The organism is Sphingobium estronivorans, assembly GCF_008692605.1.
Lineage (GTDB): Bacteria > Pseudomonadota > Alphaproteobacteria > Sphingomonadales > Sphingomonadaceae > Sphingobium > Sphingobium estronivorans.
Map to the genome: position 1 here is coordinate 1 of NZ_LFCT01000015.1, position 56,142 is coordinate 56,142.

Here is a 56,142-nt window from a genome sequence, read left to right on the forward strand (position 1 = left end):
GTGCCGGATGATCTGGATGTCCGCAGATGGTCGAAACCAGCCAGCCATCGCTCTTATAAGGAAAAGCCAGTTCCCCAGAACCGGCAGCATCACTCATCAAAGGAGTGGCGCGAGTGACGGGGCTCGAACCCGCGACCTCCGGCGTGACAGGCCGGCGCTCTAACCAACTGAGCTACACCCGCGCAGGGCGGCATCTTGGCGCGGTCCTGTGCGACCGCCAGACGATGCTATCTGAAAAACCATCCACCTCCTTTTAAGGGAAAGTGGCGCGAGTGACGGGGCTCGAACCCGCGACCTCCGGCGTGACAGGCCGGCGCTCTAACCAACTGAGCTACACCCGCGTTCGGTGTGGGCGGGCATCTATGCGGGCCTGCCGCCCCTGTCAACCGCCTGTAACATCAGTTTCGCGGCTTTCGTCATTTTCTTTGCGCGGGGACACGGTCAGCGTCCCCTGTTCGAACAGGAATCCGGCAATATCCGGGGTTCCCGCCGCCGACACGACGGTCTGGATGATGATCAGCAACGGCACGCCCAGCAACGCTCCCGGCGTTCCCCACACCCAGCCCCAGAAGGTCAGCGACACCAGAATCAGCAGCGGATTCATGGTCAGCCGCCGCCCCAGAATCGTCGGCGTGGCGAAATTGGCCTCGACCAGATGAAAACCGATCTGGAGCGCCGCGGGCAGCAGCGCCTTCCACACATCGTCGAACACCATCAGGCCGCCCAGCGCCAGCAGCACCGCCGCCAGCATCGGCCCGAAATAGGGCACGAAGTTGAGCAGCGCGACGATGCCGCCCCACATCAGGGGCGAAGGCATGCCGATCAGCCAAAGCGCAAACGCCACGGCCAGACCCAGGCACAGATTGATGGTGGCGATGGTCAGCACATAGGCGGAAGTCGCGTCCACGACATTCTGGATGACCCGCGCCACCGCCATCGCGCCGTCGAAGCTGCCCCGGCTGTTGATCGTCCGCCGCCGCAGCCGCGTCCAACCGGAGAGGAAGAAATAGATGATGAGCAGCGCGAACACCATCTGGATGATGGCCGAAGGCGCGGAGGTGGCGGCGAATTGCAGCAGCGACCGGGGCGCATCCACCGCCGCCGTCTGCGCCGCCGCCACCGGCCCGGTCGCCAGCATCTGCACCGTTTCATCCACAAACCGTTGAAGCTGCGAATAAAAATCGATCAGCGGCGCCAGGTTATTCTGAATCTTGGGCATCCGCTCAGGCAGCAGGCGGAACCAGTCGGCAGCGGGAACGATGATCAGCACCAGCGCCGTATTCGCGACCAGCAGGAAAGCGATCACCGCCGTCAGCGCCGCCAGCGGCGAGGGCATCCCCCGCCTTTCCATCCATTCCAGAAAAGGCACCAGCGCAATCGCGATCACCAGCGCGGCGGTCAGCGGCAGGAAGAACTCCGCCCCTTCCTGCAAGGCAAAGGGCAAGGCCAGGATCAGCCCGATTCCGGTCGTCAGCGCAATCGACGCCAGCAGGCGGTCCCGGCGCCTGTTAATCTCCTGCTGCTCCTGCACTGTCACGCTTGAAATATCCCCGCCTGCCGCCCTTTTGTGCATCGGCGCCTCCGATCCGTCAATTTACATCAGCGACACCGGCGGATAGCAAGGGAAACAGCATCTTATATCATCGCGCTCGGTCTTCGACCGATCACAAGTGGGTTTCGCTCAGGCGCCGCGCGGGCTTTACCAAGGTCCGATGAGTCAAACTCATCGGACCTTGGTATTAACCAAATTTTCGGCACCTGTTGCCACAATCGGCCGGAAAGGAAGTCGGGGGGACTGACATGAAATCGGGGGTTTGGCTCATCGCTCTGGCCTGTCTGGGGGCGCCGCAGATCGTGCAGGCGCGGCAGGACATCCGGCTGGAAACACAGATGTTCGTCGAGCGGACAAGCACCGACATCAACGGCCGGGAACGCCGCATCCTGCAAAGCGCGGACCGCGCCGGATCGGGCGACCAGCTGATCCTGGTGGTCAACTGGCGCAATCAAGGCGACCGTCCGATCCGCAACCTTGCCGTCACCAACGCCGTACCGCGCGGCGCACAACTCGACCTCACCGATCCCGCGATGCAGGTGTCGGTGGATGGCGGCGCCCATTGGGGCCGCCTCACCGATCTATGGCTGCCGACGCCGCTGGGCGGCACCCGCCGGGCGGTCCCCGCGGATATCACCCATATCCGCTGGACCGTTCCGCAAGAGATTTCTCCTGGCGAAAGCGGCCGCCTCAGCTACCGCGCGACCGTCCGTTAGAGCGGCCCGCACGTAATTAAAGCGCATCGGAAGCGCAGAAAGCCGCAATTTGCAGCCCGCCATGGCTGAAGCCCCCCACGCGCTAGAGCAGCGATCCGATCCCATCAGATCGCCGCGCTAATCCGCGAACAGCAGGACCGGCGTTTCCAGCAGCTTGCGCACCGCCTGCACGAAGCTCGCCGCATCCCAGCCATCGACCACGCGATGGTCGCAGCTGATGGACAGGTTCATGAGCTTGGCGGGCACCACTTCCTTGCCGCGGAACACCGGCCGCTCGATAATGCGATTCGGGCCGATGATCGCGACTTCGGGCCGGTTGATGACCGGCGTCGTCGCCACTCCGCCCAACGGCCCCAGCGAGGTCAGCGTCAGCGTCGAGCCGGACAATTCCTCCGACTTCGCCTTGCCGGTCCGCGCCGCATCGGCCAGCCGCCTGATCTCCGCCGCCAACTGCCAGACATTCCGGTCGTGCGCGTCGCGGATCACCGGCACCATCAGCCCGGCATCGGTCTGCGTCGCAATGCCCATATGCACCGCGCCATAGCGCGTCACCACGCCCGCCTCATCGTCATAGCGCGCATTCAACATCGGAAAGTCCGGCAACGCCCGACAGATCGCCACGATCAGCAGCGGCAGCATGGTGAGCTTGGGCCGCTCGCCCCGGTTTGCATTCAACTGCTCGCGGGTTTCCTCCAGCGCGGTGACGTCGATTTCCTCGACATAGGAGAAATGCGGAATGGCCCGCTTGGAGGCGGCCATATTCTCGGCAATGCGGCGGCGCAGGCCGATGACCTTGACCTCCTCATCCGCGCGTCTGGAAGACCGCCCGGCGGGCCGATAGCCCTGCCCTGCCCCATAAAGGAGGAAGGCATCGAGATCGGAGTGGCGGATATGATCGCCGCTCGGCTTCACCTGGGCAAGATCGACCCCCAATTCCTTCGCACGGGCACGAACGGCCGGGGACGCCAGGACCTCTGCCTTGACGGTTCCCTTCGCTACCGGCTCAACCGGCTTGTCCTCGACGACCGCGACAGGCTTGCTCGGTTCAGACCTCGCCTCGACGGCGACAGGAGCGACCGGGACGGGCGCTTCGGCCTTTTCCACCGCCCCCTCTGCACCGACAGCCTCTCCCTCCGTCTCAATCTCCACGAGCATCGATCCGATGGCGATCTGCTGCCCCGGCTCGCCCGCCAGGCGGATCACCGTGCCCGCGACCGGACTTTCCATCTCCACCGTCGCCTTGTCGGTCATCATGTCGGCGATCGGCTGATCCTCCTCGATCCGATCCCCGACCTTCACATGCCAGCCGACGATCTCCGCTTCCGCAATGCCTTCGCCGATGTCCGGCAGCCTGAAACTAAAAAGCGCCATGACCTGTCAGTCCTTCACAATCTTGTTGATGGCTTCGCGAATGCGCACTGGCCCCGGGAAATAGGCCCATTCCAGACTATGCGGATACGGCGTGTCGAAACCGGTCACGCGTCCGATGGGCGCTTCGAGATGGTAGAAGCAGCGTTCCTGCACCAGCGCCGACAATTCCGCCCCGAAACCGCTGGTCCGCGTCGCTTCATGCACGATCAGGCAACGCCCGGTCTTCTTCACCGACCGCTCGATGGCGTCGATATCGAGCGGCACCAATGTCCGGAGGTCAAGGATCTCCGCATCCACGCCCATCTCGGCTACCGTATTCTCGACGACGTGGACCATCGTGCCATAGCAAAGCACCGTCATCGCCTCCCCCGGCCGCGCCACCCGCGCCTCGCCCAGCGCAACCCGGTAATAGCCGGTTGGAACCTGCGCCTGCTCATGCCCGGCCCAGCTTTTGGCAGGCGTGTCATAATGCCCGTCAAACGGTCCGTTATAGATGCGCTTGGGTTCGAAGAAGATCACCGGATCATTATCCTCGATCGCCGCGATCAGCAGCCCCTTGGCGTCATAAGGCGTCGAGGGAATCACCGTCTTCACGCCGGAGACATGGGTAAAGATGCCCTCGGGCGACTGGCTGTGCGTCTGCCCGCCGAAAATCCCGCCGCCAAAGGGGGAACGCACCGTCATGGGCGCGACGAACTCCCCCGCCGAACGATAGCGCAGCCGCGCAGCCTCCGACACCAACTGGTCCAGCGCCGGATAGATATAGTCGGCAAACTGGATCTCGGGCACCGGCCGCAAGCCATAGGCGCCCATCCCCACGGCCACGCCGATGATGCCGCATTCGGTGATCGGCGTGTCGAATACCCGGTTCTTGCCATATTTCTGCTGCAAGCCCGCCGTCGCGCGAAAGACGCCGCCGAAATAGCCGACATCCTCCCCCATCACGACCACATCGGGATCGCGCTCCATCATCACGTCCAGCGCGCTGTTGATCGCCTGGATCATGTTCATCTGCTGAATATCGCTCACAGCTTCCGATCCGATCGCTTCGCTCACAGGCCTGCCGCCTTCCATTCGTCGAGCATGGCCTGCTGCTGTTCGCGCAAATGCCAGGGCATCTCCTCGAACACATCCTCGAACATGGACTCCATCGGATGATGCAGGCCATGACCCAGAATGCCGTTCTTCTCCGCCTCACGCGCCGCGTCACGGACCATCTCGGCCAGTTCCTTGTCCATCGCGGCGTGCCGTTCCTCGTCCCATATGCCAAGGGCGATGCAATGCTTCTTCAGCCGTGCGATCGGATCGCCCAACGGCCAATGGCTCGCCTCATCGGCCGAGCGATAGGCGCTCGGATCGTCGGAGGTACTGTGCCCCTCGACGCGATAGGTGAAATGCTCGATCAGCGTGGGTCCGGCATTGGCCCGTGCCCGGTCGGCGGCCCAGCGCGTCGCCGCATAGACCGCCAGCGCGTCATTCCCGTCCACGCGCAGCCCGGCGATGCCATAGCCAATGGCCCGTGCCGCGAAGGTCGTTGCCTCGGCTCCCGCAAAGCCCGAAAAGCTGCTGATCGCCCATTGGTTGTTCACGACATTCATGATGACCGGCGCCCGATAGACGCTGGCAAAGGTGCAGGCGGAGTGAAAGTCGCCCTCGGCCGTCGACCCTTCCCCGCACCAGGTTGCCGCGATCCGCGTATCCCCGCGCGCCGCGCTCGCCATCGCCCAGCCGACGGCCTGCGGATATTGCGTGGTCAGATTGCCGGAGATCGAGAAGAACCCCGCCGCCCGCGCCGAATACATGATGGGAAGCTGACGCCCCTTCAGCCGGTCGCCCTTGTTCGAGTAAATCTGGTTCATCATGTCGATGATCGGCCAGCCCCGCGCGATCAATATGCCCTGCTGACGATAGCTGGGGAAGCACATATCATCGCTCGCCAGCGCCGCCGCCGCGCCGATGGACACCGCTTCCTCGCCGGTCGATTTCATGTAGAAGCTGGTCTTGCCCTGTCGCTGCGCACGGAACATGCGCCCATCAAAGGCGCGGGTCAGCGCCATGGCGCGCAGCATCTTCAGCAGCGTTTCGGCCGGCAACTTGGGATCCCAGGGCCCGACCGCGGCGCCATTTTCGTCCAGCACGCGGACCAGCCCATAGGCCAGATCGCGCATCTGGGCAGGCTGCGCGACTTCATCCGGTCGGGCCTGCGCGCCAGCGGGCGGAATTGCGAAATCGCTGAAATCGGCGGTATCGCCCGGCCGGAATTTCGGTTCCGGCACATGCAGTCGAAGCGGGGGCAGATTGCGCCCCAACTGGCCCGTTCCAGCGTCCGAATCGATCCGGTCGCTCATCCTGCCTCCTTTTGTGCATTGCAATAATATTGCTCTTCGCAGTTATTATATTACAACGTCCTCAAAGGCAAGTCTTGCTGTCCCAATTCGCCGCAGTCCGATCCCTGGGCGCTAGACCGCTACGGGAGCCGCAATGTGCCTTTGTGGTGTATAGTCAGTCACTTCAAAGTCTTCGATTGCATATTCGAAAATGGATGAAGGCCGCCGATTGATCCGCAATTTCGGGTGGCCGGACGGAGTTCGGCCGATCTGCTCCTCCACCAGATCGGCATGGTTGAGGTAAAGATGGACGTCGCCACCCTGCCAGACCGCCTCGCCCGGCTCCAGATCGCATTGCTGCGCCAGCATCCGGGTGATCATCGACAGGCCGAAGATATTGAAGGCAAACCCCAATCCCAGATCGCAGCTCCTCTGGAACAGCAGCCCGTTGAGCCGCCCGTCCGCCACCTGAAACTGATAGGTCATGTGGCAGGGGGGCAAGGCCATGCGCGACACCTCCGCGACGTTCCACCCGGTGAACAGCAAACGCCGGGACCCTGGATTGGTCCGAATCGCCTCCACCAGATCGGCAATCTGGTTATGCCCCTGCGCCGCCTTCCGGTAGAGACCGTCCCCCACCGCCTCATAACGGGGCCAGTTCACCCATTGCGCGCCATAAACCGGACCCAGATCGCCCCAGCGCGCGGCGAAGGCGTCCTCTTCGACAATCCGCGCCTCGAAGGCATCGCGATCGATCTGCTCGCCGGTCGCGCGGCGATAGGCGTCCAGCGGCCAGTCGGTCCAGATATGCACGCCCTGCCGCACCAGGTCGCGGATATTGGTGTCGCCGGTCAGGAACCACAGCATCTCCCGCGCCGCCACCTTCCAATAAACCCGCTTGGTGGTGAGCAGCGGCACCGCGTCATCGGCCAGCGAAAAACGCATCGTCGCCCCCAATATCGACCGCGTGCCGACGCCTGTCCGGTCGATCCGTTCGTCGCCATGCAGCCAGATCTGCCGCATCAGGTCCAGATATTGCTGCTCATAATGCGGTTCGGACGAAGGAGGCAGGCTGGTCAAGGCAAAGACTCTCATGATTCTGGCGATAGCATTGTCATGTAACGAAGCGGCCCGCCCACGCCAAATGCTGCGAAACGGATCAAGTTGCGAGCCGGTCGCTCGGAAAGGGACCATGATCCCCCTATCGCGAACGCGCCGCAAGACCATCCTGCCAGCCCATGCGCGACCCCACGTCCCTGCACCTGCTCGTTCTTGACGATGAATGGCGCCCGCTCCACCGGCTGCGGGCCGATCATGACTGGCGTCGCACCGTGGATGCGCTGCTGCGATGGAACAGCCGCTGGCTCGCCATCGAACAGTCGCGGCCGCACAGCCCCCTGCCCCGCTGGACGGACATCCACCTGACCCGCACCCTGTCGAAACGGCTTCGCCCGATCGAGATTGCGCTCGCAGACCATGTCATCCGCGCCGGAAACAGCCATTTCAGCTTCCGCGAAGCCGGGCTGCTATGAGTTTCAAAAATTTCTTCATCCCCCGCTTGCCAGCCGGAAAAGCCGTCTCTATAGGCTGCGGCCTGCCCAGCGGGACCGCGTCGAAACGGACCCGCTATCGGTCGGGGAGTAGCTCAGCCTGGTAGAGCACTGTCTTCGGGAGGCAGGGGCCGGAGGTTCGAATCCTCTCTCCCCGACCACATTTTTCTGCGCAGCATTTCCAAAAATGCCCCGACCGCCTGCGAAGGAAGGCGAGGCAGGTTTTGGGTCGCACACAGGCAGTTACCTGCGAAGGACTAGAACGCTGAGCGCGCAAATAGTTCCTCGGCCCGAAGGATTTCCCAAGGCTGCTGTGCCATTATGACACAAATTTCCATGGTCGAGACAGAGAGCAACAGCAACCCGTTCCAGGCGAGGCGATATTGTGCCTGGTCATGAGGCGATGGCCCACGGCCATCGCGCTCCGAAAACAATATCGGTTCCCTTGACGGAAACCAGAGGCGTTCGCACCGGCTGCCCAATGGTCGCCATCACCGACATCGGCGAATAGGGCCGGCCACATCGACCGAACAGCCCTCACCCGCTGCCCGATCTGGCATTGAATCGGCGGCTCCACGACGCCGTGCCGCACGGACGGATTTTTCAGCGGCCTTGATCCTATCCACAAAAAAGGGCGCGTTTCCGCGCCCTTCCTATGCTTTACGATAGCCGGATCTTATTCGCCGAACACCCGGCGGAAGATCGTATCGACCTGACGGAAGTGATAATCGAGGTTGAACTTCTCCTCGATCTGCTCAGCGCTGAGCGCCGCCGCCACATCAGGGTCCGCCTTCAGCAATTCCATCAGCGAAAGCTGGCCGTCCGATTCCCAGACCTTCATCGCATTGCGCTGGACATAGCGGTAGCTGTCCTCACGGCTCACGCCCGCCTGGGTCAGCGCCAGCAGCACGCGCTGCGAGTGGACAAGGCCGCCCATCTTGTCCAGATTCTTCATCATCCGCTCAGGATAGACGAGCAGCTTGTCGATCACCCCGGTCAGGCGGCCCAGCGCGAAGTCGAGCGTGATGGTGGCGTCCGGCCCGATATAACGCTCGACCGAAGAGTGGCTGATGTCGCGCTCGTGCCAGAGCGCAACATTCTCCATCGCCGGCAGGGCATAGCTGCGCACCATGCGGGCGAGGCCGGTGAGATTCTCGGTCAGCACCGGATTGCGCTTGTGCGGCATGGCGGAGCTGCCTTTCTGGCCGGGCGAGAAATATTCCTCGGCCTCCAGCACTTCGGTGCGCTGCAAATGACGCACCTCGACGGCCAGGCGCTCGATCGACGATGCGATCACGCCCAAGGTTGCGAAGAACATGGCGTGACGGTCGCGCGGAATGACCTGCGTGGACACCGGTTCGATGGCAAGGCCCAGCTTTTCCGCGACATGTTCCTCGACGCGCGGGTCGATATTGGCGAAGGTGCCGACCGCACCGGAAATGGCGCAGGTCGCGACTTCCTCCCGGGCCGCCACCAGACGCGCGCGGCAACGCGAAAATTCGGCATAGGCCTCCGCCATCTTCAGCCCGAAAGTGACGGGTTCGGCATGGATGCCGTGGCTGCGGCCGATGGTCGGGGTCAGCTTATGCTCATAGGCACGGCGCTTGATGACCTCGAGCAGCTTGTCGAGATCCTCGATCAATATGTCGGCGGCGCGGCTGAGCTGGACGGCAAGGCAGGTGTCGAGCACATCGCTCGACGTCATGCCCTGATGCATGAAGCGCGCTTCATCGCCGACCTGCTCGGCAACCCAGGTCAGGAACGCGATCACGTCATGCTTGGTGACCGCCTCGATCGCGTCGATGGCCGGCACGTCGATGGCCGGATTGGTCGCCCACCAGTCCCACAGCGCCTTGGCGGCGGATTCGGGCACGACGCCCAGTTCGCCCAGCTTCTCGGTCGCATGCGCCTCGATCTCGAACCAGATCTTGAACCGGGCTTCCGATTCCCAAAGGGCGGTCATTTGCGGGCGGGCGTAACGGGGGACCATGGAGCGAATCCTGCGTGAATGAGTGAGAACCGCCGTGCCGCCTAGCAGCACCGCCTTTCCGGGGCAAATCCGGTCCACGACCGACTCTCAAAACGCCCCCATTTCCACCTTTTCGTCGCATTAATCACAGCAGCACAGGGCGAAGCGAGCCGATTTCAGGGATGAGCGACGGATGATGAATAAAAGTTCAGGAACTGCCTATAATGCTTGGCTATTGTTACGAATGAAAGCCGCTGGACGGCCTGTCGGCAATTCAAACGGCCTGTTTTGGAGAATGGAATGATCCGTGCCTTGTTTGTGATGGCGGCCTGTGCCGTTGCGACGCCCGCCCTGGCGCAGGACGCCCCCGCCCCGCAGGCCAATGCGGCGCAACCCGCGCCTTCGGGAGATGGAGTCGCGGCCATCGTCGACACGGAATTTCCGGCCTATGACCAGAATAATGACAGCCAGCTCGACCGCGCCGAATTTTCGCGGTGGATGGTGGCGCTCAAGGATCAGGAGATGAAGGCGACGGGCAAGTCCCTGCCGCCGGGTGAAATCACGGCCTGGGCCGACGGAGCGTTTGCAACCGCCGACACCGACAAGAGCGGAACCGTCAGCAAGCCGGAACTGATCGCCTATCTGAGCGGTAGCGCGGGATAGGCGCAATTCCCGTCGCCAAGGCGGGGAATAGAGCCCATAGAGGGTCGCAATATGGGGCGGCATGGAGCGAAGGCCATGCCGCCTCTTTTTTTTGCGGAATTGGATGTGTTTCTCAGCCGCGCTTCTTGTTGGCGTAGAGCAGGGCCGCGACGATGGCGGCGGAACCGATGCCGACGGCAGTACCCATCCAGACCGACTTGCCCGCGGACTTGCGGGCGGCGGTGGCCATGTCGGACGTGTCGGTGGAGACAGGGGTGGCGGCGCCGCTTTCCGGCGCGTCTTCGGTCGGCTTCGTCATGGTGAGTCAGGCTATGCAACAAAGCAAAGGCGCAGGAAAGGCGGATGCGGTGAAAATCTGCGCACGCGCTTCCGTTAATGCGGCGGCAAAGGCTGATGCGCCACGCCCCAGCCGCGCAGGGCGCGGGAACCGGACCGCTGGAGCAATTCTGCCACATCCTTCACTGTGAAATGCCCGGCACTCTCGATGTCCGCCAGTTCGTCCCAACCGACCGGCGCGGCGACCGGCGCCTGCTCGCGCGCCCGCGCGACATAGGGCAGCACCGCCGTCGCCCCCCGCTGGTTGCGCAGCCAGTCGATGAAGATGCGCCCCTTGCGCTTGGCCTTGCTCATCGTCGCGGTGAAGCGATCCGGCTCCGACGCCGCCAGCGCGCGGGCGAAGCGGTCCGCGAAATCCTTGACCTGCGGCCACTCCGCGTCCGGGGTCAGCGGCACGATGACATGCACGCCCTTCCCGCCCGACAACATGGGGAAGCTGACCAGCCCCAGATCCTCGAGCGCGCGGCGAATATCCCGGGCGGCCTTCTTCACATCCTCGAAATCCAGCCCTTCGTCGGGATCGAGATCGAACACCATGCGGTCGGGCCGCTCGACATCCTCGACCAGCGAACCCCAGCCGTGAAATTCGATGGCCCCCATCTGGACGCAGGCGATCAGGCCGTCCGTTTCATCGATATAGAGATAATCTTCCCGGGTTCCGTCCTTTTCGCGGATCGGCACATGTTTCACATGCTCCCCGAAGCTGCCGCTGTCATGCTTCTGGAAAAAGCATTTCTTCGCCCGCCCCTGCGGACAGCGGACCAGGCTGATCGGGCGGCCGGCAATCCAGGGCAGCATCGCTCCGCCCATCGCCGCATAATAGTCGGCAAGCTGCCCCTTGCTGATCTTCGCCTCGGGAAAGATCAGGCGATCGGGGTGGCTGATCGTGACAGCGCTTTGGGGTTGCGGTGCAGGCATGGCTTTCTCGCGTGTGACGTCCCGGGCCTTCTTGTCCTCGCGCAGGCCCAGGAAGCTGGCATGGCGGACCACATTGTCGGCGGTGAATTCGGCAAAGGCGATTTCCGCGACCAGATCGGGCCGAACCCATAGCGCGCCCCGAGCCTCGCTGCGGGGAACGGAAAGCGGCGCGGTCTTGCGGGATCGCCGGTTGAGCGCGGCGATCAGCGTCTCGCTGTTTCCGGCGTTGAAGCCGGTCCCGACCTTTCCGGCATAGACAAATCCATCGCCCTTCCTCTGCGCGAGCAGCAGATTGCGGATGGTGCGGCCCGACGCGCTGCTCGGTGTCCAGCCGACCAGGACGAACTCCTGCCGCCTTGTGCATTTGATCTTGAGCCAGTTCTTCGTGCGCGCGCCGCGATAGGGCGCGTCCACGCGCTTGGAGACGATCCCCTCCTGCCCCGCCTCGCACAGCGCCTGGAACAGCTTTTCGCCTGCCCCCACGACATGATCCGCGAAATGAATAGGGGCGGTCCCTTCGCCCAGCAGCGCGGCGAGTTTTTCCTTGCGGGCAATGTTGGGCAGCGCGGTCAGGTCTCGTCCGTCGAGATGAAGCAGATCGAAGGCGAAGAGGTGGAGCGCCGCCTTCCCCTCCCCCTTGAGCGTGCGCTGAAGGGTGGAGAAGTCGGGATTGCCCTGCTCATCCAGCGCCACGATCTCTCCATCGATCAGCGCCGCCGGAAGCGCCATGTCGCTTATCCCGGACGCAATTGTGGCGAAGCGGTCGGTCCAGTCGAGGCCGCTGCGGGTAAAGATCGTCACCTTGCCGCCCGACACCGAGAGCAGGCAACGATAGCCGTCATATTTGATCTCGTGCATCCAGCCATTGCCGGCCGGAACGGCATCGACCAGAGTGGCGAGTTGGGGCGGCTGGAAAGCGGGCTGCCGACGCGTTTTTCTTTTGGCCTGCGGCTTGGCGGGGGTGGCGGCATCGGCCTGCGCCATGGCGGCGTCGAACGCCTTGCCCTTCTTGCCCTTCAAGGAAATGGCCGGGGCGTCCGCGGCGATTTCCGCCATGCTGCGGCCGCTTCTGACGCTCGTGAGCGCACGCGCCGTCAGGGCGTCGGCGGCGCCCGCATGGGCATCGTCGATCTTGCGCAGCAGCCAGTTTTCATGCTTCTCCCGACCGCGCGGCTTCAACCGGATCAGCAGCCATTCGCCCTGCATCCGCGTCCCATGCAGGATGAAATGAAGATGCCCCTTTGCCAGATCCTTCGCGCTTTTGCCCGGCACCGGCTCCCATGTCCCCTCATCCCAGAGCATCACCGTGCCGCCGCCATATTCGCCCTTGGGAATGGTCCCCTCGAAACCGGCGTAGGAAATCGGATGATCCTCCGTCCGAACGGCCAGTCGCTTGTCGTCGGGGTCGAGGCTGGGTCCGCGCGTCACAGCCCAGCTTTTCAGCACGCCATCCATTTCCAGCCGAAAATCATAATGCAGCCGGGTCGCGTCATGCTTCTGGACGATGAAGCTGTTGCCATGCGCACGCCCCCGCCTGCCCGTCGGTTCCTTGGTGCGGGTGAAATCGCGCTTGCGGTTATAGGCGCGTAAGGGGTCGGCCTCCGCCATGGATCATGCCCGTTTGCGCGCGGGCGTCTTGCGGGCGCGCGCACCGCCGCTATCGACCGATTTCTTGAGGGCCGCCATCAGGTCGATCACATTGCCGCCGCGGCGGGCGGGCGCGTCTTCCTTATCCTCGATGATGCGACGGCCCTTCGATTTCTTCTTCTTCTCGATCAGCCGTTCCAGCGCGTCGACATAGCGGTCGTGAAAACTGTCCGGCTTGAACGGCGCGGTCTTTTTCTCGATCAGCGTTTCAGCCAGGTCGAGCAGTTCGGCGTCCGGCCTTGCATCTTCTATGTCGCGGAAATAGCCCTGAGCCCGGTTGACTTCATCGGCATAGCGCAGCGTCTCCAGCACCATGCCCCGGCCGCAGGGCTTCAGCGAGACGATATATTCCCGCCCCCGCATCGCCAACTGGCCGAGGCCGACCTTCTTCGTGCGTCGCAGCGCCTCCCGCAGCACGATGAACGCTTCCTCGGCCAGATCGTCGGCCGGGACGACATAATAGGGCCGCTCATAATAAAGCACGTCGATCTCGCTCGCGTCGACAAACTGGGTGAGTTCGAGCGTCTTCTTGCTTTCAAGCTTCACCGCCTCGATCTCTTCGGGCTGAAGCAGCACATAATCGCCCTTCGCGACTTCGTAGCCCTTGACGATGTCCTCCGGCTTGACGGGGCCGAGGCCGGGAACCGTCTTCTCGTAACGGACGCGCTTGCCGCTGGGCTGATGAATCTGGTGAAAGGCGATCTGCGCGCCTGATTTGGTGGCGGCGTAGATTTCCACCGGGATGGATACCAGCGCCAGACGGATCTGGCCCTGCCAATAAGCGCGCGCGGCCATGAGCGTGCTGCCTCCTTTGCCAGAGCGAAATGCATGAAGGATCATGCAGGTTCCGGTGGGGAACCGCACGCAAGGGGTTGACGGAGCATCACCTTGTCGAGCAGCCATGGGCAGGCGACCTCTTCGCCTTCGATCCCGGCGTGCGTGGCCGGCCCGGCCATATCGCGGCCATTTTCAGAACGATAAGCAGGGAAGGACAGGAAATGACCGAAGGGAGTGCCGAGAGGGTGAATATGGCCTTCATTGCCGCGATCGTCGCCGTGGCGACCATCGGCGGGTTCATGTTCGGCTATGACAGCGGCGTCATCAACGGCACGCAGAAGGGGCTGGAAAGCGCCTTCGCCCTCGGCAAGCTGGGCATCGGCGTCAATGTCGGCGCAATCCTGGTGGGATCGTCCATCGGCGCCTTCCTGGCCGGGCGGATGGCCGATCTGATCGGGCGACGCGGCGTGATGATGCTGGCGGCGGTGCTGTTTCTGGTGAGCGCCTTGCTCGCCGGGGCCGCCGGCTCTTCGGCGATCTTCATTTTCGCCCGGATCGTCGGCGGCCTGGGCGTCGGCGCAGCAAGCGTCATTTCCCCTGTCTATATTTCCGAAGTGACCCCGGCGGCAGTGCGCGGACGCCTCTCCAGTGTGCAGCAGGTGATGATCATTTCCGGCCTGACCGGCGCCTTCGTCGCCAATTTCGTGCTGGCGCGCCATGCAGGCGGATCGACGGCGGAGCTGTGGCTGGGCTTTCCCGCCTGGCGCTGGATGTTCTGGTTGCAGGCGATCCCGGCGGCGATCTACTTCACCGCGCTGCTGGCGATCCCGGAAAGCCCCCGCTATCTGGTGACGCGCGGGCAGGATGAACGCGCCCACAAAGTCCTGACCCGCCTCTTCGGCGTCGAGGAGGCGACGCGCAAGGTCGCGGAAATCCGCGCCAGCCTGGCCGCCGACCATCACCGGCCCACGCTGTCCGACCTGATCGACAAGAGCAGCGGCAAAATCCGCCCGATCGTCTGGACCGGCATCGGTCTGGCCGTGTTCCAGCAACTCGTCGGCATCAACGTCGTCTTCTATTATGGCGCGACGCTGTGGGAAGCGGTCGGTTTTTCCGAGGATAATGCGCTTCAGATCAATATCCTCTCCGGTGCCCTGTCGATCGGCGCCTGCCTTGGCACCATCGCGCTGGTCGATCGGATCGGGCGCAAGCCGCTGCTGCTGATCGGATCGGCGGGCATGGCCGTGACGCTGGCGACGGTGGCCTATGCCTTTTCCACGGCGATCACGGGCCCGGCGGGCGGCGTCCTGCTGCCGGGCAATAATGGCCTGATCGCCCTGATCGCGGCCAATCTCTATGTGATCTTCTTCAACATGAGCTGGGGTCCGATCATGTGGGTGATGCTGGGGGAAATGTTCCCGAACCAGATCCGGGGTTCGGGCCTCGCCATCTCGGGCTTTGCACAATGGATGGCCAATGCGGCGATTTCGGTGAGCTTTCCGGCCCTCGCGGTGTCGCCGGGCCTGCCGGTGACTTATGCGGGCTATGCGATCTTCGCTGCCATTTCCTTCTTCTTCGTCCGCGCCCTGGTGCATGAAACCAAGGGCCGAGAGCTGGAGGACATGGTCGGCTGAATGCCTTCGCAGCTGGACAAGGGACGCTGCGGAAACCGCAAATCCGATGAAGCGCTTCCGCAGCGCGACAAAATCGCCTAAGCTGTCACGCTCAGCAGCTATAGGAGCGTTGATGCAATTTCTGCGGACTGCCTTCTGGGTCGTCATCGCCGTCGCCCTCGCCTTTTTTTGCATGGCGAATTATGTCCCGGTGACCGTTCGCCTGTGGGGCGATCTCGTCATGGAAACCAAGCTGCCCGTTTTGCTGGTCGGCGCCTTTCTTCTGGGGGCGCTGCCCTTCTGGATCATGGCGCGGGCCACGCGCTGGCGGATGAAGCGCCGGCTGGAAAATGCCGAGCGCGCGCTGGCCGCCGTAACTGCAACCCCTCTTCCCGTGCCCGCCGCCGACAGTCCGGCAGCGGCCACCCCTCCCCTTTCCGCCACAGGACAAGCATGACCAGCCCGATTTACGTCGCCATCGATACGCCCGACTTGCGCAAGGCCCAGGATCTTGCGCAACAGGTGCGCCATCATGTGGGCGGGCTGAAGCTGGGCCTGGAATTTTTCTGCGCCCACGGCCAGCATGGCGTGCATGAGATGATGAAGTTCGGCCTGCCGATCTTCCTCGACCTGAAGCTCCACGACATTCCCAACACCGTCGCCAAGGCCGTGCAGGCGCTGCATGTGCTGGAGCCCGCGATCCTGACCGTCCATGCGGCAGGCGGGCGCGCCATGCTGGAGGATGCGAAGGCGGCGGCGGGCGTCAACACGAAGGTCGTGGCCGTGACGGTCCTCACCAGCCTCGACAATGGCGACCTGACCGACATCGGTGTGGGCGGCAAGGCGGAGGAGCAGGTGTCGCGATTGGCCGATCTGGCGCGCAGCGCCGGTCTGGACGGGATTGTCTGTTCCGGGGAAGAAGTGGCGCTGGCGAAACGGACCTGGCCGGACGGTTATTTCGTCGTGCCGGGCGTACGGCCTGCGGGCGGTGCCATGGGCGATCAGAAACGCGCGGTGACGCCGCGCGAGGCGCTGGATCGCGGCGCATCGATTCTGGTGGTCGGTCGGCCGATCAGCCTGGCGGACAGGCCGGACATGGCGGCGCGGGAGATTGAGGCGACGCTGTAAGCCGACAGGGTTGAGCGGCGTGGCTATGAAAGCGCCCTTCTCGAGCAAGCTGCGTTAAATCAGACGCAGGCCGCTTGCTCACCTCCTTTGTTGTCGCATCGTTTTTTACGAAAAACCCGGGCTCGGAGTCACGTGCCTCCGGCTCGCCCACTTTTTCGCACGATGCTCCAGCAATTTCCTCGCTCTCCGATGGCCCGTCGCTTTACCGGCAGGGCCTTTCCTCGTCGGGCGCGAAGAAACGCTGGATGACGTCCCGCGCCAGCCTCGCAGGACGCAGGGTCGCCGCGTCGAGGCAGCACCAGCTCGACTTGACCTCCGCCAGAACCTCTTCGCCCCGGCGGATCACCGTGTCGTAAAACGCCCGCGTTCCCTGCACCTTTTCGAGCAGGACGGTCGCGATCACATCGTCGTTGAGGAAGGTCGGCTTGCGGTAGGTGATCTCATGCTTGAGCGCGACCCAGAGATGCCGCGCCACGGCCTCTGTGGGGGCGAAGGCACGCCAATGATCCAGCACCGCCGCCTGTACCCATTTCAGGTAGCTGGCGTTGTTGACATGACCCATGAAGTCAATGTCGACCGGTTCGATGCCGACCGCATAGCTATGAGGAATCGCGTTACTCACAAGATATTCGGTAACAGGTCGGCAACGCCCCCGATAGAGGCGCCGCGACGGCCCGTGAGCTTTGCGCCACGACAGGGACGCGTCATGAAGCGGACTCCTCGGCCGCTTGAAAACGCTCAGGACCGCATCGGCTGGCGCGAAGTCGGGGCCGACCTTTTCGTGGCCAGCCCCTTCCTTCGATCAGAAGCGCACGCCGACGCTGGCAACCACCTGATGACGATCGGTATCGATGCCGAATTCCTCGCTGGTCGCGCCGTTGGCAAAGTCGATATGCGCATCGTTATATTTGGAATAGCGATATTCCACCTTGGCGAAGGTGTTGGCGCTGATCGCCCGCTCCACGCCCGCGCCGATGCGCCAGCCGTCCAGTTTGAACGAGGTGTCGGTCACTTGATTGGTGTCGCCCGCCAGCACGCCCAGCTTGCTGTTGGTATAACCGCCCTTCACATAAACCAGGGTCTGCGGGTTGGCGAGGATGCCGGCACGGGCGCCGATATAGAGATCGCGGCCCTGCTTGACCCGGCCAAAGCCGAACTGGTCGGTGAGGTTGCGGCGGCTGCTCTTCGCGGTGGAGTCGGTGAATTCGCCCTCCACGCCGACCACCGCGCTGCCGAGATTGACGTCATAGCCCGCGCCAACGCCGTAAAGCAGGCCGTCGATGGACTGATCGTCCCGATCATTGTCGTTATCGACGCTGCTGCCCGCGCCGATATGATCATAACCAAGGATCGCTTCGACGCGGGGTCCGGTGAAGGTGGGGGCGGGTTCCTGCGCCAGAGCGGGGCTGGCGACCGCGCCACCGGCCAGAAGGGTGGCGATCATGATCTTTCGCATTTTGGAATACTCCATTCTTCTTTTTCCTCCCTGTCAGAGGGAAGACGTTGAAGTCATGGAACAGCCGTCAGGTTGCATGAACCTCAGATAAACGATTGATAATGTTGCATTGATGCCACAAAATCGACTCCGCTCGACCCAAAAGCGAGCGGTATGCACGATAAGCCGATCAGCATTCCACGACATTGACGGCCAGGCCGCCGAGCGAGGTTTCCTTGTAGCGACTGGCCATGTCCTCGCCGGTCTGGCGCATGGTTTCGATGACCGCGTCGAGGCTGACGATATGGCGGCCATCGCCCTGGAGCGCCAGATAGGCGGCGTTGATTGCCTTGACCGCGCCCATGGTGTTGCGCTCGATACAGGGAATCTGGACAAGGCCGCCGATTGGATCGCAGGTCAGGCCGAGATTATGTTCCATGCCGATTTCAGCGGCATTTTCGACCTGCTGATTGGTGCCGCCCAACACAGCTGCGAGGCCAGCGGCAGCCATGGAACAGGCGACGCCGACTTCGCCTTGGCACCCCATTTCGGCGGCGGAGATAGAGGCGCGCTTCTTGTAGAGGAAGCCGATGGCGGCGGCGGTCAACAGGAAGCGGCGTTCCCCTTCCCGGTCGGCTCCGGGAACGAAGCGGCGATAATAGTGCAGGACCGCCGGGATGACGCCCGCCGCGCCATTGGTTGGCGCGGTGACGACACGGCCGCCTGCGGCATTTTCCTCATTCACCGCCAGCGCGAACAGGCTCACCCATTCGAAGATCTGCGCCGGGCCAAGAGCGTTTTTCTGAAGAACCAGCCGGTTATGGATGGTGCGGGCGCGGCGCCGGACCTTCAGGCCGCCCGGCAACAGCCCCTCTTCCTTCAGGCCGCGATCGATAGAGGCACTCATGGCATCGATCACATTGTCCAGAAAGGCTTCGCTTTCCTGCTGGGTGCGCCATGCCCCCTCATTGCGCAGGACCAGCGTGGCGATGCTGAAACCGGTCGCTTCGCCCAGCGCCAGCATCTCCGCGCCCGAGGAGAAGGGATGCGGCTGAACGACATTGTGACCGAGCGGCGTGCCGTCGGCGATGGCGACCGTGTCGGGCAGCACGGCGCCGCCGCCGACCGAATAATAATCGCGGACCAACGGCGCTTCCTCGCCGTCGAACCAGGCCGAAAAGCGCATGCCGTTGCTGTGCGCCTCCAGAAACTCGCCCATGCGGAAGAGAAGGTCGGTCGTCTCGTCAAAGGGGATGAAGAGATTGACGGCGCTGCCTGCGCGAATGCGGCCTTCGCTGCGGATGGCGTCGAGGATCGCGGGAATGGCGTCCGGATCGACGCTTTCCGGGCGATAGCCGGACAGGCCGAGCAGGATGGCGGTATCGGTGGCATGCCCCTTGCCGGTCAGCGCCAGCGATCCGTACAGTTCGCACTGGACGCGCAGCGGGGTCGCGGGCAGCGAATCCATGAACATCAGCGCAGCGCGCATCGGGCCGACCGTGTGGGAACTGGACGGACCGATGCCGATGGTGAACAGGTCCATGACGCTGATGGCGGCAGCGGCGTCGATGCGGGACTTGGCCAACTCAATAATCCTTCGAGATACGAACGTTAGCGCTTTCGCGGCCCAGGGTCGAGATGGCGCCCAGCAGCGAGAGCCAGCGCGTGACCTGATATTCGATGCGCGTGGCGGAATAGCCCTGCCCGTCGGTGATGAGTTCCACATAGGTCTTGCGCGACAGATATTTGCCCGCCGCGATGGAGGTGCCCTGCCCCTGGGTCGGATCGGCGGCGATGATGCGCAACCGGTCGAGGCCCGCCGCCTTGCGCACGGCATTGATGGGATCAAGGCCGCCCTCCCCCTGGAGCGAGCCTACAGCCGAGGCGAGTTGCAGCGCTTCGGGCGCGGACAGGTTGGTGATCGACGTGCCGAAGAGGATGCGCGAGAGCAGCTCATCCTGCGGCAGCGCCGGGATGCTGGTGAAGGTGATTGCGGGTTTGAGGCCGGTGCCGCCGACATGGATGGTGGCGGTCAGGTCGGCCACATTCGCTTCGGCGTCGATGTCCAGCGTCGGGTTGACCGGGGTGCGGCCGTCGAACTGAATCTTGCCTTCCTTGAGGTCGAAGCGGCGGCCCGCAAAATCATAGGTGCCGCGCACCAGATCGGCGGTTCCCGATATGGCGGGATTGGTGACGGTGCCGCCAATGTCAAGATCGGCCCGCCATTCGCTGTCGATGCCAAGGCCGGTGACGGTCAGGCGGTTGCGGGCGCGCGCCTTGATCGCCAGCGCCCATGGGGTCGCGTTGCGCGGGCGTTCGATTTCGTCGCCGCGCCGGTTGATCTCGATCACCTTGAGTTCGGGTATCTGGGCCACGGCGGCGGCGCGGCCCATGGTGAAACGGCTCTTGTTGAGAATAAGGTCACCGCCGATGGTGCCGCCCACGCCGGTCGAACCGATGGTGATCGGGCCAGTGACGGTCGCGGCGATATCGTCGCGGTCCAGAAGAGCGGCATTTTCGGCCTGGAGGCGCAGGTCCATGCCGACCCCTGCAATGCCGTTGAAGGTGAAGCTGCCCGTGCCGGTGACGCTGCCGCCATTTTGCGCGGTGGCGGAGAAATTGGTCATGACCAGTTGCGCGCCGGAGAAGCGGCCCCGCGCCTTGACGCCGTGCAGACGCATGCCGGTGACGGGGCTGTTGATCGCAGCGTTGTCCGTCGCGAGCGAACCGGCGATGACCGGATCGCCCAACGTGCCACGCGCGTCCGCCATGACGCTGACCGGGCCGGATATGTCGACAATTTCGACCCCTGTCAGACGCCACAGCGTGTCGGCCGTGCCATTATAGCGCAGTTGCGCGAACAGCGGCGCGCGATTGAGCCGCTCGACCAGATTGCCCTCCGTGCCGAGCGGGGTCAGCAGCGCCTGCCCCTGGCCGATGGTCTGGCCGTCCGCGACGAAGATCATGCGGGTGGCGAGCCGGTCGTCGGTCAGCACTGCGTTGACCCCCGCATCGACGGGGCGCGAACTGAGCGACAGGCCGGAACGAGACAGGCCCCGCACCCGCAATTCCGCCTTGCCGGTCGGCATGCCGCCGCGCGTGTGGACATAGCTGAGCGATCCGGTTGCGGTGCCGCTCAGGCCCAGATTGTCATAGGCAATGTCCAGCAGCGAGAGCGGCAGCTTCTGCATCCGCGCCTCTATGCTGGTGGTCTGGCCGCTCAGTTCCCCGCCAAGCTGGAGCGAGCCACCCGCAAAGGCGATGGTCGCGGGCGCCATGCTCCAGCCGTCCTCGGTGCGGGAGAGGATTGCGGCGCGGGTCAGCTTGATCGGGCGCTTGTCGATGGTGCCGCCGGCCTGGATGCGGATGCGGTCGGGCTCGACCTGCGCCTCTCCACTCAGGTCGAACAGGCGGCCGCGCTGACCCGACAGGCTGGCCGTCACCTTGCCGCGGCCGTCGATCAGCTGGGCATTGGCGGCGAGGCGGCCGAGCAAGAGGCCGCCGACCCGGAGCCCGCGCGCCTGGGCGGTGGCGTTGATCGAGGTGCCGTCCGGATCGAGCAGGATCGTCGCGTCCAGCTTGCCCCGGCGCACGACGATGACGGTCGGACCGTCAAAGCTGGCGTCGGTCGCATCGAGCTTGAGGACCAATTGCTGTACGCCATTGACCGGCGCGAAGCCGACGGTGCCCGAAAGGGGGCCTGTGACATTGAGCACGCCGTCGAGGCCGCCCGTTACCGGACGCAGGTCGCCGCTGGCGGTGACGCCCGATGCCGTAACGCGAGCGATGCGGACCACCGCTTGCCCGCCCGAAGGCAGGAGGATCGCGCCATTGCCGGTAAAGGCGCCGAGCAGCGATCCCCCCTCCGCCGTGAAGCCATAGCCGCTGTCGTCGGGGACGAGATGCGCGTGCATGTCGGTGACGGCCAACGCCTTGAGCGGGCTTTGCAGGACGAGATCGACGGTCGGGCGCTCGATCTTGCCGTCCAGGGTCAGCCGCAGCGGGCCATAGCTTTTGTGCTCACCGCTGCCCTCGAAATGGACCGTGCCGTCATGGCGGCGATAGCCCTTGGCCCGCAGCGCGATCAGCGGCGCTTCCAGCCGCAGATCGGTGAATTGCAACTCGCCGTCCGGCCCCAGCGACAGGCCGCTGCGCACTGTGGGCAATCCACCGCCCAGCGAACGCAGAAAGCCGTTGTCCAGCCGCCGCATCCGCGCCACGGCATTGCCGCTGAGCGTGAAGCCCCCTTTGGGACCGGGAATCGCGCGCAGCTTCGAGGTCAGATCCACAAGACCGAGGCCGCGGATGACGAGACCGTCGATCTGGCCGTCCAACCCGATGTCGTAGCGGCCCGATTTCAAGTCGGCGAGGAAGATCAGCTTGCCGCGCAGCTTGTCGGAGCGCACCGTCATCGGATTGCTGACGATCTGCTGATTCTTCAGTTGCAGCGTGCCGTCGAGCAGGAAATTGCGGACGATCCCCTCGACCAGCGGCCCCTGCCCGTCCAGGCTGCGCGCGCGCAGATGGACCGGGATCAGCGCCGGACCGCCCTTCGCCTTGCGCCCCTTGCCGTCGGCGCGCACCTCATGAATGACCGTCTTGCCGAAGGCGAGCTGCTTCGCCGTCAGCAGATATTCATAGCCGAAACCGGCAAACGGCCCGTCCAGCCGGATGCGCGCGGCGATGTCGCGCCCGCCCATGGTCTTGAGCAGAGCCTGCGGGCGGGCGAGCTTCACATCGACCAGCAGATTGTCGAACCCGTTGTTGCGCAGGTCCAGTCCCCCGTCGGCCTGAAGGTCGATCGCGGTGGAACGCAGCGAAAGCTTGCCGTCGATCACCCGGTCGGTCATCGATCCGCTGGCCTGGATGGCGAGGCGCGGCGTGGCGAAACGCTGGACCAGGCCCTGCCCGGCAATCGCCTTGCCCTCGATCGTGCCGGTGGCGCTGTAGGCGCCACTGCGGGCGGCGAGCTTGAGGTCGATAGCGGGATCGCTGTCCAGCGTGCCCGCAAGGCGGCCATCCCAGCGGGTCCAGCTGCCCTTGCCCTGGATGCGGAGATTGGCGTCCTGCTTCAGCCCGGCCATCGCCGCCAGCACGCCGCCTTCGGGCGCATTGACGGTGACGTCGAGGTCGAACTTGTTATCGTCGGGACGGCTGTCCAGCGCGATGTTGAGCGCATCCTCTCCATCCAGCACCCGCGCGGAAAGGTCGATGATCGCCCGCCCGCCGCGAATATCGGCATCGCCGGACAGCGTGGCCTGCTGCACCTTGCCGGCGACGCCCCGGTCGATGGTCAGGCGGCCGACCGAAAACTGCATCAGGCGGATGTCGAAACCGGGCAGGATCGGTCCCTGCCGCTCGGCAGGGTTCAGCTTGGGCAATTTGCGCAGCGTCGCCCGCGGGATGACCAGCCGGTCGATGTCGAGCCGGTTGGAGAGCCAGGCGAAGGGCCACCAGTCCAGTTCCACCACCGGCGCGTCAAGGAAAGCGCCCTTGGGATCGGACAGGGTCAGGCCGTGCAGGAGCGCCTTGCGATAAATGCTGCCGTCGATCCGGTCGACATGGATGCGCAGGCCGGAAGGCGGGCTGATCCGCGTGATGCGGGACACGAGGAAGCGGTGACCGGGCGCGGTGTCTAGCCAGATCAGCGCGCCCGCCACGATCAGCAAAAGGCAGGCGAACAGCCCGAAGAGCCACCGCTGCCAGCGCCCGTCCCAGGCGCGGCGGCGGCGCGGCGGCTGTGCCTGAATTTCGGGTGCCTCCGCCGTCATCAGAAGGCCTGCCCCAGCGAGACATAGACGGCGACCTTCGGATCGCCCGATTGCGGATTGATCGGCGTGCCGACATCGATGCGGATCGGGCCGAAGCTGCTGTAATAGCGCACGCCCAGCCCCGCGCCGATGCGCAGGTCGCGGAAGCGCGGCAGGAAGCTGGTGGAGATATTGCCCGCGTCGATAAAGGGTACGACGCCGAAATTGCCGAAGCGGATGCGGGATTCCAGCGAAAATTCCGCGAGGCTCTTGCCGCCCACCGGATCGTCGTTCGGGCCGTAGCGCGGGCCGATGGCCTGATAGCCATAGCCACGCACCGATGCGCCGCCACCCGCATAGAAGCGCCGCGAGGGCGCGATCCGGTCGACGGTCGAACCCAGGATCGTGCCGAAGCGGGCGCGGGCGGCAAGCACGATGCGGTCGCTCATCGGCTGATAGACGCTGCCGTCGACCTGCACGCGAGCATAGCCGAAGGTGCTGTTCTGGAAGGATAGTTCCGGGCTGACGCGCCCGCCCAGACGAAAACCCTTGGTCGGGTTCAACAGATCGTCGCTGCCGTCATAGGTCAGGCTGAGCGGGATCGCGCCGATGAAGAAGGTGCGGCGATTGCCGGCGCTGAACGCGTCGGCCTCGTTCGAGGCGATAAGTTCGGTGCCCACGCGCCAGACCCATTTCTTCTGGAACAGGATGTTGGTCTGCCGCTCCAGCGCGCCGGACAGGGTGATGGTGCGCGCGTCATAGGCGTCGCGTTTGATATTGCTGAACGACAGCAGTCCCGTCAGCACATTGTCGCGGTGGTGGAAATTGTTGCGGCGATAGGTGAAGGACGCGGTCTGCTCCTGCGTGCCCAGCACCCCGCGCAGGGTGACGGCTCCCTCGGGCGGGAAGAAATTGCGGTGCGTCCAACTGACTTCCGCGCGATAGCCTTCGCCGGTACCATAACCCAGTTCGCCGGCAATGGTGCGCATCGGCGCGGGCCTGGCATCGATGGCAAGGTCGACATGCTCGCCATCGCCCGCATCCTTCGGCGTCAGGCTGAGCGAGGAGACGAGGCCGGTCGCGACCAGCGCCTGCCGCAGATCCTCGACATCCGAGGCCATATAGGTATCGCCCGGATGAAAGCGGGCGATGCGCTGGACATGACGGGCGCTGAACAGGGTTTCGTCGGCCATCACGATTCTGCCGAAGGTGCGATAGGCGCCGGGATTGACCACGATGTCGAGGTCGCCCTTGCGTTCCTCATGGTCGATGCGGACCTCCGGCTCCTCGACCTTGCCGAAGGGGAAGCCGTTTTCAGCGAGCGCCACCGCCAGCGACGACTGACCTGCCAGAATGGCGTCGGCATCGACCGGATCGCCGGGCTGGGGCGGAAAGGCTGCGCGAAGCTTCGCCTTGCGCGCGCCGGTGGTGTCAAGGCCCATGACGTCGACCGAAGAGAGCAGATAACGGGCGCCCGGCACGATCTGGAAGGTGACGGCCAGCCTGTCGCTGCCCGGCGGCGGCGCGGCCACCATGCCGCGAACGCGCGCGGCATAATAGCCCTTGGCGCGCAGCAGCCTTTCGAGAAGGTCGCCGTCCTCCTTGATGCGGCGGTTGATCTGGGCAAGGTTGGCGGGCTTCCCTTCCCCCTGATGCAGCACCGACAGTTCGTCGAAGCGCATGGTGAATCGGGCATCGGCAATGTCCTCGACGCCGCTGAGCGTCACGGTGTAGCGATGCTCCTCCCCCGTATCGGCGAAGGTCGTCACCGCTCCCGCCGGTTCCGCCGCCTCTTCCGGGGTCGCGGGGGCCTCGGCGTCCTGCGGCATGTCGGGCGTTTCGGGCGGCAGTTCGACCATCGGCGTCACGCTGTCGGGCTGGCCCATGTCGGGCCACTGCACGCCGATGTCCGGCATGGGCGCCAGCGCGGGGTCGAGCGATTGGTCCCGGTCGGGCTGGGCACCGCCCTGCGGCGCCGTCTGCGCATGGGCGACGGGCGCGAGCAGCAACAGCGGCGCGAGGCAGAATCGGGCAGCTTGCGGAAGGCCTGAAATGCGGCGGCAGGTCCGCAAACCGGTATTCATATGCCTGATCTAGACCAATTATCGGGGCAAAGGCCAGCCCCGAAGTCGTGTGGGACGACGCCCTGCCCCATCCGCAGGGGGAGCGGACCCCATCCTCAGGTCAGAAGGCGGTGCTGAGCCGTTCCATCAGGGCGCGGGCCGGGCTGGACTCCGCCTGCACGGGCGGGTTGACGATGCGATCCTGAAGGCGTGCGACGCGCTCATACAGGTCCTGGCTGGCATCGATCAGCGCGCGGGCCGCGAAGGGAAAGCTCGCGGCCATGGCCGGCTCCGTCCCCGCTGCGTGGCCGAGGCGGTATTTCTCGTCCCGCATCTCCGCATCGTCGATCTCGCCCCGTTGCCAGGCACGCTGGCTGAGCAGCCAGGCAATGATGTGCATCAGGCGGGTCGTCACCTTCAGCGATTCGCAGGCAAAGGCCACCCGGCGCAGCGGATCGTCCCAGCCCCCCTCCTCAATGCCGGGATCGGACGCCTCGCGCATGTCGAAATAGGTACGGGCCTCGTCAGCCATGACCATGGCCTCGACATAAAGGCCATCCACCAGCCGGCGGTGAAGGCCCCGATCAAGAGAAACGGCAAGATGCATGGAGGATGTGTGACATAAGCCCGATAGTTTGTCAGGTCCGATGGCCGCCATTAACCGCGAATTGTCCCGTTAAGGAGCGGTTGACGCTACATTAACCACGATGATCCGTTTCAGGCGATGATGTCGGGCACCAACTGATCTTCCAGCAATGTCATTTCGTCCCGCAGGCGCAGCTTGCGCTTCTTGAGCCGGGCGATCTGCATCTGGTCTCCCGAGCCCGAATCGATCAGCGCCGCAATGGCGCCGTCGAGATCGCGATGCTCGATGCGCAGGAGTTCCAGCCGACGCATGATGTCTTCCCGGCTCACCATACACCTACTTTCGCAAAGCCTCGCCGTACCATGGCCCCTTTGATAGCTCGACCCGCCCGCACGAACCATCGCAAATTTCGGCGCACCCTGTCGCAAAGCGCGAAACGGCCAAAGACAAAGGCCCCGAATCATGATCTACTCGCTCTTCCATCACCCTCGTAAGGAGAATGTCATGGAAAATAGCCACATTTCAGCTCTTTCAGCCAAACATGCCGGGCTTGAGGCACGAATTAAGGCGGAGACGAGTCGTCCCATGCCCGATGCGATCCTTGTCGCCTCGCTCAAGAAGCAGAAGCTGCGCCTGAAAGAGGAAATGGAGCAACATCACTGAAGCGTCGGTAACGCCTGAAGAAAGGCATGGATCAGCGGTCCCTTGCCGCTGATCCGGCCCTTCGGCGGGCAGCGGTAAAAGCCCCGGAGCCATAGCGGCTGGCGGGGTCTTTTTTTGGGCACAGCAGGACCAGGAGCGCCATCACCGGAGCGGTGCGAAATAGCCGCGAAAAAAGGAGCGTGTCTCGCCGAAGACGAATGCAGCCCGGACCTGCGCCGTTTCAGCGAACCAGGCGGGATGGTTGCAGATAGTTCGGAACGGCTCCGCGCCCGACGCCGGAAACCGGTCGCCGCGCCATTTGCGGGTCGATCGCCACGTCGAAGGCGATGCCGATGCGGTCCTCCCGCGACCAGACGACCGATCCGTTGACCTGCCCGATGCCGCGCAGATCGAAACGGACCTGGATACCGGCGGGCACGACTCGTTCACAATCGGCCATCAGCCCCGTAGCCGACAGGTTGCGGACCCGCGCCCGGCCCAGCGGGGTGCCGTCGGTCAGGCTGAGATTGGTAAGCAGGAACAGGCTGTCGCGCGGACCCGATCGTGCCGGGCCACGGCCAGTATCTTCCTGATGGTCATCCATGAACACGCCCTGCACTGTCACCACATTTCTGCGGTGACCCTGCCATGGCGGCATGGACAAAAGGTTAATCGTCGCGGGAAACTTTTTCCTGCCGCTCGTGCCGCTCCTGCGCTTCGACCGTCATGGTCGCGATCGGGCGCGCCTCCAGGCGGCCGAGCGAAATCGGTTCGCCGGTCACTTCGCAATAGCCATATTCACCCTCGTCGATGCGGCGGAGCGCGGCATCGATCTTGGAGATCAGCTTGCGCTGGCGGTCGCGGGTGCGCAGTTCGATCGACCAGTCGGTCTCGCTCGACGCGCGGTCGTTGAGGTCCGGTTCGCGCAGCGGTTCGTTCTGCAGAACGGCCAGGGTTCCTTCGGCTTCGGCCAGAATCTGCTTCTTCCAATCCCACAAACGTTGCCGAAAATATTCGAGTTGCAGGGGATTCATGAACTCCTCATCCGCGGACGGACGATAGTCGGGTGGGAGTATTACAGCCGATTTCGGCGGATTTTGGCCGTCTCTATCGGAATTCAGTACCGATGCCATCTGGCTCTCCGACTCGCTGGACGCCCCAATCCTGAAAATGCCGGGCTATCCGTGACTTGTGATTGCCGGCGCCTCATAGCCAGCGGCAGGGGCCGACACAAGCAGGCATTCGTTCATCCAGCGCGGCGACGGCGCGGCATACCGCCTCGGCTTGTGGAAATCCGGCGATTCCCGATGTCAGGATTACCGCAAAAGAAAAGAGACAAGGCGCATTCGCGCACCGATGAGGCGGCGTTTCACTATGGGACGTTAACCACGTCAGTTCATGATTTATTGGGATTTCACTCGACTTGAGCGCGATATTCAGAGTTAACGCCATTGAAGTTAACGCTTTATTTTGCGTTTCTGAACATATGCAACGACCCGGCATCCGTTACTGTGGCGATTCAGTGACGTGCTGGCGAAACCGCAAGATAAACAAGAGTGAGATCTGATGTCGGTACGGATGGCGATGGCTAAATTATGCGCTTGCGCCGCCGGCGGGGCGATCGTCGGGGGTGGCGCCGTCCATGTGGCCGAAAGCGCGCGCCCGGCCGTGGTCCACAGCACCAAGAGCGTGAAGGCCGCGCCGCGCAAGCCGATGCCCCCGCTAAAGCGCCGGGTGGTCAGGACCGTCACCTCCTGCGCGCCGCAGACCGTCACCGTCACCACCCAGGCCGCGCCCATCCCCCTGCCGCCCGCGCTCCCCGCGGAAATGCCGGTCCTGTCCGGCGGCAGTGGCGGCGCGCCGGTGGTGCTGGCGGGCGGTCCGGGCTTTGGCGGCGGCGGTTTCTTCGGCGGATTCTTCGGCGGCAGCGGCGGGTCGAGTGGCGGCTCGGTCGTCATCTCCTCCACCAGCAGTTCCACCGGCGGCATCACCAGTTCGACCAGTTCCACCACCGGCGGCGTGTCGACATCGACCGGGGGCGTGTCGACCTCCACGGGCGGGGTTTCAACCTCCTCGGGCAATGTCTCCACTTCGTCGGGCAACGTGTCGACGTCATCGGGCAATGTCTCGACGTCCAGCGGCAATGTGAGCAGCAGCTCTTCCTCGTCCACTTCCAGTTCCAGCTCGTCCAGCTCCAGTTCGTCGAGCTCCTCCAGTTCCTCTTCTTCTTCATCCTCCTCATCCAGTTCGTCGGGCGGCGATCATCATCACCCGCCGCCGCCCACCGACGTGCCGGCGCCGCCGATGGTTCTTTTGTTCGGGGCCGGCGCGGCCGCGCTGCTGGCGCGCAAGCGATTCGCCCGCGCCAAAGCGGACGCGACGACAGAGGGTTAATCGCGGGGGCGATCCGGTCGATGCGGGGGAGCATCGGCCGGATTTCGCTTTTCAACTCGTGGCGATGATGCGCTCGATTTCCGGCACGGGGTGGTTCGACAGATCCTTGGCGATTTCGCCGACCAGCCGGTCCTGCACTTCCTTGTGATAATGTTTGCGCATCTCGCCCAGGGCAGCGGGCGGCGCGACGACGATCAGCTTTTCATAATCGTGCGCCAGCGCACGGCGCTTGAGCAGATCGGCGGCTTCGGCGGCGAAGCGCGCCTCCTCCAGCGCGTGAAAGTCGGTCTGCTCCATGGCGCTCTGATGGCTGCCCACCGAATTGGCGGCGCGGCCCGGCGCATCCGATCCCTACTCGCGGGCAGCCGGATTGTCCTGAACCCTGACCGTTTCCGCTTCCAGATTGGGGAACACATTGTCCCCGCGGTTGCGGAAGAACAGCATTTTCCGTCCGTCCGCCACCAGCACCATCGCGTCATGATCGATCCGCATCGTCCGGCTCCTTTCCTGATTGCTTTTACCACCAACCGATGAAGGTGCGCAGGGTTGCGCGGTTGGCCGCAGAACGGCATAGGGCTGGCCCATGCACGACATTCGTTTCCTTCGCGAAAATCCCGCCGCTTTCGACGCCGGGCTTGCCCGGCGCGGGCTTGAACCACTGAGCGCGGAGCTGCTGGCCCTCGATGAGCGAAACCGGGCGATCAAGACCGAATTGCAACAGGGTCAGGCCCGCCGTAACGAAGCGAGCAAGGCCATCGGCCAAGCCATGGCGCAGAAGGACGTGGACAAGGCCGAGGCGCTGAAGGCAGAAGTCGCCGCGCTCAAGGAGCGGATGCCCGCGCTGGAAGCCGAGGATCGCGAGGTTGGGGACGCGTTGAATGCCCGGCTGGCGGCGATTCCGAACCTGCCAGCGGACGACGTGCCACAGGGCGAGGATGAGGCGCAGAATGTCGAGGTGGCGCGCTGGGGCGAGCCGCGTCATTTTACGTTCACGCCGCAGGATCATGCCGATTTCGGCCCTGCTTTGGGCCTTGATTTCGAGGGCGGCGCGGCGCTCTCCGGCGCGCGCTTCACGGCGTTGCGCGGGCAGATGGCGCAGCTGCACCGGGCGCTGGCGCAATATATGCTGAACCGCCAGTCGGGCGAGAATGGCTATGAGGAGGTCAATCCGCCGCTGCTGGTGCGCGATGAGGCGCTGTTCGGCACGGGGCAATTGCCGAAATTCGCCGATGATCTGTTCAGGACCACCGATGGGCGCTGGCTGATCCCGACGGCGGAGGTGAGCCTCACCAATCTCGTGCGCGAGCAGATCGTGCCGGTGGAAAGCCTGCCGCTGCGGTTGACCGCCCTCACCCCCTGTTTCCGGTCGGAAGCAGGATCGGCGGGGCGCGACACGCGCGGCTTTATCCGCCAGCATCAGTTCGAAAAGGTCGAACTGGTCGCGATCTGCAAGCCGGAAGAGTCCGAGGCCGAACATGATCGCATGTGCGCGGCGGCCGAGGGTGTGTTGCAGGCGCTGGGCCTGCCCTATCGCAAAATGCTGCTCTGCACCGGCGACATGGGCTTTGGCGCGCGCAAGACCTGGGATCTGGAAGTCTGGCTGCCCAGCCAGCAGACCTATCGCGAGATCAGCTCCGTTTCCAATTGCGGGGACTTTCAGGCGCGGCGGATGAATGCGCGCTACAAGCCCGAAGGCGAGAAGAATACGCGCTTCCTGCACACGCTGAACGGGTCGGGGCTGGCCGTGGGGCGGACGCTGGTGGCGGTGCTGGAAAATTACCAGCAGGAGGATGGCAGCGTCATCGTGCCGGAGGTGCTGGCGCCCTATATGGGCGGCCTGACGCGGCTGCGCCCTTAAAGTAAGCGGAGGAAGATCGGGCCATGCGTATCCTGCTCACCAATGACGATGGGGTTCATGCTCCGGGCCTTGAGGTGCTGGAGGAAATTGCGCGGACGCTCTCCGACGACATCTGGATCGTGGCGCCCAGCGAGGAGCAATCCGGTGCGGGCCACAGCCTGACGCTGACCCGGCCGCTGCGCATCCGCCAGCATGGCGACAGGCACTACAGCGTCACCGGCACGCCGACCGATGCGGTGATGATGGCGGTTGGGCATCTGATGAAGGATGCCAGGCCCGATCTGATCCTGTCCGGCGTCAATCGCGGCGCCAATCTGGCGGAGGATGTGACCTATTCGGGCACGGTGTCCGCCGCGATGGAGGGCGCGATTTCGGGGATCAAATCGATTGCCCTGAGCCAGGTTTATGCACGCGAAGGCATGGGCGATGCCGTGCCCTTCGCGGCGGCGCGGGCCTGGGGCGAGAAGGTGCTGCGGCCGCTGATCGAAATGCCCGCCAGCCCCCGGCTGTTGTTCAACGTCAATTTCCCGGCGATCGATCCCGAGGCGGTGAAGGGCGTGCGCGTGGTGCGGCAGGGCTTTCATGACGTGGACCGCACGAAGATCATCAAGGGCACCGATCCGCGGGGCTATGACTATTATTGGTTCGGGCTGGGCAAGAGCGATGCCGTGCCCGAAGGCAGCGATCTGGCCGCGATTGCCGAAAACTATGTGACGGTGACGCCGCTGCATTACGATTTGACGCAGGATGGCGCGATGGCAGCGACGGCCCGGGCTTTCGGGCTTTAGGACATTCCCAGCGAACTCTGGCCCAGCGAACTCTGGCCCAGCGAACTCTGGCCACGTCCACAGGATGCAATTACAGATAGGGCGATGGCGCGCCTCTTCCTTATCCCGATCCCCGACCTCTTGCCTGTGACAGCGCCGTGAGGATTTTTCCCGCGCAGCCGCCGTCAAGCGCGGCGGGGTTCCTGAGGCGGCGGTCTTCGCTGCCGATCTGGGCCGATCTGGCCTGGCGGGTGGCTTTGGTTTTCGGGCTGATCGGACTGGTCCTGCTGATCCACTGGATCGGGCGGGACGGACTGAAGGACAATCTCGACAATAATATCAGCTTTGTCGACGTGCTGTACTTCACCACCGTCACCGTGACGACCGTGGGCTATGGCGACATCGTGCCGGTCAGCCCGGAGGCGCGGCTGTTCGAAGCGCTGCTGGTGACGCCGATCCGGCTGTTCGTCTGGCTGATCTTCCTCGGCACGGCCTATAATCTCTTTTTCCGCAACATCCTTTACAGGTGGCGCATGGCTCGCATTCAGGCCAATCTGCACAATCATATCGTCGTAACCGGCTTTGGCACGAGCGGGAGCGAGGCGGTGCGCGAACTGCTCGCGCGGGGCATCGATCCGCGCGAGATCGTGGTGGTCGATCCCATCGAGAAGGCGCTGGCGGAAGCGGAAGCGCTGGGCTGCAATGTGCTGGGCGGCGATTCGACGCGGGACAAAACGCTCAAGGATGTGGCGATCCATCGCGCGCGGACGCTGATCGTGTCGGCGGGGCGGGACGATACCTCCATCCTGATCACGCTGACGGCGCGGCATCTGGCCCCTCGCCTGCCGATCAGCATCGTCGTGCGCAACGAGGATAATGAACTGCCCGCGCGGCAGGCAGGCGCGACGACGGTGATCAATCCGGTGAGCTTTGCCGGTCTGCTGCTGGCGGGCAGCACCAGCGGCAAGCATATTGCCGATTATATGGCCGATCTGGCGGCGTCGGGCGGGCGCGTGAAGCTCAACGAACGCTTCGTGCTGCCGGAGGAGATCGGCAAACCCCTGTCCGCCATCGCCACCGGGCTGGGCGTGCGAATCTATCGCGAGGATCGGGCCATCGGTTTTTGGGAGGATGGCGCCGACAGGCTCCAGACCGGCGACCTCGTCATCGAGATCGTCCAGGGCGAACCCGCTGGAAAAGCGCGCGATCCCGCCTGATTTTCGGGGAGCTTTGCAGGCCCCCGTGACATTTGGCGCAAAAATCCCTATGTGCGCGCCGATCATGGCAACCAAAATTCCCGAAGCGCCGAAGGTCGGCATGGTGTCGCTGGGCTGTCCCAAGGCGCTGGTCGACAGCGAACGCATCCTGACCAAGCTGCGTTCCGACGGCTATCAGATGTCCGCCGACTATGCCGGCGCGGACGTCGTGCTGGTCAACACCTGCGGTTTTCTCGATTCGGCCAAGGAAGAGTCGCTCGAGGCCATTGGCGAGGCGATCGCCGAAAATGGCCGCGTCATCGTCACCGGCTGCATGGGCAATGAGGCGGAACTGATCCGCCAGAAATTCCCGCAGGTTCTGGCCGTCACCGGCGCCCATCAATATGAGGCCGTGGTGAACGCGGTGCATGAGGCGTCGCCGCCCGTGCCCAATGCGTTCGTCGATCTGGTGCCGGAAGGCGGCCTGAAGCTGACCCCGCGCCACTACAGCTATTTGAAGATTTCCGAAGGCTGCAACCATCGCTGCTCCTTCTGCATCATCCCTTCGCTACGCGGCGATCTGGTTTCGCGGCGCGTCGACGCGGTGCTGCGCGAGGCGGAGAAGCTGGTGCATGCGGGGACGAAGGAGCTGCTGATCATCAGCCAGGACACTTCGGCTTATGGCGTCGATACCCGGCATGAGACGCGCCAGTGGAAGGGCCGCGACGTCCGCGCCCATATGACCGATCTGGCGCGGGAACTGGGACAGCTTCGCACCGCCGAGGGCGCGCCGCCTTGGGTACGGCTGCACTATGTCTATCCCTATCCGCATGTGGATCAGGTCATTCCCCTGATGGCCGAAGGGCTGCTGACCCCCTATCTCGACATTCCGTTTCAGCATGCCGCACCGAGCGTGCTCAAGGCGATGAAGCGCCCCGCCAATGAAGCCAAGGTGCTGGACCGCATCCGCAAATGGCGGGACATCTGCCCGGATATCGCGATTCGGTCCTCCTTCGTCGTGGGTTTCCCCGGTGAGACGGAGGCGGATTTCCAATATCTGCTGGAGTGGCTGGACGAAGCGCAACTCGACCGCGTCGGCGCCTTCCGCTTCGAACCGGTCGAGGGTGCGAGCGCCAACGACCTGCCGGACGCCGTGCCCGAAGAGATCAAGGAAGAGCGCTACCAGCGGATCATGGAAAAGACCGCCGCGATCAGCGCCGCCAAGCTCGCGGCCAAGGTCGGGCGCGTGCTGCCGGTCATCATCGACGAGGTGGGCGAACCGGACGAGGACGGTTCCATCGGCGCCACGGCACGGTCACAGGCTGACGCGCCGGAAATCGACGGCAATGTCTTCCTGCGCGATGTCAGCGACGGGGTGAATACAGGCGATGTCCTGACCGTGCTGATCGAGGACGCCGACGACCATGACCTTTATGGCGTGCCGCAGGGCTGATCTGCCGGCTACATCGCGGCGTCATGGCGCCGCGATGAAGCCATCCTGATATTCGGTCTTGATCGTCTTGCGCATGGCGGCGTCGACGGGCAGCGCGACATCATAGCTGCCCTCCGCATAAGGACCGGCGCTGTACGGACCGATGACGAAAGTGACGCTGTCGATCAGCTTGCCGTCCTTTGACGTGGGCACCAGCACCTGCTGCATCGGATCGATGCATTTGGTGAAGTCGTCGTCATTGCTGCGCCTGACCGGTTCGCCGCGCTTATCCATCCGGGCCTTGTCCAGCGCGTCGCAAAAGCGGTCCCGGATGGCCGCCGCGAAGGCGGCGGGCGTCGTCATCAACGCGGAAAAGGCGGTTTCGCGCTTGCGACCCTTGTCCCAAAGCAGCGCATCATAGCCCGTCATGCCATGCGCACCGCCTGTATAGGCATAGCTTTCCGATTCCAGCGCCAGGAAGCGCGGCGTATCCGCCTTCACCGTCCAATGCGTTTCCAGGCTGTGGGCATGAAAGGGAAAACCGGCCGCTTTGGCGGCCTTTTGGTCCTCCCGCGCCATTTTAAGCGCATCGTCCTTGCTGGCGGTCAATTGCTTACCGAATTTCTCTACCAGCGCGGGGACCTGCGCCGCCTGGGCAGGATAGCTGTAGGCGAATTCCAGAAGGTCGGTCTTTTCCTTCTGCGCGAACGCTTTGGCAGGAGGAGGCGGTGTCGGTTGGCCGCTCATGCGATTGGCGAACCGGGTGGCCGCCGCATCGTTACCCACATCATTGGCCAGCGGCGCAGCCTTGTCGGAACCCGAGCAGCCGCCAAGCAGCAGCACCGCCATCGCCAGCGGCCCCATGCTCCTCCCCTGGATGTACCGCATCAATGCGCCTTATGAGCCGCCATGCAGCGCTCGCTGATCGCCTTGCGCGTGTAACTGCTCTGGAGCGCGGCGCCAGCATTGGGCCAGCCTTCCGCGATCAGCGCCTGTTCCACGGCATGGGCACCATCGAACCGCCCGCTTTCCGCCAGCGTATAGGCACGGGCGCGCAGGGCCTGGAGGCGGCCGTCATCGCTATGCATCATGATCGTCTCTCCTTCTTTTCAGCAGCCTGTAGTCTAGGCTGGCAGGCCGGGGGAAGCAAATCGTCCAGAGGCTGACCGAGGCGAAGGGGCGACGAAAAATGCCCTTTCCATCGCCGCCGCCTTTGTCCACAACATCACGATCATGACTGCTTTTTCCGACCTGCTCAAAGCCGATAACCACCAACCCGCCCATTCGATCCAGATCGTGGATGCGAAGAATCTGGACGAGTGGCTGGGGAGCCAGCCGGAGCGGGTACGGACGCTGATCGCGGCGCAGAAATTCAAGGGCAAGGCGCATGAACATGTACTGCTGCCCGGTGACGGCCCGTCCGACTGGTTTATCGTCGCGGGCGTCGCCGCGCGCGAGAAGCTGGGGCCGTGGTGCCTCGCCCGGCTGGCCGAGACGCTGCCGGAAGGGCTTTACCGGCTGGCCGAGGGCGCGCCCGGCGCGGCGATGCTGGGCTGGCTGACCGGGCAATATCGCTTCGACCGCTACCGCAAGGATGAAGCCGCCACCGGAGCGCGGGTGCTGCTCACCGGCGAAGTGGCGCAGATCGAGCCTGCGGTCCGGTTGGCCGAGGCGGTGGCGCTGGTTCGCGATCTGGTCAATACGCCCGCCGCCGACATGGGGCCGGCCGATCTGGAGGCGGCGGCGAAAAAGCTGGCCGAGCGGTTCGACGCCGAATGCAAGGTGACGAAGGGCGATTCGCTGGAACAGGGTTTCCCGATGATCCATGCCGTGGGCAAGGCAGCGGACAAGAGCTTCGCGCCGCGTCTGATCGAATTGCGCTGGGGCGATCCCAAACATCCGAAAGTCGCCATCGTCGGCAAGGGCATCTGCTTCGACAGCGGCGGCCTCGACATCAAGCCGTCCGCCGCGATGCGGCTGATGAAGAAGGATATGGGCGGCGCGGCCCATGCGCTGGCGCTGGCGCAGCTCATCATGGGCGCGCGGCTGCCCGTGCGGCTGCATCTGCTGATCCCCGCGGCGGAAAATGCGGTTTCGGGCAATGCCTTCCGGCCCGGCGACATATTGCGCACGCGCCAGGGGCTGACGGTCGAGATCGGCAATACCGACGCCGAAGGACGGCTGGTGCTGGGCGACGCGCTGACGCTGGCGGCGGAAGAAGCGGCTGGCGAGCGCCGGCCCGAACTCATCATCGACTATGCGACGCTGACCGGTGCGGCGCGGGTGGCGTTGGGGCCGGACCTGCCTGCCCTCTTCACCAATGACGACGCGCTCGCCGGGGAGATGGACGCGGCGGGAAGCGCGGTGGACGACCCAAGCTGGCGCCTGCCGCTGTGGGATGGCTATGCCGACATGCTGAAGTCCGACATTGCCGATATCAACAATGCGGGCGAAGGCGGCTTCGCCGGCGCGGTCACGGCGGCTTTGTTCCTGAAGCGCTTCGTGCCGGACAATGTGCAATGGATGCACCTTGACACTTTCGCCTGGCGACCTTCGCCCAAGCCGGGGCGGCCCAAGGGCGGCGAGGCGTTGGGGTTGCGCGCCGCATTCCATCTTCTTGCGGAACGCTACGGCCATAAAAAGTAAAAAGAAAGCGCTTTGGCCAAGCCGTTACGCAACCGGATTGGCCATCGTGCGTTAGGGGGTCATGGATGCCCATTCTGCCCAGGATAATGCCGCGGCACTGACCCGGCCCGGCCTGAAACCGCTCAGCCAGTGGATGCGCACGCTGGTCGATTATGTGCGGTCCGGCAAGCCCGACCTCACCAATCGGCAAATGGCCCTGATGCTGACCGTCTATATCGGTGCCGGGCCCCATACGGTGCGGGGACTCGCGGAGGCGCTGAATGTCTCCAAGCCGGTCATTACGCGGGCGCTGAACAAATTATCGGCCCTGGGTTACCTGCGGCGGGAGCGTGACTCCGCCGATCGGCGCAATATTTTTATCACTCGCACCCCAAAAGGGGCGGAATTTCTTGACGCCTTTCACCATTTCATCGCAGGAACCGGCCGCGATGAACGCCACAACTTCTCCTCCGCGGGCCACTCCGCCTGAACGTATCCGATTCAAGCTGGATGGCCGATCGGTAAAGCTCGATACGCGCATCCATGCGGCGCGCGGCGACTTGGCCGATCTGGCGCTCGCCGGGGTGCTGTTTTCCGCCCACTATGCCCGTGCGGTCGAACTGACCTGCGTGGCGGCCGGCGCGCCGGTGCTGGCGTCGGACACGCCCAAGGCGCAGGCGGTTAGCGAATTGCTGCGCGGCGAGAGCTTCCACGCGCTGGACGTCACTGCCGACTGGGCGTGGGGTTTTTGCGGGCATGACGGCTATGTCGGCTATGTCCGGCGGGATGCGCTGGATTCGCGCGAGGCCATCAACAGCCGAATCGTTACCGGGACGGCGCCGCTGTTCAGTGCGCCCGACATCAAATCGCCCATCGCCGATTACTGGCCGCGCGGCGCCCGGTTCGCCGGGGAAGCCGAGGGCGATTTCTTCGCCTGTGCGGATGGCTATGTCCATCAGCGCCATGCCGCGCCGCTGGACGATCTGGCAAGCGATTGGGTCGCCGTGGCGCAAGCCTATCTGGGCCAGCCCTATGTATGGGGCGGGCGCGGCCATCGCGGCATCGACTGTTCGGGGCTGGTGCAGGTCGCGCTCGGCCAATGCGGCATCAAGGTACCGCGCGATACCGATTTGCAACGCGAGGGGGTCGGCTCTCCGATCGCGCCGGATGCAGCGCTCCGACGCGGGGACTTCGTCTTCTTTCCGGGCCATGTCGGCATCATGACCGACGGCGAACATATATTGCATGCCAATGCCCATTGGATGAGCGTGGTGATCGAACCGCTGGCCGACCTGCTCGGCCGGTTGGCAGCAGACCATGCGGACCCCATATTGGCGCGGCGGAGAATCGGCGCATGACAACCCGGATTTTCATCGATGGCGGCGTCGGAACCACCGGCCTCGAAATCAACGAGCGGCTGGCTGGCCGCCCGGAACTGTCGGTCATCACTTTGGATGCGGACAGGCGCAAGGATGCGGCGGCGCGCAAGGATGCGCTGAATGCTGCGGATATCGTCATCCTCTGCCTGCCCGACGATGCCGCACGGGAAGCGGTGGCGCTGATCGACAATGACCGCACCCGGGTGATCGACGCATCGACCGCGCACCGCGTCGCGGACGGCTGGACCTATGGTTTTGCCGAGCTGGAGCCGGGGCATCGGGAAAAGCTCGCCGCCTCGCGCTTCGTTGCCAATCCGGGTTGCTGGCCCACCGGCTTTCTGGCGCTGGTGCGACCGCTGGTGCTGGCCGGGCTGCTGCCCGCCGACTGGCCGGTGACGGTGTCGGGTGCTTCGGGCTATTCGGGCGGCGGCAAGTCGATGATCGCGGAATATGAAGGCGCAGACGGCGCGCCGAGCGCGTTCCGGCCCTATGGGCTGGGGCTGGCGCACAAGCATGGCCCGGAAATGCTGCGCTATTCAGGATTGCGTCATCCGCCGCTGTTCGCGCCCGCCGTGGCCAATGCCTATCGCGGCATGATCGTCGAGGTGCCGTTGCAGTTGCGCGCCATGCCGGGCGCGCCCTCGGTGGCCGATGTGCATGGGGCACTGGCGGCGGCCTATGAAGGATCGCCCATCGTCAGCGTGGAAGCGCTGGAGGATAGCGCGGCCAGGACTCAGGTTCCCCTGGAGCATGTCGGCGCGACCGACCGGCTGGCACTGTTCGTCTTCGGCAATGAAGCGACGGGTCAGGCGCGGCTGGTCGCGGCGCTCGACAATCTGGGCAAGGGCGCGGCAGGCGCGGCGGTGCAGAATCTCAATATTCTGGCTGGGCTGCCCGAAACCGCGGGCCTGCGGCTTTAAAAGCGGGCGCCAGATCCGGCGCCCCGTCTTCGATCAATGAATGGTGCCGAGCGGCGCATCATGCGTGAGCAGCACGATCAGCCGCTCAATCTGCCGCCAGTGGCAGAAGCGGATATAATTTCCCCGGTCGCGGCTCTGGTCCGCCCGCGCGGCAGCCTCATAGCCCGCATTGTCGCCAAAGAGCGCGATCAACTCCGCCGCATCGTCATAGCTTTTGCGGCTGCACAAATATGGTATGTTCATCGCCACCCCCGAAAGTCCCCGAATATCCTCTTCAATGGCCGTGCCAGTTTCGCCCTTTGACGGCGCGCCGCCGGGTAGAAGAGTGAACGACGGGTTAGCCAAGTCCCATGACGGGACAGCCATCCCATGATGGGACGGCCTCTGTCCCGAAACGGCGCAGACGGGAAAGCGGCTGGTCTTGTCGCCCGGTGCGTGGCAAGGGGTGGCCGATGACGACGAACAAAAATCCGACCGGCGCGGGGGCGATCATCGCGCTGATGATCCTGGGCGGCACCATAGTGGGCGGGCTGTTGGGCCAGCCGAGCCTCGGCCTGCTGGCGGGCACGGCGCTGGGCTTTGTCATCGCCCTGCTGCTGTGGCTGCGTGAACGCGGGAAATAGCGTCATTTCCAGCCCTTGCCGGGCGAACCATCGAAGCATAAACGGGGGGCCATGAAGAAGCATCTGATCGCGCTCACCCTGATCGTGCTGGTCCTGCTGGGCGGCGCCTTTCTCTATTTTTCGCGCGGCGATACGGCGCAGTTGCCGGACGGCGCCGATGTGGGGAAAGAGCCGGTCTTCACCAGTCCGCGCAGCGAGATGATCCCGACGATGAACGTCGCGGACGCGATGCCGTGGAAGGCGGGGGAAAAACCCGTTCCGGCCAAGGGGCTGAAGGTCGATCGCTTTGCCGATGGACTGGACCATCCCCGCTCGCTGCTGCGCCTGCCCAATGGCGACGTGCTGGTGGCGGAAACCAACAGCCCGACCCGACCGACGACAGGCATCGTCAACCGGGTGATGAACTATCTGATGAACAAGGCGGGCGCGGGTGGTCCTTCGGCCAACCGCATCACCCTGCTGCGCGACGCCGACGGCGACGGCAAGGCCGAGACCAAGACCGCTTTCCTGACCGGCCTCAACTCGCCCTATGGCATGGCGCTGGTCGGGGACATGCTGTACGTCGCCAATACCGATGCGCTGATGGCCTTCCCCTATAAGGAGGGCGAGGTGAAGATCAGCGACAAGGGCCGCAAGATCCTGAACCTGCCGGCGCAGGCGCCGAACATGCACTGGACCCGCAGCTTGGTGGCGAGCCCGCAGGGACTGCTCTATGTCGGCGTCGGAGCGAACAGCAATATCGGCGAGAATGACCTGGAGACGGAGGCCAATCGCGCCGCCGTGCTGGAGGTCAATCCCAGGACCGGCGACTATCGCATCTATGCTTCGGGGCTGCGCAATCCGGTGGGCCTTGCGTTCGAACCGAAAAGCGGCGCGCTGTGGGGCGTGGTCAATGAGCGCGACATGCTGGGCAGCGATCTGGTGCCCGATTATCTGACGCGGGTGGAATTTGGCGGCTTCTATGGCTGGCCCTGGAATTATTGGGGCGGTTATGAGGACCGCCGCGTCCAGCCGCAGCGGCCGGAAGTCCGCGAATATACCAAGCGACCCGATTATGCGCTGGGCAATCATGTGGCGCCGCTCGGCCTTGCCTTTGCCGACAAGGTGACGCTGGGCGCGCCCTATGCCAACGGCGCTTTCGTGGGGCTGCACGGCAGTTGGAACCGCAAGCCGATGGCGGGCTACAAGCTGGTGTTCATACCCTTTGCCGACAATGGCGAAGTGGGCAAGGCCAAGCCGGTCGACGTGCTGACGGGCTTCCTCGACGCCAAGAATGAGGCGCGCGGACGACCGGTGGATGTCACCGCCGATGCCAAGGGCGCGTTGCTGGTCAGCGACGACGTGGGCGGGGTCGTGTGGCGGGTGACGCCGGCGAAATAAGGTTCGGCGCCGACCTCAGACGGTCAAGCCATTCCGCCCTGCCAGTTCGACCACATATTGCCAGGCCACGCGACCCGAGCGGCTGCCGCGCTGGGTCGCCCACTGGATCGCGTCGAGCGGTTCGAAACCGAGGCCGAGTTTTGCCGCATAGCCGCTGACGATCGCGACATAAGCGTCCTGATCGATGGCGTGAAAACCCAGGCTCAGGCCGAAGCGATCCGACAGCGCCATCTTGTCGTCGATAACGTCGCGCGGATTGACGGGATCGTCCTGCTCCGACAGGTGGCGCGGCACGATATGGCGGCGATTGGAGGTGACATAGAGCCGCACATTGGCCGGGCGCGCCGTCGTGCCGCCCTGAAGCAGCGACCGCAGCGACCGCGCGTCACCCACGCCATGTTCATCGAAGCCCAGATCGTCGAGGAACAGGATGAAGGGCCGCTGCGAGTCGCGCAGGATCGCGAAAAGCTGCGGCAGGCTGGCCAGTTCATCGATCGCGCATTGCAGCAGGGCGATGTCCTGCCCTTCGGCTTGCAGCTTGCCGACGACCGAGGCAACCACCGCGGACTTGCCGGTGCCGCGCGCGCCCCAGAGCAGCACGTCATGCGCGGCATGGCCGGCGGCATGGCGCTGGCTGTTTTCGAGCAGCGCGCTCTTCTGAGCATCGATGCCGGTCAGCAGATCGTAATCCACCGGCGCGAAAGCCTCCACCGGGCGGATGGTGGCGCCGTTCCAGACATAGCTGGGCGCGGCGGCCAGATCGGCAGAGGAAGCAGGCGGCGGCGCGATCCGTTCCAGCGCTTCGGCGATGCGGGTGAGAAGAGCGTCGTTCATGGGTCCAGCGCTTAACCCCCCGCTGCTTCATCGGCAAGCAGGGCCGCCATGTCATTCTTCTGTAGCAATGGCCTTTTACTTGACGGCCAGCGAGGTTTATATCGCGGGGCCGTGACCATCCCAAATCCAGTCTTTTCCACCCGAATAAGCCGCTATGGCAGCGAAGCGCTGCGCGAGGCGGCATTGCTGATCCGTGCGGGCGAACCCGTCGCCGTGCCGACCGAGACGGTCTATGGCCTGGCCGCCGATGCCACCGATTCCCATGCGGTGGCGGCGATCTACAGCGCCAAGGGGCGTCCCAGCTTCAATCCGCTGATCGTGCATGTCGCGGACAAGGACATGGCGGAGCGGCTCGCGGAATTTTCCCCCGTGGCCGATAAACTGGCGGCACGCTTCTGGCCCGGCGCGCTGACGCTGGTGCTGCCGGTCCGGGCCGACAGCGGCCTGTCGCCGCTGGTGACGGCGGGGTTGCCCACCGTGGCGTTGCGCCTGCCCGCCCATCCGGCGATGCGAGCGCTGATCCGGGAGAGCGGGCGGCCGCTCGCCGCGCCCTCGGCCAATCGCAGCGGGTCGATCAGCCCGACACGGGCGGAGCATGTGCTCGCCAGCCTCAACGGCAAGATCCGCATGATCCTCGACGAAGGCCCGACCAGCGAGGGCGTGGAATCCACCATCGCCGCGCCGGAGGAGAAGCGCATCCGCTTGCTGCGGCCCGGTCCGATAACCGCGGAGATGCTTCAGCAGGCCACGCGCCTGCCGGTCGTAACGGGCGCGGACATGGGGACGGATAAGGCGAAGATCGAGGCGCCGGGCCAGCTCGAAAGCCATTATGCGCCGTCCAAGCCAGTGCGGCTGAACGCGCTGAAGGCGGAGAAGGACGAATATCTGATCGGCTTCGGGCTGATGCCCTGTCACATGAACCTCAGCCCCGATGCCGATGTGCGGGAGGCTGCGGCCAATCTATTCGCAGCGCTGCACATTGCGGACGCCAGCGCGGCCGAACGGATCGCGGTGGCGCCGATTCCGAATGAGGGGATCGGGGTGGCGATCAACGACAGGCTGAAGCGGGCGGCGGCTTAGGACCGATTCCTCCTTACCCGCAATTGTCATAGCCGGCACGACGGCATTCACGGCGGCGCTGCTCTTCCTCTTTCTTGCGTTCGTGAGCATCACGCGCTTCCTGTTTGCGCATCTTGCGGCCGTAATTGCGGTCGGCCTCTTCCTGGCTGGTCGTGCTCCAGTCGACCACCTGCCCGCCGGCGCGCACCGGCAGGGTGACCACATTCGCCGCCGTCCGGGCGATACAGCCGGGCAGGATCAGCAACAGCGCCGGCGTCGTGAGCAACATTATCCGTTTCATTCGCCTTCCCCGGCTTGCCTCTGGATCGCAACCTAAAGACGTAAACGGCAAGGGCAAGCCGTTGGCGACGAACGGTATACCAAAGCTCGATGAGCTTGACTCATCGGGCTTTGGGTAAGCCCGTGCGGCGCTTGAGCATGTCCAAGGCGTGATGCGTCAGCATCTCAGCGCCTTGCTATTAACCGTCGATACGCTCGGCAAAGCCCTTGCGGAGCTTGGCGAGTTTGGGCGGGATCACGGCCATGCAATAGGGATTGCGGTCCCCTGCCCGTTCCCAATATTTCTGGTGATAATCCTCGGCCGGATACCAGGGAGCGTCCGGCTCTATGGCGGTGACGATGGGGTTCGCCTGATCGACCTGCGCGCGCTCGATGCCCGCCTTTGCCTCCGCCGCCTGTTCAGGCGAATGGGGAAAGATTGCGGAGCGATATTGGGTGCCGATGTCATTGCCCTGACGGTTCAGCGTCGTCGGGTCATGGGTGGCGAAGAAAATGTCCAGCAGATCGCCATAGCTGATAACCGCAGGGTCATAGCGGACGCGGATCGCCTCGGCATGGCCGGTCGCGCCGGAGCACACCTGCTCATAGGTCGGATCGGGCAGCATGCCGCCGATATAACCGCTTTCGACAGCCTTCACGCCCTTGAGGTTCTGGTACACCGCCTCGGTGCACCAGAAACAACCGCCGGCCAGGGTTGCGATCTCTTCCGCCATTTGTCCGTCCTTATCCTGCCCTGCTCATAGCATGGCCCGCACAGATAGGGACTGTCAGGCCGCCGTTCCAGTCTGCGCCTTCGCGCTTTCCGCCTTGGCCCGCTCCTCCGCCACCAGTTCCTTGCGGGACAGCTTGCCGACCAGCGTCTTGGGAAGGTTCAGGCGCACTTCGACCTCGCTCACCCGCTCATGCTTGCCGAGTTGGGGATTGAGCCACTCCTTGAGCGCCCCGCCGTCAATCTCCGCGCCCTCCTGAAGCGTTACGAAAGCCTTGGGACACTCGCCGCGATAGGGGTCGGGGATGCCGATCACCAGCGCTTCCTTGACCGCCGGATGATGGTAGAGGACCGCCTCGACCTGGCTGGGGAAGACCTTGAAGCCGCCGACCGCGATCATGTCCTTCAGCCGGTCGACGATCTTCACATAGCCGTCCTCGTCGATCAGTCCGACGTCGCCCGTGCGCAGCCAGCCGTCGACGAACACTTCCGCATCGGCATCCGGTCGCTGCCAATAGCCCTTCATGATCTGCGGCCCGGCAAAGACCAGTTCGCCCGGTTCGCCGTCAGGTGGCGGGCGGGTCGGGTCCTCCCGGTCGACCAGCTTGACGCGGGTGCCGGGGACCGGCTGCCCCACGGTGCCGGCCTTGTTCAGCCCCTCATAGGGATTGGAGCAGACGACCGGACTGCTTTCGGTCAGGCCATAGCCTTCGACCAGTTTCGAGCCGGTCAGCGCCTCGAACCGCTGCTTGACCTCCAGCGGCAGCGGCGCTCCGCCGGAAATGCAGAGGCGCAGCGAGGAGAAGTCGATATTGGGCGTCGCCGGATGATCGAGCAGCGCCTGATACATGGTCGGCACGCCGGGCAGCGAGGTCGCCTTGGTCCGCTGAAGCGCGGCCAGAACCTGCGTCCCATCGAAGCGGGGCAGCATCACCATCTCCCCGCCATTCAGCACCGTGCGGTTCAGGACGCAGGTGTTGGCGAAGACATGGAAGAAGGGCAGCACCGCCAATATGCGGTCAGGCGCTTCGGGATGCGGATCGATCAGGCGGACCTGCCGGGCATTGGCGGTCAGATTCTGATGGGTGAGCATCGCGCCCTTGGGCCGGCCCGTGGTGCCGCCGGTATATTGCAGCAGGGCAACGTCATTTTCCGGGTCGATGGCAACCGGCGCGGCGTCTTCGCCATGGCGCAGCAGCTGGGCATAATGGGTGATGCGCGGATCGTGCGGGACATGGGCGGTCTCGGCGCGCTTGAAGAGGCGGAAGAGGACCGACTTGGCCGGGGGCAGAACCTCCGCCACGCAGCCGACGACAAGCCGCTCCAGGCTGCTGTTGTCCAGCACCTCCAGCGCGGTCGGCAACAACGCCTTCGCCGACAGGGTGAAGAGGATCTTCGTGCCGCTGTCCTCGACCTGATGTTCCAGTTCGGCAGCGGTGTAGAGGGGCGAGAAGTTGACGACCGTGGCTCCGGCCATCATCGCGCCATAATAGGCCGCGACATAATGCGGCACGTTGGGGAGGTAGAGGCCCACCCGATCGCCCTGCCGAATGCCCAGATCCTGCAAGCCCCTGGCGACGCGCCGGATGATGCGGAGCATGTCGCCATAGGTCGTCTTGCGCCCCATGAAGTCGATCATCGCCGCATCGGGGTTGGCCGTCGCACTGCCCACCACCATGTCGACCATGGACAGAGGGGGGAATGCCTGCTCCCAGGCTGAGGGGTGATTGTAACGGGTTTTCCAGATATTTTCGCTGCTCTCCATGGCAACAGGTGTAAGTCACCCCTTCCCTTTACGCAAGCGTAAAGCCCGACGAAAAAGGCCGCGCCTCCTTGCCGAGGCGCGGCCTTTTCGGCGGATGTCCGGCCATCACTCCGTCAGCGACGGAATGACGTTACGGCATCAGACATGGCCCTTATTGTCGCTGAACGGATCGAGGATTTTGGCAACGCCCGAAATGAGGTCGGATTCAGCCTTCAGCGCCTCTTCCGCGCGGCGGGACGCGTCCTCACGCTCGCGGCGCAGTTCGTTGATCAGCGCCTCGCGGTCGCCATCCAGACGCGAATCGGTCGGCGTTTCGATGCCCGCCTTCTTCGCGGCCTTGGCGACCAGCGCATCCAGTTCCCGCTGCGAGCAGAGGCCCAGCGTCACCGGGTCCTTGGGCACGATGTTGGAGATGTTCCAGTGGGTGCGGTCGCGGATCGCGGCGATGGTGGTGCGGGTGGTGCCGATCAGCTTGCCGATGGCGCCGTCCGAAATTTCCGGATGGTTGCGCAGGATCCAGGCGATGCCATCGGGCTTGTCCTGACGCTTGGACACCGGCGTGTAGCGCGGCCCCTTGGTCCGGCGGACCGGCTCGGGGCCTTTCAGCATCTTCAGGCGGTAATCGGGGTTCGCCTCGCCCTTGTGAATCTCTTCCATGGTGATTTCATGGGCGCGGACCGGGTCACGGCCGGTATATTTGGTGCCGGCGGTATCGTCGGCGATCGCCTGCACTTCCAGAATGTGCAGCCCGCAAAATTCCGCGATCTGATCGAAGCTCAGGGCGCTGTTGTCGACCAGCCAGCTGGCGGTCGCATGGGGCATGAGAGGCTGGGACACGGGAATTCTCCGGCACTAAAAACGATAAGGGCCGCCCAAGCAGGGCGGCCACGCCCGACCTGAGATAGTGCATCCCGCCGCGCCGGGCAAGGAAAAGCGTCAGGCGGCGCTGTCCAGCACGTCCGGGTCGATATTGTGCAGGCCGTTGAGAAATTCCTGCGCGCTGCGTTCCCAGCTGAAACCTTGCCCATAAGCGGCGCAGGCATGCCGGTCGCGGGTCAGGGCGGCGGCGATGGCATCCTCCAGCCGGTCGGACAGCGCGCCGGTCTCCGGCGTGACGATATCGATGGGACCCGTGACGGGATAGGCGGCGACGGGCGTGCCGCAGGCCAGCGCCTCGATCATGACCAGCCCGAATGTGTCCGTGCGGCTGGGGAAGACGAAGACATCGGCGCCCGCATAGGCGCCCGCCAGGTCCGCGCCGAACATCGGCCCCAGGAAACGGGCCTGAGGATATGCCTTTTCCAGCATCGCTCGGGCTGGACCGTCGCCCACGACGACCTTGGTGCCGGGATGGTCGCTGGCGAGAAAGGCTTCCAGATTCTTCTCCACGGCGACGCGCCCGACATAGAGCTGGATCGGACGCGGCAGGCTCCCAAAGGCGGCGGGCGGCATCGCAGCAGGCGTGAAGGCGGAAAGGTCCACGCCCCTGCCCCAGGGCCGCACCTGCGCCAGTCCATGGGCGCGCAATTGCTGCCTGACCGATCCGGTCGATACCAGGACGGCTTCGGCCGGGCCGTGGAACCAGCGGATATAGCGCCAGAACCAGGACGCGGGCAGGCCGGTGCGCTGCGCCACATAATCGGGGAAATGGGTGTGATAGGCCGTGGTGAAGCGGATGCCGCTGCGCAGGCACCAGCGCCGGGCAGCGAGGCAAAGCGGCCCTTCGGTGGCGAGATGCACCGCGTCAGGCCGAAACGCAGCGATCATCCGCCCCATCACCGTCGAACGGGCGAAGGCCAGCCGGATTTCGGGATAGGTCGGACAGGGGATCGAGCCGAAAAGATCGGGCGAGATCACCTTCACTTCATGCCCCATCCGCTCCAGTTCCGCCTGGATGGTCTGGAGCGTGCGGACGACGCCGTTGACCTGCGGGTTCCAAGCGTCGGTGACGATGACGATCCGCATGGGGGATGGGCGCATCCGCTCCACGCCTGTCAGGCCGCGATCCGCGCGGGTTCGCCGGCAGTCCGCTTGGCGATCTCTTCGACCCAGTGCAACACTTCCATCCGGCCGTCAAAATGTTCGACCAGCGCGGTGCAGCCTTCGACCCAGTCGCCGTCATTATAATATTGGACACCCGCGATCTCGCGGATTTCGGCATTGTGGATGTGACCGCAGACCACGCCGTCGACGCCGCGCGATCCAGCTTCATGCGCCACCACTTCCTCGAAGCGGGAGATGAACTCGACCGCGTTCTTGACCTTGTGCTTGGCCATTTTGCTGAGCGACCAATAGGGCAGTCCCATGCGCTGGCGCACCGCGTTCACGACAACATTGACGCGCATCAGCATGGTGTAGGCCGCGTCACCCACAAAGGCGAGCCAGCGATGCGCGAGCATGATCGTGTCGAACTCATCGCCATGCAGCACCAGCAGCTTGCGGCCATCGGCGGTTTCATGGATCGCCTTGCGCCGGATTTCCACGCCGCCGAAACTGAGACCGGTGAACTGGCGGAACATCTCGTCATGATTGCCGGGGATATAGACGACGCGGGTGCCGCGCTTGGCCCGCTTCATCACGCGCCACACCACATCATTATGCGCCGCAGGCCAATAGAAGCGCCTCTTCAGTTTCCAGCCGTCGATGATGTCGCCGACCAGATACATGGTGTCACTGTCCACGCTGTCGAGGAAGTCGATCAGCATCTTCGCGTTGCAGCCGCGCGTGCCGAGGTGGATGTCCGAAATCCAGATGGTGCGATAACGGCGACGCTGCCCCTCCCGTTCGGGAATGGTGAACTTGTCGTCGGCGGCGTCATCCCCCTCCGACAAGCCAAAGTCCGCCAGAAAAGGCAGGCGCGTGATGGCGTTCATGATGCGGCCCCTGAGCTGTTTCCCTCAGGAGCGAATCCATAGCGCCGCTATGTTACAATTCCGCACCAAATATGACGGAAATGCTACGCTTTGCGGGGTGTCAGAGGGTCAGCACGATCTTCCCGAAATGGTCGCCCGCATCCATGCGCGCATGGGCCCTGGCTGCATCGGCCAGCGGAAAACGGCTGTCCATGGCTGGCCGCAACCTGCCCTGCTCGACGAAGGTCCAGACCACCCGCATCAGTTCATCGGCCACCAGGCTCTTGAACGCGACCGAGCGCGGCCGCAGCGTCGACCCGGTCAGCGTCAACCGCTTGCTCATGATCGTCGGCAGAAAAACGCTGGCCTTCGGCCCGCTCATCACGGCGATGGACACATGGCGCCCGTCTTCGGCCATGCATTGGATGTTGCGCGGAACATAATCGCCGCCGACCATGTCCAGAACCCCCTGCACGCCCTGTCCGCCGGTGATGCGCTTCACCTCCTCGACGAAATCCTGGCTGCGGTAATTGATCGCATGGTCCGCGCCCCAGGCCCTGGCCCGTTCGCATTTTTCGTCACTGCCGCAGGTGACGATGGTGGTGATGTCGAACAGCTTGCAGAGCGAAATCGCCATGGTGCCGATGCCGCTGGTGCCGCCATGGACCAGTACCGTATCGCCCTCCACCACATAGGCGCGCTCGAACAGGTTGCTCCATACGGTGAACAGCGTCTCGGGCAGCGCCGCCGCCTCGACCAGATCATAGCCGTCGGGCACGGGCAGGCACTGGCCCGCAGGCGCCACCGCATATTCGGCATAGCCGCCGCCGGGCAGCAGCGCGCACACCCGCTGCCCGATCAGCAATTCGGCACTCCCGCCGGCGGCGACGATGGTGCCGGAAACCTCCAGCCCCGGAATGTCGGACGCCCCCGGCGGCGGCGGATATTTACCCTGCCGCTGCATCGCATCCGGCCGATTCACCCCCGCGGCCGCCACCTTGATCAGCACTTCGTCGGGCCCGGGCACCGGAACCGGCCGCCGTTCCGGCACCAGCGCCTCCGGCCCGCCCGGAGCAGCTATGCCGATGGCCATCATGTCGCCCGGAATTGCGTTCTCAACCGTCACTGGCGCCCCCGCCGTCAAAGTTGCACCGCGCCTCAATCGACGGGCGGAATGAAGGCCTTATTGACAGACTGATCCGCAGGGTCAACATTGCAAGACATGGACATGGATGACGATCTGCCCAGAAAGGCTGATGATCCGCTGACCCTGCTGCTTCGACAGAATCTGGGTCCGCTTTCCGTGGCTGATCTTGAAGCGCGCATTCGCGCGCTGGAGGGTGAAATCGCCCGAACCCGATCGAAGATTGAAAGCGCCGTTAACCACAAAGCAAGTGCCGAGGCGTTATTCAAGCGATGAACCCGCGCCCCGCCCCCTGCGGCCTTGCCGAAGGCTTCACCGGGTATGGGCAGTCTGGCAATTCCGGTGATCAGGATGCCCATCTTGATCAACCGCCGAGCAATGCCGACATATGGTTCAAGTACAGCCCCTCCTCGGGGTCAGGAGTATAAAAGACATGCCATCTTTCGCACCCGCCCTTGAAACCACCCTGCATAATGCGCTGACCCACGCATCGGAGCGTCGTCACGAATATGCGACGCTGGAGCATTTGCTGCTCGCGCTGATCGACGATGAACATGCGTCGAAGGTGATGCAGGCCTGCGGTGTGGAGCTTGGTGAGCTTTCCGATGCGGTGACGCAATATCTCGACACGGAACTGGACAGCCTGAAGGTGGAAGGGGCGAGCGATCCTTCCCCCACCAGCGGCTTCCAGCGCGTCGTCCAGCGCGCAATCCTGCATGTCCAGTCATCCGGCAAGGATGAAGTGACGGGAGCCAATGTGCTCGTCGCGCTTTTCTCCGAGCGGGAAAGCTATGCCGTCTATTTCCTCCAGCAGCAGGATATGAGCCGCCTCGATGCGGTCAGCTATATCAGCCATGGCGTGGGCAAGGGCACCGCAGCGCCCGAAACCCGCGAAACCAAGGGCGCGCAGGAAGAGGAAAAGAAGGCGCAGGACAGCAAGGGCAAGAAGGACAGTGCCTTGGAGCAGTTCACCGTCAACCTCAATGAGAAGGCGATGCGGGGCAAGGTTGACCCACTGATCGGCCGCGCGGCCGAAGTCGACCGGACGATCCAGATCCTCTGCCGCCGGTCGAAGAACAACCCGCTCTATGTGGGCGATCCGGGCGTGGGCAAGACCGCCATTGCGGAAGGGCTGGCGCGCAAGATCGTCGAGGGCGAGGTTCCCGATGTGCTCAAGGAAGCGGTGATCTACTCGCTCGACATGGGCGCGCTGCTTGCCGGCACCCGCTATCGCGGCGATTTCGAGGAACGCCTGAAGGCGGTCGTCACCGAACTGGAGAAGATGCCGCACGCGGTTCTCTTCATCGATGAGATCCATACGGTGATCGGTGCTGGCGCGACCAGCGGCGGCGCGATGGATGCCTCGAACCTGCTCAAGCCCGCCCTGTCGGGCGGCACCATTCGCTGCATCGGCTCAACCACCTACAAGGAGTTCCGCAACCATTTCGAGAAGGACCGCGCCCTGCTGCGCCGGTTCCAGAAGATCGACGTTAACGAACCCACGGTCGAGGACACGATCAAGATTCTCGCCGGACTGCGCAGCGCCTTTGAGGAGCATCATAACGTCAAATACACCCCCGACGCGATCAAGGCGGCGGTGGAACTGTCGGCGCGCTACATCAACGACCGCAAGCTGCCGGACAAGGCGATCGACGTGATCGATGAGGTCGGCGCGATGCAGATGCTGGTCGTGCCCAGCAAGCGCAAGAAGACGATCACGCCCAAGGAGATCGAGCAGGTCATCGCGACCATGGCCCGCATCCCCCCCAAGACCGTCTCGGCGGACGACAAGTCTGTCCTCGAAACGCTCGACACGGATCTCAAGCGCGTCGTCTTTGGCCAGAACCGCGCGATCGAAATATTGTCCTCCGCGATCAAGCTGTCGCGGGCGGGCCTGCGCGATCCCGACAAGCCGATCGGCAACTATCTCTTCTCCGGCCCCACCGGCGTCGGCAAGACGGAGGTTGCGCGGCAACTTGCCCATCTGCTCGGCATCCCGCTCCAGCGTTTCGACATGTCGGAATATATGGAACGCCACTCGGTCAGCCGCCTGATCGGCGCGCCTCCGGGCTATGTCGGCTATGACCAGGGCGGCCTGCTGACCGATGCGGTCGACCAGAACCCGCACAGCGTCCTGCTGCTGGACGAGATCGAAAAGGCGCATCCCGACCTGTTCAACATCCTGCTTCAGGTGATGGACAATGGCCGCCTGACCGATCACCACGGCAAGACGGTGGATTTCCGCAACACCATCCTCATCATGACCACCAACGCCGGGGCGTCGGACATGGCGAAGGAAAGCATCGGCTTCGGTGAACTGACCCGCGAGGATGTGCAGGAAGACGCGGTGAAGAAGCTCTTCACCCCGGAATTCCGCAACCGCCTGGATGCGGTCGTGCCCTTCGGCTATCTGCCGCCGGAAATCGTCGCCCGCGTGGTCGACAAGTTCATCCTCCAACTGGAGCTGCAACTGGCCGACCGCGACGTCCACATCACACTGGACGACGATGCCAAGGCATGGCTCACCAAGCGCGGCTATGACAAGCTCTACGGCGCGCGCCCGATGGGCCGCCTGATGCAGGAGAAGATCAAGCAGCCGCTGGCCGAGGAACTGCTGTTCGGCAAGCTCGTCCATGGCGGTGAGGTCCATGTCCGGCTGAAGGACGACGCCCTCGCCTTCGAAATCAGCCCCGCCGCCCCCAAAAAGGGCAAGAAGGGCGGCAAGGCGAAGCCTGCGGAATCGGCAAAATAATCCCACCCGCCGAATGACGGAAAAAAGAGGGGCGGCCCATCTGGGTCGCCCCATTTTCGTGATGGAATTGACCGGCCCCCCTCTCGGCTCGGCTCAGGGGCTGCTACACTCATCCAGCCAGGCAGGATGGGAGAGGCCCAATGTCCAATAGCATCACCTTCTACACCAACCCCATGTCACGCGGCCAAATCGCCCGCTGGATGCTGGAGGAAGTCGGCCAGCCCTATGAGATGGTCATTCTGGACTATGAAAGCAGCATGAAGTCGCCCGATTATCTGGCGATCAACCCGATGGGCAAGGTTCCCGCCATCGTCCACGCAGGCAAGGTGGTGACGGAATGCGCCGCCATCTGCGCCTATCTCGCCGACGCCTTCCCCGCCGCTGGCCTTGCGCCCCCCACCGACAGTCGCGCCGATTATTATCGCTGGCTCTTTTTCGCCGCCGGTCCGGTCGAGGCTGCCGTAACCAACAAAGCACTCGGTTTCGCCATCCCTGAAGGCCGCGAACGCATGGCGGGCTACGGCACGTTCGACCATGCCATCGACGCTCTGGAACGCGCCGTTTCCGGTCCCGCCTGGATTTGCGGCGGCCGGTTCACCGCCGCCGATGTCTATGTCGGCTCCCAGATCGACTGGGGCCTCAGCTTCGGCACCATTCCGACCCGCCCCAGCTTCGAAGCCTATGCCGCCCGCCTGCGCGAGCGCCCGGCCTATCAGCGGCAGAAGGAACTGGACAACGCCCTGATCGCGCAGATGCAGAAGCCCGCATAAAGCAAAAGGCCCGGCGAACCACTCCGCCGGGCCTTTCCTTGACTTGGCAAGCCTGCCCTCAGTTGCGCTGGTTGCCCATGAAGCGCAGCAGGAACAGGAACATGTTGATGAAGTCGAGATAGAGGTTCAGCGCCCCCATCACCACCGACTTGCCCATCATGTCCGTGCCCGCGACATAGGCATAGATGCTCTTGATCTTCTGCGTGTCATAGGCGGTCAGACCCGCGAACAGCAGCACGCCGATGAAGCTGATGACCATATTCATCGCGCTCGACTTGAAAAACAGGTTGATGAGGCTCGCGACCAGCAAGCCGACCACGCCCATGATCAGGAAGGTGCCAAAGGCCGAAAGGTCGCGCTTCGTCGTATAGCCCCACAGGCTCAATCCCGCAAAAGCCGCCGCCGTCGCGAAGAAGGTCTGCGCAACCGACGTTCCGGTATAGACGAGCAGGATGGACGAAAGCGACAGGCCCATCACCGCGGCATAGGCCCAGAACATCGCCTGCATCGCGACAGTCGACAACCGGTTCATGCCGAAACTCATGACCATCACGAACAGCAGCGGCGCGAACATGATGACATATTTCAAGATGCCGGGACCAGCCAGTATCTGATAGGCAAGGCCGCTCGACGCGAACAGCATCGCGACCAGGCCGGTCAGCAACACGCCGCTCGCCATATAATTGTAAACCGACAGCATATAGCTGCGCAGACCAGCGTCATACGCCTCCCCGCGCGCAACGGTCGTGCCGCCAAAACCCGCAATGTCGGAACGCGGATCGGACCAATTGGCCATGAGACAATCTCCTTCACCGGCATCATCTTGGCCGGTTCCCCCCTATTATCGGCTCATCCCGCCGCCAATTCAAGCACGGAGCGCAACCTGACTTATCGGGACGGAACCGCTATGGGACGATCATGCACCGCCTTTTCGTCGCCATCCGCCCCCCTGCCCCAATCCGCGCCAGCTTGCTGGCCTCGATGAACGGGATCATGGGCGCGCGATGGCAGGACGACGATCAATTGCACCTCACCTTGCGCTTCGTGGGCGAAGTCGACCGTCCCCAGGCCGACGACATCGCCGACGCGCTGGGTGCAGTGCGATTCACTCCCTTTGACATCGCTCTTTCCGGAGTCGGTTGCTTCGACCGCAAGGGCCGCGTCCACACCCTATGGGCTGGCGTCCAACCGCGCGATCCGCTTACCCAGTTGCATCATAAAATCGACCGCGCCTGCGTCCGCGCCGGCCTCCCACCGGACGACCGCAGCTATTTCCCGCATGTCACGCTTGCCCGCTTCGGCCGGACCGCCGCGTCCATGGACGCGTTCATGGCCCGCCACGCCGCCCTTGCGAGCGCATCCTTCACCGTCGAGGACTTCGCCCTGTTCGAAAGCCATCTCGGTCAGACAGGCCCGACCTATCACATGGTCGAACGCTATCGGGCCGACGCTTGACCTCTCTTCGGCGCGACGCCCCGTCGCGCCGAACCCAAAAACCTAATCCGCCGACAACACGCCGCAAGCGACGCGCCCGCCGGCATTGCCCGCCGGATCGGTCTTGTAATCGTCCGCCTGCGCATGGATGACGACCGCCGCGCCGTCGCTATCGAGCAAAGGCGTCGCACCGCCACGGATAGCGCCGCCGGGAATGACATATTCCAGTTCGCCCGCACCATCGGCACCCGCGATCATGTTCGGCATGTCACCCATATGCATGCCCTGCGGATTGTCCTTGCCATGCTTGTGACTGGTCGGGTTCCAATGGCCGCCCGCGCTGGTGAAGTCCGGCCCCGTGCACGCGCCCGTGGCGTGGATATGGACCGCATGCATGCCCGGCGTCAGCCCCTGCGCCTTGACCATCACGTGCAACCCATCGGCCGCCTCGGTGACCATGGCGGTCCCTCGTGCCGCACCGTCACCGGCCAGCAGTGTCGCATGGGCCATCGGCGCCGTGCGGGACGCAGGCTCCGCCGACGACGCAGCAGGGGTAGCGCAAGCCGAAGCAAGGGCGGCCAACGGCAAGGCCATGGCGATAGCGAAGTTTTTCATCTGCATGGAACTCCCGATGATCAGAGCGCATTGCGTCAAATCGGACGCAGGTCGCGCGCTCCAAGTTTTTGTTGTCGCATCCTTTTATGCGGAAACACAGTTCAGCGCAGCTAAAACCGGTTCCCGTTTTTCCGCACGATGCTCCAAGCTGTTTAGCCAACGCCACAGATCCGCATTTGTTGCCTAAGCGATCTGAATTGTGATCCCTTTTGCGATCGCGCGGCCAGCCTGCGCCCCTCTCAAAGCGCCAAAGAAAAAGGGGCCGGTCTTTCGACCGGCCCCTCAATCCTT

At 64.1% G+C, this 56,142-nt stretch carries 54 protein-coding genes, 3 tRNA genes and 1 pseudogene; 24 read left to right on the plus strand and 34 right to left on the minus strand.

Features of this window, described 5'->3' with window-relative positions:
- Nucleotides 1-105 precede the first annotated feature (105 nt).
- The 3 genes from F7P65_RS11295 to F7P65_RS11305 form a co-directional block, all read right to left on the minus strand.
- A tRNA-Asp gene (locus F7P65_RS11295) sits at nt 106-182 on the minus strand.
- An 82-nt stretch (nt 183-264) separates the two neighbouring features.
- Nucleotides 265-341: transfer RNA gene (locus F7P65_RS11300), tRNA-Asp, on the minus strand.
- A gap of 41 nt (nt 342-382) precedes the next feature.
- Nucleotides 383-1,537: an AI-2E family transporter gene (locus tag F7P65_RS11305; protein WP_150291851.1), complete on the minus strand. Its 1,155-nt coding sequence runs from the start codon at nt 1,535-1,537 to the stop codon at nt 383-385.
- A gap of 263 nt (nt 1,538-1,800) precedes the next feature.
- Here F7P65_RS11305 and F7P65_RS11310 point away from each other — a divergent pair, with 263 nt between their 5' ends.
- On the plus strand, nt 1,801-2,268 hold the full coding sequence (locus F7P65_RS11310) for a hypothetical protein (protein WP_150291852.1): 468 nt from the start codon (nt 1,801-1,803) through the stop codon (nt 2,266-2,268).
- A gap of 117 nt (nt 2,269-2,385) precedes the next feature.
- Here the strand turns inward: F7P65_RS11310 and F7P65_RS11315 are convergent, their stop codons facing one another.
- The 4 genes from F7P65_RS11315 to thyA all read right to left on the minus strand — a co-directional run bounded on the left by F7P65_RS11315 (nt 2,386) and on the right by thyA (nt 7,046).
- Entirely contained in the window at nt 2,386-3,639 is a 1,254-nt protein-coding gene (locus F7P65_RS11315; RefSeq protein ID WP_150291853.1) for a dihydrolipoamide acetyltransferase family protein, read from the minus strand.
- A 6-nt stretch (nt 3,640-3,645) separates the two neighbouring features.
- A complete protein-coding gene (locus tag F7P65_RS11320; protein WP_150291968.1) occupies nt 3,646-4,650 on the minus strand; it encodes an alpha-ketoacid dehydrogenase subunit beta in 1,005 nt (334 codons plus the stop codon).
- Nucleotides 4,651-4,691: 41 nt separating this feature from the next.
- On the minus strand, nt 4,692-5,987 hold the full coding sequence (locus F7P65_RS11325; RefSeq protein ID WP_150291854.1) for a 3-methyl-2-oxobutanoate dehydrogenase (2-methylpropanoyl-transferring) subunit alpha: 1,296 nt from the start codon (nt 5,985-5,987) through the stop codon (nt 4,692-4,694).
- 111 nt (nt 5,988-6,098) lie between these two features.
- Complete coding sequence (gene thyA, locus F7P65_RS11330; protein WP_275897558.1) at nt 6,099-7,046, minus strand: thymidylate synthase; 948 nt, start codon at nt 7,044-7,046, stop codon at nt 6,099-6,101.
- A gap of 158 nt (nt 7,047-7,204) precedes the next feature.
- Between thyA and F7P65_RS11335 the strand changes: the two genes are divergently transcribed.
- Together F7P65_RS11335 and F7P65_RS11340 are read left to right on the plus strand one after the other, a co-directional pair.
- A complete protein-coding gene (locus F7P65_RS11335; protein ID WP_150291856.1) occupies nt 7,205-7,498 on the plus strand; it encodes a JAB domain-containing protein in 294 nt (97 codons plus the stop codon).
- Nucleotides 7,499-7,600: 102 nt separating this feature from the next.
- A tRNA-Pro gene (locus tag F7P65_RS11340) sits at nt 7,601-7,677 on the plus strand.
- Nucleotides 7,678-8,192: 515 nt separating this feature from the next.
- Here F7P65_RS11340 and purB read toward each other — a convergent pair.
- Nucleotides 8,193-9,506: an adenylosuccinate lyase gene (gene purB, locus F7P65_RS11345; protein ID WP_150291857.1), complete on the minus strand. Its 1,314-nt coding sequence runs from the start codon at nt 9,504-9,506 to the stop codon at nt 8,193-8,195.
- 279 nt (nt 9,507-9,785) lie between these two features.
- On the opposite strand from purB, the gene F7P65_RS11350 reads away from it, so the two are divergent.
- Nucleotides 9,786-10,148 carry an EF-hand domain-containing protein gene (locus F7P65_RS11350; RefSeq protein ID WP_150291858.1) on the plus strand — a complete coding sequence of 121 codons (363 nt, stop codon included), beginning with the start codon at nt 9,786-9,788 and terminating at the stop codon, nt 10,146-10,148.
- A gap of 112 nt (nt 10,149-10,260) precedes the next feature.
- On the opposite strand, the gene F7P65_RS11355 is transcribed toward F7P65_RS11350, so the two are convergent.
- From F7P65_RS11355 to ku, 3 genes are all read right to left on the minus strand, one after another.
- Nucleotides 10,261-10,446: a hypothetical protein gene (locus F7P65_RS11355; protein WP_150291859.1), complete on the minus strand. Its 186-nt coding sequence runs from the start codon at nt 10,444-10,446 to the stop codon at nt 10,261-10,263.
- A gap of 74 nt (nt 10,447-10,520) precedes the next feature.
- Nucleotides 10,521-13,010 carry a DNA ligase D gene (gene ligD / locus F7P65_RS11360; protein WP_150291860.1) on the minus strand — a complete coding sequence of 830 codons (2,490 nt, stop codon included), beginning with the start codon at nt 13,008-13,010 and terminating at the stop codon, nt 10,521-10,523.
- Between the two features lie 3 nt (nt 13,011-13,013).
- Nucleotides 13,014-13,844: a non-homologous end joining protein Ku gene (ku, locus tag F7P65_RS11365; RefSeq protein WP_150291861.1), complete on the minus strand. Its 831-nt coding sequence runs from the start codon at nt 13,842-13,844 to the stop codon at nt 13,014-13,016.
- A gap of 203 nt (nt 13,845-14,047) precedes the next feature.
- Between ku and F7P65_RS11370 the strand changes: the two genes are divergently transcribed.
- The 3 genes from F7P65_RS11370 (at nt 14,048) to pyrF (ending at nt 16,567) form a co-directional block, all read left to right on the plus strand.
- Nucleotides 14,048-15,460, plus strand: coding sequence for a sugar porter family MFS transporter (locus tag F7P65_RS11370; RefSeq protein WP_150291969.1), 1,413 nt, complete (start codon nt 14,048-14,050; stop codon nt 15,458-15,460).
- A 112-nt stretch (nt 15,461-15,572) separates the two neighbouring features.
- Entirely contained in the window at nt 15,573-15,896 is a 324-nt protein-coding gene (locus tag F7P65_RS11375; protein WP_150291862.1) for a LapA family protein, read from the plus strand.
- Nucleotides 15,893-16,567, plus strand: a complete 675-nt coding sequence (gene pyrF / locus F7P65_RS11380) for an orotidine-5'-phosphate decarboxylase (protein ID WP_150291863.1) — start codon at nt 15,893-15,895, stop codon at nt 16,565-16,567. Before F7P65_RS11375 ends, pyrF begins: the two co-directional genes overlap by 4 nt.
- A 202-nt stretch (nt 16,568-16,769) precedes the next feature.
- Here pyrF and F7P65_RS11385 read toward each other — a convergent pair whose 3' ends face one another.
- The 7 genes from F7P65_RS11385 to F7P65_RS11415 all read right to left on the minus strand — a co-directional run bounded on the left by F7P65_RS11385 (nt 16,770) and on the right by F7P65_RS11415 (nt 26,712).
- Nucleotides 16,770-17,189: an acyl-CoA thioesterase gene (locus F7P65_RS11385; protein ID WP_150291864.1), complete on the minus strand. Its 420-nt coding sequence runs from the start codon at nt 17,187-17,189 to the stop codon at nt 16,770-16,772.
- Nucleotides 17,190-17,369: 180 nt separating this feature from the next.
- Nucleotides 17,370-18,023 carry an outer membrane protein gene (locus F7P65_RS11390; RefSeq protein WP_150291865.1) on the minus strand — a complete coding sequence of 218 codons (654 nt, stop codon included), beginning with the start codon at nt 18,021-18,023 and terminating at the stop codon, nt 17,370-17,372.
- Between the two features lie 169 nt (nt 18,024-18,192).
- A complete protein-coding gene (locus F7P65_RS11395; protein ID WP_150291866.1) occupies nt 18,193-19,587 on the minus strand; it encodes an L-serine ammonia-lyase in 1,395 nt (464 codons plus the stop codon).
- Between the two features lies 1 nt (nt 19,588).
- A complete protein-coding gene (locus tag F7P65_RS11400) occupies nt 19,589-23,773 on the minus strand; it encodes a translocation/assembly module TamB domain-containing protein (protein WP_150291867.1) in 4,185 nt (1,394 codons plus the stop codon).
- Nucleotides 23,773-25,836 (minus strand): autotransporter assembly complex protein TamA, encoded by a 2,064-nt coding sequence (locus F7P65_RS11405; protein ID WP_150291868.1) that lies wholly within the window; start codon nt 25,834-25,836, stop codon nt 23,773-23,775. Before F7P65_RS11405 ends, F7P65_RS11400 begins: the two co-directional genes overlap by 1 nt.
- A gap of 100 nt (nt 25,837-25,936) precedes the next feature.
- Entirely contained in the window at nt 25,937-26,422 is a 486-nt protein-coding gene (locus F7P65_RS11410; protein WP_150291869.1) for a DUF1465 family protein, read from the minus strand.
- A gap of 110 nt (nt 26,423-26,532) precedes the next feature.
- Nucleotides 26,533-26,712, minus strand: coding sequence for a YdcH family protein (locus F7P65_RS11415; RefSeq protein WP_150291870.1), 180 nt, complete (start codon nt 26,710-26,712; stop codon nt 26,533-26,535).
- Between the two features lie 193 nt (nt 26,713-26,905).
- On the opposite strand from F7P65_RS11415, the gene F7P65_RS11420 reads away from it, so the two are divergent.
- Nucleotides 26,906-27,064, plus strand: a complete 159-nt coding sequence (locus F7P65_RS11420; RefSeq protein WP_150291871.1) for a YdcH family protein — start codon at nt 26,906-26,908, stop codon at nt 27,062-27,064.
- 220 nt (nt 27,065-27,284) lie between these two features.
- Here F7P65_RS11420 and F7P65_RS11425 read toward each other — a convergent pair whose 3' ends face one another.
- On the minus strand, nt 27,285-27,647 hold the full coding sequence (locus tag F7P65_RS11425) for a PilZ domain-containing protein (protein ID WP_150291970.1): 363 nt from the start codon (nt 27,645-27,647) through the stop codon (nt 27,285-27,287).
- A 64-nt stretch (nt 27,648-27,711) separates the two neighbouring features.
- Entirely contained in the window at nt 27,712-28,176 is a 465-nt protein-coding gene (gene dksA / locus F7P65_RS11430; RefSeq protein ID WP_046764521.1) for an RNA polymerase-binding protein DksA, read from the minus strand.
- Nucleotides 28,177-28,627: 451 nt separating this feature from the next.
- Between dksA and F7P65_RS22190 the strand changes: the two genes are divergently transcribed.
- Complete coding sequence (locus tag F7P65_RS22190; protein ID WP_205452045.1) at nt 28,628-29,437, plus strand: PEP-CTERM sorting domain-containing protein; 810 nt, start codon at nt 28,628-28,630, stop codon at nt 29,435-29,437.
- Between the two features lie 51 nt (nt 29,438-29,488).
- Here F7P65_RS22190 and F7P65_RS11440 read toward each other — a convergent pair.
- Nucleotides 29,489-29,929 (minus strand): annotated as a pseudogene (locus F7P65_RS11440) (host attachment family protein).
- A gap of 91 nt (nt 29,930-30,020) precedes the next feature.
- On the opposite strand from F7P65_RS11440, the gene serS reads away from it, so the two are divergent.
- The 4 genes from serS to rimO all read left to right on the plus strand — a co-directional run bounded on the left by serS (nt 30,021) and on the right by rimO (nt 34,711).
- Nucleotides 30,021-31,295: a serine--tRNA ligase gene (serS, locus tag F7P65_RS11445; RefSeq protein ID WP_150291872.1), complete on the plus strand. Its 1,275-nt coding sequence runs from the start codon at nt 30,021-30,023 to the stop codon at nt 31,293-31,295.
- Nucleotides 31,296-31,318: 23 nt separating this feature from the next.
- Nucleotides 31,319-32,083 (plus strand): 5'/3'-nucleotidase SurE, encoded by a 765-nt coding sequence (surE, locus tag F7P65_RS11450; RefSeq protein ID WP_150291873.1) that lies wholly within the window; start codon nt 31,319-31,321, stop codon nt 32,081-32,083.
- Nucleotides 32,084-32,220: 137 nt separating this feature from the next.
- Nucleotides 32,221-33,279: a potassium channel family protein gene (locus tag F7P65_RS11455; RefSeq protein WP_150291874.1), complete on the plus strand. Its 1,059-nt coding sequence runs from the start codon at nt 32,221-32,223 to the stop codon at nt 33,277-33,279.
- A 49-nt stretch (nt 33,280-33,328) separates the two neighbouring features.
- A complete protein-coding gene (rimO, locus tag F7P65_RS11460; RefSeq protein ID WP_205452046.1) occupies nt 33,329-34,711 on the plus strand; it encodes a 30S ribosomal protein S12 methylthiotransferase RimO in 1,383 nt (460 codons plus the stop codon).
- A 21-nt stretch (nt 34,712-34,732) separates the two neighbouring features.
- Here the strand turns inward: rimO and F7P65_RS11465 are convergent, their stop codons facing one another.
- A complete protein-coding gene (locus F7P65_RS11465) occupies nt 34,733-35,578 on the minus strand; it encodes a DUF4163 domain-containing protein (protein WP_150291876.1) in 846 nt (281 codons plus the stop codon).
- Nucleotides 35,578-35,781 (minus strand): hypothetical protein, encoded by a 204-nt coding sequence (locus F7P65_RS11470; protein WP_150291877.1) that lies wholly within the window; start codon nt 35,779-35,781, stop codon nt 35,578-35,580. Before F7P65_RS11470 ends, F7P65_RS11465 begins: the two co-directional genes overlap by 1 nt.
- A gap of 142 nt (nt 35,782-35,923) precedes the next feature.
- On the opposite strand from F7P65_RS11470, the gene F7P65_RS11475 reads away from it, so the two are divergent.
- The 4 genes from F7P65_RS11475 to argC all read left to right on the plus strand — a co-directional run bounded on the left by F7P65_RS11475 (nt 35,924) and on the right by argC (nt 39,614).
- Nucleotides 35,924-37,336, plus strand: coding sequence for a leucyl aminopeptidase family protein (locus F7P65_RS11475; RefSeq protein ID WP_150291878.1), 1,413 nt, complete (start codon nt 35,924-35,926; stop codon nt 37,334-37,336).
- 61 nt (nt 37,337-37,397) lie between these two features.
- On the plus strand, nt 37,398-37,805 hold the full coding sequence (locus F7P65_RS11480) for a MarR family winged helix-turn-helix transcriptional regulator (protein ID WP_150291879.1): 408 nt from the start codon (nt 37,398-37,400) through the stop codon (nt 37,803-37,805).
- On the plus strand, nt 37,765-38,673 hold the full coding sequence (locus F7P65_RS11485) for a C40 family peptidase (protein WP_150291880.1): 909 nt from the start codon (nt 37,765-37,767) through the stop codon (nt 38,671-38,673). Before F7P65_RS11480 ends, F7P65_RS11485 begins: the two co-directional genes overlap by 41 nt.
- Nucleotides 38,670-39,614 (plus strand): N-acetyl-gamma-glutamyl-phosphate reductase, encoded by a 945-nt coding sequence (gene argC / locus F7P65_RS11490; RefSeq protein WP_150291881.1) that lies wholly within the window; start codon nt 38,670-38,672, stop codon nt 39,612-39,614. The genes F7P65_RS11485 and argC overlap by 4 nt, the downstream gene beginning before the upstream one ends.
- 33 nt (nt 39,615-39,647) lie before the next feature.
- Here the strand turns inward: argC and F7P65_RS11495 are convergent, their stop codons facing one another.
- The gene (locus tag F7P65_RS11495) at nt 39,648-39,857 is read right to left on the minus strand and encodes a hypothetical protein (RefSeq protein WP_205452047.1); all 210 of its coding nucleotides are present in this window, start codon (nt 39,855-39,857) and stop codon (nt 39,648-39,650) included.
- A gap of 209 nt (nt 39,858-40,066) precedes the next feature.
- Here F7P65_RS11495 and F7P65_RS22025 point away from each other — a divergent pair, with 209 nt between their 5' ends.
- Nucleotides 40,067-40,237, plus strand: coding sequence for a hypothetical protein (locus tag F7P65_RS22025; protein ID WP_162854603.1), 171 nt, complete (start codon nt 40,067-40,069; stop codon nt 40,235-40,237).
- A gap of 51 nt (nt 40,238-40,288) precedes the next feature.
- Entirely contained in the window at nt 40,289-41,617 is a 1,329-nt protein-coding gene (locus tag F7P65_RS11500; protein WP_150291882.1) for a PQQ-dependent sugar dehydrogenase, read from the plus strand.
- Between the two features lie 15 nt (nt 41,618-41,632).
- Here the strand turns inward: F7P65_RS11500 and F7P65_RS11505 are convergent, their stop codons facing one another.
- A complete protein-coding gene (locus tag F7P65_RS11505; RefSeq protein ID WP_150291883.1) occupies nt 41,633-42,451 on the minus strand; it encodes an ATP-binding protein in 819 nt (272 codons plus the stop codon).
- Between the two features lie 111 nt (nt 42,452-42,562).
- Here F7P65_RS11505 and F7P65_RS11510 point away from each other — a divergent pair, with 111 nt between their 5' ends.
- A complete protein-coding gene (locus tag F7P65_RS11510) occupies nt 42,563-43,531 on the plus strand; it encodes an L-threonylcarbamoyladenylate synthase (protein ID WP_150291884.1) in 969 nt (322 codons plus the stop codon).
- A gap of 13 nt (nt 43,532-43,544) precedes the next feature.
- Here the strand turns inward: F7P65_RS11510 and F7P65_RS11515 are convergent, their stop codons facing one another.
- From F7P65_RS11515 to F7P65_RS11545, 7 genes are all read right to left on the minus strand, one after another.
- Nucleotides 43,545-43,811, minus strand: a complete 267-nt coding sequence (locus F7P65_RS11515) for a hypothetical protein (protein WP_150291885.1) — start codon at nt 43,809-43,811, stop codon at nt 43,545-43,547.
- A gap of 178 nt (nt 43,812-43,989) precedes the next feature.
- On the minus strand, nt 43,990-44,523 hold the full coding sequence (gene msrA / locus F7P65_RS11520; RefSeq protein ID WP_150291886.1) for a peptide-methionine (S)-S-oxide reductase MsrA: 534 nt from the start codon (nt 44,521-44,523) through the stop codon (nt 43,990-43,992).
- Nucleotides 44,524-44,577: 54 nt separating this feature from the next.
- Entirely contained in the window at nt 44,578-46,284 is a 1,707-nt protein-coding gene (locus F7P65_RS11525) for a long-chain-fatty-acid--CoA ligase (protein ID WP_150291887.1), read from the minus strand.
- A gap of 138 nt (nt 46,285-46,422) precedes the next feature.
- The gene (locus tag F7P65_RS11530) at nt 46,423-47,106 is read right to left on the minus strand and encodes a DUF1013 domain-containing protein (protein WP_150291972.1); all 684 of its coding nucleotides are present in this window, start codon (nt 47,104-47,106) and stop codon (nt 46,423-46,425) included.
- 114 nt (nt 47,107-47,220) lie between these two features.
- Nucleotides 47,221-48,249, minus strand: coding sequence for a glycosyltransferase family 4 protein (locus F7P65_RS11535; RefSeq protein WP_150291973.1), 1,029 nt, complete (start codon nt 48,247-48,249; stop codon nt 47,221-47,223).
- A gap of 29 nt (nt 48,250-48,278) precedes the next feature.
- Nucleotides 48,279-49,157, minus strand: a complete 879-nt coding sequence (locus F7P65_RS11540; protein ID WP_150291888.1) for a UDP-2,3-diacylglucosamine diphosphatase — start codon at nt 49,155-49,157, stop codon at nt 48,279-48,281.
- A 100-nt stretch (nt 49,158-49,257) separates the two neighbouring features.
- Nucleotides 49,258-50,232 (minus strand): NAD(P)H-quinone oxidoreductase, encoded by a 975-nt coding sequence (locus F7P65_RS11545; protein WP_150291974.1) that lies wholly within the window; start codon nt 50,230-50,232, stop codon nt 49,258-49,260.
- Between the two features lie 126 nt (nt 50,233-50,358).
- Between F7P65_RS11545 and F7P65_RS11550 the strand changes: the two genes are divergently transcribed.
- The 3 genes from F7P65_RS11550 to F7P65_RS11560 all read left to right on the plus strand — a co-directional run bounded on the left by F7P65_RS11550 (nt 50,359) and on the right by F7P65_RS11560 (nt 53,802).
- Nucleotides 50,359-50,556 (plus strand): DUF1192 domain-containing protein, encoded by a 198-nt coding sequence (locus tag F7P65_RS11550; RefSeq protein WP_150291889.1) that lies wholly within the window; start codon nt 50,359-50,361, stop codon nt 50,554-50,556.
- Nucleotides 50,557-50,713: 157 nt separating this feature from the next.
- Nucleotides 50,714-53,032 (plus strand): ATP-dependent Clp protease ATP-binding subunit ClpA, encoded by a 2,319-nt coding sequence (gene clpA, locus F7P65_RS11555; RefSeq protein ID WP_150291890.1) that lies wholly within the window; start codon nt 50,714-50,716, stop codon nt 53,030-53,032.
- Between the two features lie 140 nt (nt 53,033-53,172).
- The gene (locus tag F7P65_RS11560; RefSeq protein WP_150291891.1) at nt 53,173-53,802 is read left to right on the plus strand and encodes a glutathione S-transferase family protein; all 630 of its coding nucleotides are present in this window, start codon (nt 53,173-53,175) and stop codon (nt 53,800-53,802) included.
- 58 nt (nt 53,803-53,860) lie between these two features.
- On the opposite strand, the gene F7P65_RS11565 is transcribed toward F7P65_RS11560, so the two are convergent.
- The gene (locus tag F7P65_RS11565) at nt 53,861-54,598 is read right to left on the minus strand and encodes a Bax inhibitor-1/YccA family protein (protein ID WP_150291892.1); all 738 of its coding nucleotides are present in this window, start codon (nt 54,596-54,598) and stop codon (nt 53,861-53,863) included.
- Between the two features lie 122 nt (nt 54,599-54,720).
- Between F7P65_RS11565 and thpR the strand changes: the two genes are divergently transcribed.
- The gene (thpR, locus tag F7P65_RS11570) at nt 54,721-55,257 is read left to right on the plus strand and encodes an RNA 2',3'-cyclic phosphodiesterase (RefSeq protein WP_150291893.1); all 537 of its coding nucleotides are present in this window, start codon (nt 54,721-54,723) and stop codon (nt 55,255-55,257) included.
- 42 nt (nt 55,258-55,299) lie between these two features.
- Here thpR and F7P65_RS11575 read toward each other — a convergent pair whose 3' ends face one another.
- Complete coding sequence (locus F7P65_RS11575) at nt 55,300-55,851, minus strand: superoxide dismutase family protein (protein ID WP_150291894.1); 552 nt, start codon at nt 55,849-55,851, stop codon at nt 55,300-55,302.
- Nucleotides 55,852-56,142 lie beyond the last annotated feature (291 nt).

Coding starts and splice junctions, on each gene's coding strand:
- F7P65_RS11350 (WP_150291858.1), top strand. CDS start 9,786: ATGATCCGTGCCTTGTTTGTGATGGCGGCCTGTGCCGTTGCGACGCCC.
- F7P65_RS11575 (WP_150291894.1), bottom strand. CDS start 55,851: ATGAAAAACTTCGCTATCGCCATGGCCTTGCCGTTGGCCGCCCTTGCT.
- F7P65_RS11540 (WP_150291888.1), bottom strand. CDS start 49,157: ATGAACGCCATCACGCGCCTGCCTTTTCTGGCGGACTTTGGCTTGTCG.
- purB (WP_150291857.1), bottom strand. CDS start 9,506: ATGGTCCCCCGTTACGCCCGCCCGCAAATGACCGCCCTTTGGGAATCG.
- ligD (WP_150291860.1), bottom strand. CDS start 13,010: ATGGCGGAGGCCGACCCCTTACGCGCCTATAACCGCAAGCGCGATTTC.
- F7P65_RS11565 (WP_150291892.1), bottom strand. CDS start 54,598: ATGGCCAATTGGTCCGATCCGCGTTCCGACATTGCGGGTTTTGGCGGC.
- F7P65_RS11375 (WP_150291862.1), top strand. CDS start 15,573: ATGCAATTTCTGCGGACTGCCTTCTGGGTCGTCATCGCCGTCGCCCTC.
- F7P65_RS22190 (WP_205452045.1), top strand. CDS start 28,628: ATGGCTAAATTATGCGCTTGCGCCGCCGGCGGGGCGATCGTCGGGGGT.
- F7P65_RS11505 (WP_150291883.1), bottom strand. CDS start 42,451: ATGAACGACGCTCTTCTCACCCGCATCGCCGAAGCGCTGGAACGGATC.
- F7P65_RS22025 (WP_162854603.1), top strand. CDS start 40,067: ATGACGACGAACAAAAATCCGACCGGCGCGGGGGCGATCATCGCGCTG.
- F7P65_RS11500 (WP_150291882.1), top strand. CDS start 40,289: ATGAAGAAGCATCTGATCGCGCTCACCCTGATCGTGCTGGTCCTGCTG.
- clpA (WP_150291890.1), top strand. CDS start 50,714: ATGCCATCTTTCGCACCCGCCCTTGAAACCACCCTGCATAATGCGCTG.
- F7P65_RS11335 (WP_150291856.1), top strand. CDS start 7,205: ATGCGCGACCCCACGTCCCTGCACCTGCTCGTTCTTGACGATGAATGG.
- F7P65_RS11515 (WP_150291885.1), bottom strand. CDS start 43,811: ATGAAACGGATAATGTTGCTCACGACGCCGGCGCTGTTGCTGATCCTG.
- F7P65_RS11315 (WP_150291853.1), bottom strand. CDS start 3,639: ATGGCGCTTTTTAGTTTCAGGCTGCCGGACATCGGCGAAGGCATTGCG.
- F7P65_RS11470 (WP_150291877.1), bottom strand. CDS start 35,781: ATGATGCATAGCGATGACGGCCGCCTCCAGGCCCTGCGCGCCCGTGCC.
- F7P65_RS11425 (WP_150291970.1), bottom strand. CDS start 27,647: ATGGATGACCATCAGGAAGATACTGGCCGTGGCCCGGCACGATCGGGT.
- F7P65_RS11310 (WP_150291852.1), top strand. CDS start 1,801: ATGAAATCGGGGGTTTGGCTCATCGCTCTGGCCTGTCTGGGGGCGCCG.
- F7P65_RS11400 (WP_150291867.1), bottom strand. CDS start 23,773: ATGACGGCGGAGGCACCCGAAATTCAGGCACAGCCGCCGCGCCGCCGC.
- F7P65_RS11475 (WP_150291878.1), top strand. CDS start 35,924: ATGACTGCTTTTTCCGACCTGCTCAAAGCCGATAACCACCAACCCGCC.
- F7P65_RS11535 (WP_150291973.1), bottom strand. CDS start 48,249: ATGCGGATCGTCATCGTCACCGACGCTTGGAACCCGCAGGTCAACGGC.
- F7P65_RS11420 (WP_150291871.1), top strand. CDS start 26,906: ATGGAAAATAGCCACATTTCAGCTCTTTCAGCCAAACATGCCGGGCTT.
- msrA (WP_150291886.1), bottom strand. CDS start 44,523: ATGGCGGAAGAGATCGCAACCCTGGCCGGCGGTTGTTTCTGGTGCACC.
- F7P65_RS11355 (WP_150291859.1), bottom strand. CDS start 10,446: ATGACGAAGCCGACCGAAGACGCGCCGGAAAGCGGCGCCGCCACCCCT.
- F7P65_RS11485 (WP_150291880.1), top strand. CDS start 37,765: ATGAACGCCACAACTTCTCCTCCGCGGGCCACTCCGCCTGAACGTATC.
- F7P65_RS11495 (WP_205452047.1), bottom strand. CDS start 39,857: ATGAACATACCATATTTGTGCAGCCGCAAAAGCTATGACGATGCGGCG.
- F7P65_RS11325 (WP_150291854.1), bottom strand. CDS start 5,987: ATGAGCGACCGGATCGATTCGGACGCTGGAACGGGCCAGTTGGGGCGC.
- serS (WP_150291872.1), top strand. CDS start 30,021: ATGCACGACATTCGTTTCCTTCGCGAAAATCCCGCCGCTTTCGACGCC.
- F7P65_RS11370 (WP_150291969.1), top strand. CDS start 14,048: ATGACCGAAGGGAGTGCCGAGAGGGTGAATATGGCCTTCATTGCCGCG.
- F7P65_RS11465 (WP_150291876.1), bottom strand. CDS start 35,578: ATGCGGTACATCCAGGGGAGGAGCATGGGGCCGCTGGCGATGGCGGTG.
- dksA (WP_046764521.1), bottom strand. CDS start 28,176: ATGGCATCGGTACTGAATTCCGATAGAGACGGCCAAAATCCGCCGAAA.
- surE (WP_150291873.1), top strand. CDS start 31,319: ATGCGTATCCTGCTCACCAATGACGATGGGGTTCATGCTCCGGGCCTT.
- F7P65_RS11530 (WP_150291972.1), bottom strand. CDS start 47,106: ATGCCCCATGCGACCGCCAGCTGGCTGGTCGACAACAGCGCCCTGAGC.
- F7P65_RS11545 (WP_150291974.1), bottom strand. CDS start 50,232: ATGATGGCCATCGGCATAGCTGCTCCGGGCGGGCCGGAGGCGCTGGTG.
- F7P65_RS11410 (WP_150291869.1), bottom strand. CDS start 26,422: ATGCATCTTGCCGTTTCTCTTGATCGGGGCCTTCACCGCCGGCTGGTG.
- F7P65_RS11480 (WP_150291879.1), top strand. CDS start 37,398: ATGGATGCCCATTCTGCCCAGGATAATGCCGCGGCACTGACCCGGCCC.
- F7P65_RS11405 (WP_150291868.1), bottom strand. CDS start 25,836: ATGAATACCGGTTTGCGGACCTGCCGCCGCATTTCAGGCCTTCCGCAA.
- argC (WP_150291881.1), top strand. CDS start 38,670: ATGACAACCCGGATTTTCATCGATGGCGGCGTCGGAACCACCGGCCTC.
- F7P65_RS11525 (WP_150291887.1), bottom strand. CDS start 46,284: ATGGAGAGCAGCGAAAATATCTGGAAAACCCGTTACAATCACCCCTCA.
- F7P65_RS11320 (WP_150291968.1), bottom strand. CDS start 4,650: ATGAACATGATCCAGGCGATCAACAGCGCGCTGGACGTGATGATGGAG.
- thpR (WP_150291893.1), top strand. CDS start 54,721: ATGCACCGCCTTTTCGTCGCCATCCGCCCCCCTGCCCCAATCCGCGCC.
- ku (WP_150291861.1), bottom strand. CDS start 13,844: ATGGCCGCGCGCGCTTATTGGCAGGGCCAGATCCGTCTGGCGCTGGTA.
- rimO (WP_205452046.1), top strand. CDS start 33,329: ATGTGCGCGCCGATCATGGCAACCAAAATTCCCGAAGCGCCGAAGGTC.
- F7P65_RS11415 (WP_150291870.1), bottom strand. CDS start 26,712: ATGCGTCGGCTGGAACTCCTGCGCATCGAGCATCGCGATCTCGACGGC.
- F7P65_RS11390 (WP_150291865.1), bottom strand. CDS start 18,023: ATGCGAAAGATCATGATCGCCACCCTTCTGGCCGGTGGCGCGGTCGCC.
- F7P65_RS11550 (WP_150291889.1), top strand. CDS start 50,359: ATGGACATGGATGACGATCTGCCCAGAAAGGCTGATGATCCGCTGACC.
- pyrF (WP_150291863.1), top strand. CDS start 15,893: ATGACCAGCCCGATTTACGTCGCCATCGATACGCCCGACTTGCGCAAG.
- F7P65_RS11560 (WP_150291891.1), top strand. CDS start 53,173: ATGTCCAATAGCATCACCTTCTACACCAACCCCATGTCACGCGGCCAA.